At 27.2% G+C, this 57,671-nt stretch carries 52 protein-coding genes, 1 pseudogene and 1 other annotated feature (2 of these 54 only partly in view); of the genes and pseudogenes, 4 read left to right on the forward strand and 49 right to left on the reverse strand.

The features are described from left to right. A protein-coding gene (locus EMELA_RS03960) for an Mbov_0401 family ICE element transposase-like protein (RefSeq protein ID WP_100608982.1) crosses the window boundary here: on the forward strand, positions 1 to 110 show its final stretch. Its footprint begins 1,294 nt before the window's first position; 110 of the gene's 1,404 nt are visible here — the last part of the coding sequence; its start codon lies beyond the left edge, outside the window; it ends in the stop codon at positions 108 to 110. Positions 111 to 454: 344 nt separating this feature from the next. On the opposite strand, the gene EMELA_RS05010 is transcribed toward EMELA_RS03960, so the two are convergent. The 18 genes from EMELA_RS05010 to alaS all read right to left on the reverse strand — a co-directional run bounded on the left by EMELA_RS05010 (position 455) and on the right by alaS (position 23,948). Continuing rightward, on the reverse strand, positions 455 to 604 hold the full coding sequence (locus EMELA_RS05010) for a hypothetical protein (RefSeq protein WP_169733563.1): 150 nt from the start codon (positions 602 to 604) through the stop codon (positions 455 to 457). A 66-nt stretch (positions 605 to 670) separates the two neighbouring features. Next, complete coding sequence (locus tag EMELA_RS03970; protein WP_028124571.1) at positions 671 to 1,102, reverse strand: hypothetical protein; 432 nt, start codon at positions 1,100 to 1,102, stop codon at positions 671 to 673. 675 nt (positions 1,103 to 1,777) lie between these two features. Beyond that, positions 1,778 to 2,731: an L-lactate dehydrogenase gene (locus EMELA_RS03980; RefSeq protein ID WP_028124569.1), complete on the reverse strand. Its 954-nt coding sequence runs from the start codon at positions 2,729 to 2,731 to the stop codon at positions 1,778 to 1,780. A gap of 149 nt (positions 2,732 to 2,880) precedes the next feature. After that, complete coding sequence (gene rpoC, locus EMELA_RS03985; protein ID WP_028124568.1) at positions 2,881 to 6,645, reverse strand: DNA-directed RNA polymerase subunit beta'; 3,765 nt, start codon at positions 6,643 to 6,645, stop codon at positions 2,881 to 2,883. Between the two features lie 9 nt (positions 6,646 to 6,654). After that, complete coding sequence (rpoB, locus tag EMELA_RS03990; protein ID WP_028124567.1) at positions 6,655 to 10,509, reverse strand: DNA-directed RNA polymerase subunit beta; 3,855 nt, start codon at positions 10,507 to 10,509, stop codon at positions 6,655 to 6,657. 14 nt (positions 10,510 to 10,523) lie between these two features. Next, complete coding sequence (locus tag EMELA_RS03995; protein WP_028124566.1) at positions 10,524 to 11,681, reverse strand: hypothetical protein; 1,158 nt, start codon at positions 11,679 to 11,681, stop codon at positions 10,524 to 10,526. A gap of 233 nt (positions 11,682 to 11,914) precedes the next feature. Continuing rightward, entirely contained in the window at positions 11,915 to 12,283 is a 369-nt protein-coding gene (gene rplL / locus EMELA_RS04000) for a 50S ribosomal protein L7/L12 (protein ID WP_028124565.1), read from the reverse strand. 56 nt (positions 12,284 to 12,339) lie between these two features. Next, on the reverse strand, positions 12,340 to 12,840 hold the full coding sequence (rplJ, locus tag EMELA_RS04005; protein WP_028124564.1) for a 50S ribosomal protein L10: 501 nt from the start codon (positions 12,838 to 12,840) through the stop codon (positions 12,340 to 12,342). 22 nt (positions 12,841 to 12,862) lie between these two features. Continuing rightward, positions 12,863 to 13,027, reverse strand: a sequence feature (ribosomal protein L10 leader region). Between the two features lie 37 nt (positions 13,028 to 13,064). Further along, the gene (locus EMELA_RS04010) at positions 13,065 to 15,548 is read right to left on the reverse strand and encodes a hypothetical protein (RefSeq protein ID WP_169733562.1); all 2,484 of its coding nucleotides are present in this window, start codon (positions 15,546 to 15,548) and stop codon (positions 13,065 to 13,067) included. A gap of 134 nt (positions 15,549 to 15,682) precedes the next feature. Next, a complete protein-coding gene (locus EMELA_RS04015) occupies positions 15,683 to 17,071 on the reverse strand; it encodes an amino acid permease (RefSeq protein WP_028124562.1) in 1,389 nt (462 codons plus the stop codon). Beyond that, a complete protein-coding gene (locus tag EMELA_RS04020) occupies positions 17,061 to 18,068 on the reverse strand; it encodes an alpha/beta hydrolase (RefSeq protein WP_051584626.1) in 1,008 nt (335 codons plus the stop codon). The genes EMELA_RS04015 and EMELA_RS04020 overlap by 11 nt, the downstream gene beginning before the upstream one ends. An 84-nt stretch (positions 18,069 to 18,152) precedes the next feature. Continuing rightward, the gene (locus EMELA_RS05405) at positions 18,153 to 18,326 is read right to left on the reverse strand and encodes a GNAT family N-acetyltransferase (protein WP_169733561.1); all 174 of its coding nucleotides are present in this window, start codon (positions 18,324 to 18,326) and stop codon (positions 18,153 to 18,155) included. Between the two features lie 15 nt (positions 18,327 to 18,341). Continuing rightward, positions 18,342 to 18,596: a GNAT family N-acetyltransferase gene (locus EMELA_RS05020; RefSeq protein WP_084485317.1), complete on the reverse strand. Its 255-nt coding sequence runs from the start codon at positions 18,594 to 18,596 to the stop codon at positions 18,342 to 18,344. Between the two features lie 60 nt (positions 18,597 to 18,656). After that, a complete protein-coding gene (gene rplA, locus EMELA_RS04030; protein WP_028124561.1) occupies positions 18,657 to 19,340 on the reverse strand; it encodes a 50S ribosomal protein L1 in 684 nt (227 codons plus the stop codon). After that, positions 19,340 to 19,768, reverse strand: a complete 429-nt coding sequence (rplK, locus tag EMELA_RS04035; RefSeq protein ID WP_028124560.1) for a 50S ribosomal protein L11 — start codon at positions 19,766 to 19,768, stop codon at positions 19,340 to 19,342. The genes rplA and rplK overlap by 1 nt, the downstream gene beginning before the upstream one ends. Positions 19,769 to 19,909: 141 nt before the next feature. Continuing rightward, on the reverse strand, positions 19,910 to 20,842 hold the full coding sequence (locus EMELA_RS04040; protein WP_028124559.1) for a hypothetical protein: 933 nt from the start codon (positions 20,840 to 20,842) through the stop codon (positions 19,910 to 19,912). A 71-nt stretch (positions 20,843 to 20,913) separates the two neighbouring features. Then, the gene (locus EMELA_RS04045; protein WP_028124558.1) at positions 20,914 to 21,198 is read right to left on the reverse strand and encodes a hypothetical protein; all 285 of its coding nucleotides are present in this window, start codon (positions 21,196 to 21,198) and stop codon (positions 20,914 to 20,916) included. 71 nt (positions 21,199 to 21,269) lie between these two features. Next, positions 21,270 to 23,948, reverse strand: a complete 2,679-nt coding sequence (alaS, locus tag EMELA_RS04050; RefSeq protein ID WP_028124557.1) for an alanine--tRNA ligase — start codon at positions 23,946 to 23,948, stop codon at positions 21,270 to 21,272. Between the two features lie 121 nt (positions 23,949 to 24,069). Between alaS and EMELA_RS04055 the strand changes: the two genes are divergently transcribed. From EMELA_RS04055 to glpK, 3 genes and pseudogenes are all read left to right on the forward strand, one after another. Continuing rightward, complete coding sequence (locus tag EMELA_RS04055) at positions 24,070 to 24,921, forward strand: Cof-type HAD-IIB family hydrolase (protein ID WP_028124556.1); 852 nt, start codon at positions 24,070 to 24,072, stop codon at positions 24,919 to 24,921. Positions 24,922 to 25,223: 302 nt separating this feature from the next. Continuing rightward, positions 25,224 to 25,397: a hypothetical protein gene (locus EMELA_RS05025; RefSeq protein WP_156932143.1), complete on the forward strand. Its 174-nt coding sequence runs from the start codon at positions 25,224 to 25,226 to the stop codon at positions 25,395 to 25,397. A 48-nt stretch (positions 25,398 to 25,445) separates the two neighbouring features. After that, positions 25,446 to 26,840, forward strand: a pseudogene (gene glpK / locus EMELA_RS05410) (glycerol kinase GlpK); the annotation flags it as partial. An 84-nt stretch (positions 26,841 to 26,924) separates the two neighbouring features. Here the strand turns inward: glpK and EMELA_RS04070 are convergent. The 31 genes from EMELA_RS04070 to EMELA_RS04215 form a co-directional block, all read right to left on the reverse strand. Further along, complete coding sequence (locus tag EMELA_RS04070; RefSeq protein ID WP_028124554.1) at positions 26,925 to 27,275, reverse strand: hypothetical protein; 351 nt, start codon at positions 27,273 to 27,275, stop codon at positions 26,925 to 26,927. Positions 27,276 to 27,349: 74 nt separating this feature from the next. After that, entirely contained in the window at positions 27,350 to 28,534 is a 1,185-nt protein-coding gene (gene tuf / locus EMELA_RS04075) for an elongation factor Tu (RefSeq protein WP_028124553.1), read from the reverse strand. Between the two features lie 138 nt (positions 28,535 to 28,672). Then, the gene (gene fusA / locus EMELA_RS04080; protein ID WP_028124552.1) at positions 28,673 to 30,742 is read right to left on the reverse strand and encodes an elongation factor G; all 2,070 of its coding nucleotides are present in this window, start codon (positions 30,740 to 30,742) and stop codon (positions 28,673 to 28,675) included. Positions 30,743 to 30,779: 37 nt separating this feature from the next. Continuing rightward, positions 30,780 to 31,247 (reverse strand): 30S ribosomal protein S7, encoded by a 468-nt coding sequence (gene rpsG, locus EMELA_RS04085; protein ID WP_028124551.1) that lies wholly within the window; start codon positions 31,245 to 31,247, stop codon positions 30,780 to 30,782. 83 nt (positions 31,248 to 31,330) lie between these two features. Beyond that, positions 31,331 to 31,744 carry a 30S ribosomal protein S12 gene (rpsL, locus tag EMELA_RS04090; protein ID WP_028124550.1) on the reverse strand — a complete coding sequence of 138 codons (414 nt, stop codon included), beginning with the start codon at positions 31,742 to 31,744 and terminating at the stop codon, positions 31,331 to 31,333. 103 nt (positions 31,745 to 31,847) lie between these two features. After that, the gene (locus EMELA_RS04095) at positions 31,848 to 32,399 is read right to left on the reverse strand and encodes a hypothetical protein (RefSeq protein ID WP_028124549.1); all 552 of its coding nucleotides are present in this window, start codon (positions 32,397 to 32,399) and stop codon (positions 31,848 to 31,850) included. Positions 32,400 to 32,407: 8 nt separating this feature from the next. Beyond that, entirely contained in the window at positions 32,408 to 33,958 is a 1,551-nt protein-coding gene (cls, locus tag EMELA_RS04100) for a cardiolipin synthase (RefSeq protein WP_028124548.1), read from the reverse strand. A gap of 2 nt (positions 33,959 to 33,960) precedes the next feature. Next, positions 33,961 to 34,683 carry a hypothetical protein gene (locus tag EMELA_RS04105; protein WP_028124547.1) on the reverse strand — a complete coding sequence of 241 codons (723 nt, stop codon included), beginning with the start codon at positions 34,681 to 34,683 and terminating at the stop codon, positions 33,961 to 33,963. Between the two features lie 1,291 nt (positions 34,684 to 35,974). Then, positions 35,975 to 36,463, reverse strand: coding sequence for a hypothetical protein (locus EMELA_RS04585; protein WP_156932142.1), 489 nt, complete (start codon positions 36,461 to 36,463; stop codon positions 35,975 to 35,977). Positions 36,464 to 36,614: 151 nt separating this feature from the next. Continuing rightward, a complete protein-coding gene (locus EMELA_RS04590; RefSeq protein ID WP_156932141.1) occupies positions 36,615 to 36,770 on the reverse strand; it encodes an HU family DNA-binding protein in 156 nt (51 codons plus the stop codon). A 218-nt stretch (positions 36,771 to 36,988) separates the two neighbouring features. Beyond that, positions 36,989 to 37,204 (reverse strand): hypothetical protein, encoded by a 216-nt coding sequence (locus tag EMELA_RS04120; RefSeq protein ID WP_028124544.1) that lies wholly within the window; start codon positions 37,202 to 37,204, stop codon positions 36,989 to 36,991. A gap of 402 nt (positions 37,205 to 37,606) precedes the next feature. Next, positions 37,607 to 37,720 (reverse strand): ParA family protein, encoded by a 114-nt coding sequence (locus EMELA_RS05415; protein ID WP_084485315.1) that lies wholly within the window; start codon positions 37,718 to 37,720, stop codon positions 37,607 to 37,609. Positions 37,721 to 38,164: 444 nt separating this feature from the next. After that, positions 38,165 to 39,568, reverse strand: a complete 1,404-nt coding sequence (locus tag EMELA_RS04130; RefSeq protein WP_100608985.1) for an Mbov_0401 family ICE element transposase-like protein — start codon at positions 39,566 to 39,568, stop codon at positions 38,165 to 38,167. A gap of 53 nt (positions 39,569 to 39,621) precedes the next feature. Then, positions 39,622 to 41,343 (reverse strand): hypothetical protein, encoded by a 1,722-nt coding sequence (locus EMELA_RS04135; protein ID WP_100608986.1) that lies wholly within the window; start codon positions 41,341 to 41,343, stop codon positions 39,622 to 39,624. 873 nt (positions 41,344 to 42,216) lie between these two features. Further along, the gene (locus EMELA_RS04140; RefSeq protein WP_028123861.1) at positions 42,217 to 42,759 is read right to left on the reverse strand and encodes a hypothetical protein; all 543 of its coding nucleotides are present in this window, start codon (positions 42,757 to 42,759) and stop codon (positions 42,217 to 42,219) included. Positions 42,760 to 42,914: 155 nt separating this feature from the next. Then, positions 42,915 to 43,058, reverse strand: coding sequence for a hypothetical protein (locus EMELA_RS04595; protein WP_156932095.1), 144 nt, complete (start codon positions 43,056 to 43,058; stop codon positions 42,915 to 42,917). A gap of 273 nt (positions 43,059 to 43,331) precedes the next feature. Next, a complete protein-coding gene (locus EMELA_RS04145; RefSeq protein ID WP_028123862.1) occupies positions 43,332 to 44,246 on the reverse strand; it encodes a hypothetical protein in 915 nt (304 codons plus the stop codon). A 115-nt stretch (positions 44,247 to 44,361) separates the two neighbouring features. After that, positions 44,362 to 44,652 (reverse strand): hypothetical protein, encoded by a 291-nt coding sequence (locus tag EMELA_RS05040; protein WP_028123863.1) that lies wholly within the window; start codon positions 44,650 to 44,652, stop codon positions 44,362 to 44,364. A 354-nt stretch (positions 44,653 to 45,006) separates the two neighbouring features. After that, positions 45,007 to 45,513, reverse strand: a complete 507-nt coding sequence (locus EMELA_RS04155; RefSeq protein ID WP_028123864.1) for an L-threonylcarbamoyladenylate synthase — start codon at positions 45,511 to 45,513, stop codon at positions 45,007 to 45,009. After that, on the reverse strand, positions 45,503 to 47,002 hold the full coding sequence (locus tag EMELA_RS04160) for a hypothetical protein (RefSeq protein ID WP_028123865.1): 1,500 nt from the start codon (positions 47,000 to 47,002) through the stop codon (positions 45,503 to 45,505). Before EMELA_RS04160 ends, EMELA_RS04155 begins: the two co-directional genes overlap by 11 nt. 2 nt (positions 47,003 to 47,004) lie before the next feature. After that, positions 47,005 to 47,874, reverse strand: coding sequence for a peptide chain release factor N(5)-glutamine methyltransferase (gene prmC, locus EMELA_RS04165; protein WP_028123866.1), 870 nt, complete (start codon positions 47,872 to 47,874; stop codon positions 47,005 to 47,007). After that, positions 47,864 to 48,958: a peptide chain release factor 1 gene (gene prfA / locus EMELA_RS04170; protein WP_028123867.1), complete on the reverse strand. Its 1,095-nt coding sequence runs from the start codon at positions 48,956 to 48,958 to the stop codon at positions 47,864 to 47,866. The genes prmC and prfA overlap by 11 nt, the downstream gene beginning before the upstream one ends. A gap of 1 nt (position 48,959) precedes the next feature. Beyond that, positions 48,960 to 49,571: a thymidine kinase gene (locus EMELA_RS04175; RefSeq protein ID WP_028123868.1), complete on the reverse strand. Its 612-nt coding sequence runs from the start codon at positions 49,569 to 49,571 to the stop codon at positions 48,960 to 48,962. After that, positions 49,558 to 50,517 carry a DHH family phosphoesterase gene (locus EMELA_RS04180; protein ID WP_028123869.1) on the reverse strand — a complete coding sequence of 320 codons (960 nt, stop codon included), beginning with the start codon at positions 50,515 to 50,517 and terminating at the stop codon, positions 49,558 to 49,560. The genes EMELA_RS04175 and EMELA_RS04180 overlap by 14 nt, the downstream gene beginning before the upstream one ends. A 9-nt stretch (positions 50,518 to 50,526) precedes the next feature. After that, positions 50,527 to 52,404 carry a hypothetical protein gene (locus EMELA_RS04185; RefSeq protein ID WP_028123870.1) on the reverse strand — a complete coding sequence of 626 codons (1,878 nt, stop codon included), beginning with the start codon at positions 52,402 to 52,404 and terminating at the stop codon, positions 50,527 to 50,529. A gap of 105 nt (positions 52,405 to 52,509) precedes the next feature. Then, complete coding sequence (gene rpmE, locus EMELA_RS04190; protein ID WP_028123871.1) at positions 52,510 to 52,788, reverse strand: 50S ribosomal protein L31; 279 nt, start codon at positions 52,786 to 52,788, stop codon at positions 52,510 to 52,512. 127 nt (positions 52,789 to 52,915) lie between these two features. Then, positions 52,916 to 53,806 carry a class II fructose-1,6-bisphosphate aldolase gene (fba, locus tag EMELA_RS04195; protein WP_028123872.1) on the reverse strand — a complete coding sequence of 297 codons (891 nt, stop codon included), beginning with the start codon at positions 53,804 to 53,806 and terminating at the stop codon, positions 52,916 to 52,918. A gap of 364 nt (positions 53,807 to 54,170) precedes the next feature. Next, complete coding sequence (locus EMELA_RS04200; RefSeq protein WP_157844554.1) at positions 54,171 to 54,686, reverse strand: SIS domain-containing protein; 516 nt, start codon at positions 54,684 to 54,686, stop codon at positions 54,171 to 54,173. Positions 54,687 to 55,023: 337 nt separating this feature from the next. Further along, entirely contained in the window at positions 55,024 to 56,625 is a 1,602-nt protein-coding gene (locus EMELA_RS04205) for a CTP synthase (RefSeq protein ID WP_028123874.1), read from the reverse strand. Between the two features lie 81 nt (positions 56,626 to 56,706). After that, positions 56,707 to 57,114 carry a DNA-directed RNA polymerase subunit delta gene (gene rpoE, locus EMELA_RS04210; protein ID WP_028123875.1) on the reverse strand — a complete coding sequence of 136 codons (408 nt, stop codon included), beginning with the start codon at positions 57,112 to 57,114 and terminating at the stop codon, positions 56,707 to 56,709. A gap of 23 nt (positions 57,115 to 57,137) precedes the next feature. Beyond that, positions 57,138 to 57,671 carry the 3' portion of an HD domain-containing protein gene (locus tag EMELA_RS04215; RefSeq protein WP_028123876.1) on the reverse strand. The gene runs 675 nt beyond the window's last position, so only the last 534 of its 1,209 coding nucleotides appear in the window; its start codon lies off the right edge, out of view; it ends in the stop codon at positions 57,138 to 57,140.

Below are 57,671 nucleotides of genomic sequence, written 5' to 3' on the forward strand. Positions count from 1 at the left end.
TAAGAAACAAAGATTTTAGAAATGCTTCACGAAATGGTCATATAGCGTCTATAGATAGCAAATTTTCTAGATACATTGATATTTTTAAACAATATAAAATGTACAAATAAAACTAAAAAATAGACATAAATGGTAAAAAAGGAAATTTAAGGATTTCTATATTTTTTGTTGCTTTTTTGCTAAAAATGATAAAATAAATGTAACAAAAGACGTTCACATACAATTTTTCCAGTAAATTTTTACTGGAAAAATTGTAAATCTTAGGCTTTGCACCAAATAAACAACTTGCTCAACATTTATAGTGGTTATAATCATCTCATATATTTACTTGAACTTTATTTTTTTCAAAATCAAAACTTATGTTTTCTAAATGTTGCTGAGCTTCAATTTTTAACAGGAAAATACATTTAAATAATTCTTGATTAATGTCTTCATGCTTGTTAATGAAGCTTCTTTATTGTTTTTCACTAAAAATAATTTTTTCTAAGTTTAAATTAGATGTTGTTTTCTTATTAAAAAAGTTTGCACTTTTAATTGCAAAGTACATAGTTGCACAACTTGAAATAATTAGAATTAAAACTAATATTGATTTAAAGTATTTCATATGTTTTTAAAAGCTCCTTCATTTCTTCAAAAGTTAAAATTGAAATTACTGTTTAAAATGCATTATTTAATTTATATGTGTATTTTTCAATAGTATTAACATTAAATTTATAATCTTGTACAAATAAATATTTTGCATAAATTTTGCATAAGACTTTATTTGATTTGAAATTATATATTCCTTATCAAATATATTAAGTTTAATAATTAATTCCTGTTTCTTATTTCAATTATATGGATATATGTATAATTTTTTGTCTCCAGTTTTTAAATTAACAATTTTAGTTTTTTCATCTAATTCAGAAATACCATTATAAACAATTTGATAATTATCATTATTATTTAAAATACTTAAATTTAAATCACCTGAGTAGTATGTTTCAAACTTCTTTTTTTCGCTTAGTTCAACACTATTAATTTTAAAAGGCGGAAAAATTTTACTATTTTTTACTTGTTCTATTTCATAAATTAAGTTTTGATCACTATTTAATAAATGCATATTTAACTTTATTGTATTTTATATTTAAATCAAATAAATCTTAATACCTTTTGTTTATTTCAAGTGCATTATTATTAATGTTAACTTCTGCTTTTAAAATAGATTCAGAATTTAGCTTTTTAATATTATTAAAATAATCATAATAACTTAAGCAACTTACTACATTGAGATTAACCTTGTTGTTTACTTTCACAAACTCTGGATTTAATCTTATTTCACCCTTAGACTTATAATTTATTTGATTGAAATCATGACTTAAACCAAAATTTAAATTAATAACATGATCTTTTTTTAAATCAGTTGGCAATTCATATTCAAAATAGGTTTTTAGAATTGACTGAACTGGTTTAATTTTTTTAAATCGCTTGAATACAATTTAAAATCTAAATTAAATAAATTAAAGGTATTATGATAATCTGAATCATTCATAATGTAAGGATTTAAACTTAAATTAACAAACATTTTGTAATAAGATGTTTTATTTACTAAATACGGTTTATTAATAAATATTATTTCTGGTGCAATAAATGATTGTTTATTGTTTGAAATAGTTGTATCAACGATAATATATGTATTAATTTATTGTTGTGTTTGAACTAACATTTTTCACCTCTTTATATTTTTAAGCAAAAAGGACAAAAAAATAAGATGACAAGCATCTTATTATTAATTTAATTAAGCAATAGCTTCTTTAGCTTTTTGGTAAGTTGCGTCTAAAGCTTCACATGATTTTTCAAATGCTACTTTTTCATCTTCTGATAAGTCTCATTCAATAATTGTTTCTCATCCTTTTGCTCCTAAAATTACAGGAACTCCAGTATAGAATCCTTTTTGACCATATTCACCGTTTAATTTAGCACCAACCATGAATGTAGTTTTTTCGTCTCTTAAAATTGCTGATGATATAGCTGCTAAACATACACCAATTCCGTAGTATGTTGCACCTTTACGTTCAATAATTTCATAAGCCATTCTAATAGCTCTTGTTCAGCATTCTTGTAAATCAGCTTCAGTAATTTTTCCTTCAGCTAAGTATTTGCTAATTGGTTGACCCATAACTGTTCCTTTTGAGTAAACAACAACTGATGAATCTCCATGTTCTCCCATAATGTAAGCATTAACTGATTTTGGAGCTACTTTTAATTTTTGAGCAACTAATCTTCTTAATCTTGCTGAGTCAAGAGTTGTTCCTGCCCCAACAACTGAATGTTCGTCATATCCTGTTACTTGTTGGTAAACTGTTGTTAAAACATCACAAGGGTTTGAAGCAATAACTGTTACTCCTTTAAATCCTGATGCTTTAATAGCTTCAGCAATACCTTTCATAATTTTTGAGTTATCTGCAATTAATTCTAATCTTGTTTCACCAGCTCTTTGTGGACGTCCAGCTGTAATTACAATTAGATCTGCATCTTTACAATCTTCGTATGTCCCCGCTTTAATAGTAAATGGTTTGTCTACAACAGCCATTGTATCTTCGATATCAATTGCGTTTCCATCTGCTGCTTTTGTGTTAAGATCGATTAACACGTATTCTTCAGCTAATCCTTGGTTAACTGCTGAATAAATAAATGACATACCAACTGCACCAGTTCCAACTAGTACAACTTTGTTTGAAGTTTTTTTCATATTTGTTTCTCCTTTATTATTTTTTCTCTATACCATTATTATATTCTCAATGATGTAAAAATTAAGCATTTTCAAAAGAGAAAATATAAATTTTAATTTATTTTGCAAATAAAAAAACACCATAGAATATAGCGTTTTTTAAATAATTACTAATATTCGTTTTTGTGGTATTCTTCAGCAATTTCCATTACTTCATCAATTCCAGTTAAACCTGTTCCTGCAGGAATTAAGTTTCCTAACATGATATTTTCTTTTAGACCATCTAATTTATCTTCTCTTCCTTTAATAATTGCATCTGTTAATACACGTGCAGTATCTTGGAATGAAGCTGATGATAATCAAGATTGAGATTTCAATGGAGCTTTTTTAATACCTAAAATTTGGTTTTTAGCAACCGGAGGCATTTTACCTTCACGGATACATTGAGTAACTACTTCTTTGAATTTTTGTTGAGTTACAATTTCACCTTGTAGTAAGTGTGACTCACCACTTTGGATAACTTTAACTTTGTTTAACATTTGTTTTACGATGATTTCAATATATTTATCTGAAATTTCAATCCCTTGTAAACGGTAAACTTTTTGAACTTCTTTTAAGATGTAGTTTTGCACAGCTGTAGTTCCAGCAACTTCTAATAGATCATGTAAGTTAATTGAACCTTCAGTAAGTTTTTTACCTGGTCTAACTTCATCACCTTTGTTAACTCTTAATACAGCGTTATACATTGTTTTGTATGGTTTTTCAATTTTTGTTCCATTAACTTCTTCATCAATAATAATTGTGTTGATTCCGTTTTTATTAATGATATCTGTAACAACCCCTGATTTTTCAGCAATAATTGCAACTGAACCTTTTTGAGTTGTAACGTCAAGTAATTCTTTAATACGAGGTAGCCCTTGAGTAATATCAGCATCCCCTGCAACCCCTCCAGTATGGAAAGTACGCATAGTAAGTTGTGTTCCTGGTTCCCCAATTGATTGAGCAGCAATAACTCCAACTGGTTCTCCAATTTTAACTAATGATGCAGTTGCTAAGTTACGTCCGTAACATTTTTGACATACACCTTTTTGGTTATCACATGTTAATACTGAACGAATTGTAACTTTTGTAATTCCAGCAGCTATAATTGCATCTGCTTCTTTTGCTTCGATTAAAACATCTTTACCAACAATTATATTGCCTTTTGCATCTTTAATATCGTTAAATGCATAACGACCAACAACTCTGTCTTTTAAAGGCACAATAATGTTATTGTGTTTTGTATCAATAACTGATTCGATTTCAAATCCTTTGTTTGCTTTACAGTCTTCGTTAACAACAACAATTTCTTGTGAAACGTCAACTAAACGACGTGTTAAGTATCCTGAATCGGCAGTTTTTAAGGCTAAGTCGGCCATCCCTTTACGGGCACCATGAGTAGAAACGAAGTATTCTGAAACTGATAAACCTTCACGGAATGATGATTTAATTGGAATTTCTTTAATGTCCCCTTTAGTATCGTTCATAAGTCCACGCATACCTACAAGTTGAGTAAAGTTAGAAACGTTACCACGGGCTCCAGAGTCAGCCATCACAAACACTGGGTTTTTAACATCTTGTTTTAATACAATTTCAAGTCTTTTTTGAATGTCATCTTTAACATCAGATCAAACTTCAATAACACGGTGTTTTTTCTCTTCTTGAGTTAACATCCCTTCATTATAGTAGTTTGTAATTTCAGCAACTTTTTGATCAGCTTCTGCAAATTCTTCATATTTATGTTTAAAGGCAACAACGTCACCAGCTGAAATAGTAGTTCCTGATTTTGTAGAATATTTAAATCCTAAATCTTTCATTTTATCTAACATTTCAGCAGTTTTTCTTGCACCAAATTCGTTAAAGTATCTTTCAATAATTAAAGATAATTCTTTTTTCTTAATTGGAGCAACAACTGTGTATTCTGCAATAACTTCATTAATGTCTTTTGAGAAATCAAAGATAAATGAGTTAACAGCTTCAGTTGCATCAAAAATACTTGGTGAGTTAATTCATGGGAATGAATCATCAAAGATTTGGTTGAATAGAATTTTACCAACAGTTGTTAATAAATATCTTTTTCTTTGTTCAACATTAAATTTTTCAACTGGTAAAGCATCAACCGCAATTCCAATTAAAGCATTTAATGAAACATTGTTTGTGTCAAAGGCATTGATTGCTTCATTAGTATCTGCAAATAATGTTCCTTCTCCAGTTTGCCCTTTTTCTTCAAAAGTAGCATAGTAATTTCCTAGAATAATATCTTGTCCAGGAGTAACAATCGCTTTTCCATCTTTTGGTCCTAAAATAGCATTTGATCCTAACATTAAAGCTCTAGCTTCAGCAACAGCTTCTTTTGTAATTGGAACGTGAACAGCCATTTGGTCACCATCGAAATCGGCGTTGAACGCAGTAGTTACAAGTGGGTGAAGACGAATTGCTTTCCCTTTAACTAATTTAGGTTCGAACGCTTGAATCCCAAGTCTGTGAAGAGTAGGCGCACGGTTTAATAGCACTGGTCTATCTTTAATTACGTGTTCTAATGCTTCTCAAATTTTTGTATCATTTTGTAAAATCATTTTTTCAGCAACTTTAACATTTTCTGCATATTCATGTTCTTGTAATCATTGGATTACAAATGGTTTGAATAATGTTAAAGCCATTTCACGAGGAATTCCTGCTTGATACATTTTTAGATCTGGTCCAATCGCAATAACTGAACGACCTGAGTAGTCAACACGTTTTCCTAATAAGTTTTGACGGAAACGACCTTGTTTTCCTTTTAATACGCTTGTTAAAGATTTTAATGGGCGTTTGTCTTTTCCTTGAACTGGGCGTGGCTTACGTTCATTGTCTAATAATGCATCAACAGCTTCTTGCAACATACGTTTTTCGTTGTTAATAATAATTGATGGTGCACCCATTTCTTTAACTTTCATTAAACGTTCATTTCTGATGATAATACGACGGTATAAGTCATTAATTTCAGAAGTAGTAAATCTTCCTCCATCTAATTGAATAATAGGACGGATATCTGGTGGAATAACTGGTAATACACGTAATACCATTCACTCTGGTTTTTGATTTGAACGTTTTAATGATTCTAAGATATCTAATCTTTTTAATAATTTTGAGTTATCAGCATTTGGACCAATAGCATCTAAAGTATTTTTTGTGATTTCAATTTCTTTATCTAAATCAATTTGTTTTAATAGTTCTTCAATTGCAGAAGCACCAATACCAAATTTAGCATCAGTATATTTTGAGATTAAAGCTGTTGCTTCATCAATTGAGAAAGGAATAGTTGGATTATTTAATTCTTCTAATAATCTTTCTGCTTTTAATGTATCTCTGTGTTCTGGATCATTGATTATTTCAATTAACTCTTCAATTGCTGGTCTTAATTTAGCACGAGTTTTTTGTGATTTTGAAACTCCTAAATCAATAACTTCTTTGGCAACGAAGTGTTTTGATGTTCCTGGTTCTAAAACAATGTGTGAAACGAAGTAAACAACTTCTTCTAATTCTTTTGTTTTTAAATCTAATAATGAGGCAATTCTTGATGGAGATACTTTAACCATTCAAATGTGAGTAACAGGTTCTGCTAATTCAATGTGTCCCATTCTTTCACGACGCACGATTGATTCAGTTAATTCAACACCACATTTTTCACATTTTTTCCCTTTGTTCATTGGGTTAGCTTTTTTGAATTTTCCACAAAAACATTCATAGTTTTTAGTTGGTCCAAAGATTTTTTCGTCAAATAAACCATCTTTTTCAGCTTTTAATGTTTTATAGTTAATTGTTTCAGGTTTAGTAACTTCACCATGTGATCATGAACGAATAGTATCAGCACTAGCTAATTCAATTTTAATTACTTTGTTATTTTTATTTTCCATTTTGCCCTCCTATTCTTCTTCAAATGAAAGGTTGATTTCACTTTCATCTACTTCTTCAAAAATATCTAAATCTTGAATTTCAACAAGTGATACTGAATCTTCAAATGTCAATTTATCTGTTGATGCATGTTTCATATTGTCATCATTTACTAAATCATTGTCATCATCATATGCATTAATTTGTGATTTATTTCCTTTGTCATCTAATAAGTAGATGTCAAATCCTAATCCCATAATTTCTTTTGAAAGCACGTTAAATGATTCAGGGGTTCCAGGTGTTGGAATTTGTTTTGATCTAACAATTGCTTCATAAGTTTTTGTACGACCTTTTAAGTCATCTGATTTAATAGTTAAGATTTCTCTTAGAGTATGAGCTGCCCCATAAGCTTCTAATGCTCAAACTTCCATTTCTCCGAAACGTTGTCCCCCGTTTTGTGCTTTTCCTCCAAGAGGTTGTTGAGTAATTAATGAGTAAGGTCCAACACTTCTTGCGTGAAGTTTATCATCAACCATGTGTGAAAGTTTCAACATGTACATAACTCCAACTGAAATTGGTTTATCAATAACATCTCCAGTTTGACCATCAATTAATTTAACTTTTCCATAGTTTTCCATTCCAGCTTCAGCCATGATTTCATCTAAATCATTACTGTTAACACCTTCGAAAACTGGAGTTGCAATTTTAACTCCTAATTTTTTAGCTGCCATTCCTAAATGGATTTCTAAAATTTGCCCAATGTTCATACGTGATGGAATCCCTTGTGGGTTCAATAGAATATCTACTGGTGTACCATCTTTTAAGTGAGGCATGTCTTCAACTGGTAACACTTTTGAGATAATCCCTTTGTTACCGTGACGTCCTGACATTTTATCCCCTTCTTGGATTTTACGTTTTTGAACGATATATACTTTAATAACTTCTAATACATCTGCTGGTAAATCAATACCATCTGGGTTTGTTGCTGATTTAGCTTTGAAGCGTTTAACAGCTTGAACAATACCTTCTCCACCATTTGGAACTTTTAATGAGTTATCTTTAACTGATCTTGATTTTTCTCCAAAAATAGCATGTAATAATTTATCTTCTGGTGATAATTGAGTTTGTCCTTTTGGAGTTACTTTACCAACTAAAATATCTCCTGTTTTAACTTCAGTACCAATTGCTACAATACCTTCTTGATCTAAGTATTTTTTAGCATTGTCACTAATGTTTGGAATTTCAGAAGTAATTTCTTCTGCTCCTTGTTTTGTATTACGAACTTCTAATACATATTCATCAATATGCACTGAAGTAAATTTATCTTCCATGATAACTCTTTCAGACATAACAATGGCATCCTCGAAGTTGTAACCATTATAAGTTGTAAAGGCAACAATAACGTTTTGACCTAGAGCTAATTCTCCGTTATCAACAGATGGTCCATCAGCAATAATTTGACCAGCTTCAATTGAATCTCCAACTTTAACAATTGGTTTTTGTACAATTGAACTTCCATTGTTTGAACGTTCAAAGTTTGCTAATGTATATGTTTTAATTCCTGATTTTGCTTCAACTGCAATTTGTTTTGCATCTACATATTTAACGATTCCGTTTTCTGTAGCAACAACACAAACCCCTGAGTCTCTAGCAGCTTCAAATTCAATTCCTGTTCCAACGAATGGTGATTCTGGAACAATTGTAGGGACAGCTTGACGTTGCATGTTGGCACCCATAAGTGCACGGTTGGCGTCATCGTTTTCTAAGAATGGAATTGCTGAAGTGGCAACTGAAACAATTTGTTTTGGAGAAACGTCAATAAATTGCACTTCTGATACTCTAGCGATGTAATCATCACCTTTGTAACGAGAAACAACAGTTTCATCTAAGATTTTTCCATTTTCATCTTTTGTAACATTTGATTGAGAAATAATGTATTCTTTTTCTTCATCAGCTGACAAGTATTGGTGTTCATTTTCAATTACACCATCAATAACTTTTAAGTAAGGTGTTCTAATGAATCCTAATTCATCAACGATTGCATAAGTTGATAAGTTATTAATCAATCCAATGTTTGGTCCCTCTGGAGTTTCAATAGGACAGATTCTTCCATAGTGAGAAGGGTGAACGTCACGCACTTCTAAGCTGGCACGATCTCTTGATAATCCCCCAGGTCCTAAAGCAGTTAATCTACGTTTGTTTGTTAATTCTGCTAATGGGTTAATTTGATCCATGAATTGTGATAATTGTGATAAGTTGAAGAACTCTCCAATTACAGCAGTTAATGGTTTTGCGTTAATAATTGTTGAAACTTTAACTTTGTATAAGTCACTTGTTGAAAGTTTTTCTTTAACATTTTTATCAATACGAGTTAATCCCATTCTGAATTGGTTTTGTAATAATTCTCCAACTGTTCTAACACGACGGTTAGCCAAGTTGTCAATATCATCGTATTCACCAATGTTGTATTCTAATCCTAACAAGTAAGAAACAGTAGCAACAATATCAACAACTGTAATATGTTCTTCTTTTGAATCAGGTGTAATTCCAACTAATGTAAAAGTTTCTCTTCTTGAGTTATTGTCTTGGTAAACTTTTACACTTTGAATTTTACGTGAACCAGGAATGTCTTCTTTGTATTCGATTGAAGAAACCATAACACCATCTTGTGATAATGCTTCAGCAACTTCTTTAATGTTTGCTTTAGAAATTTCAGTATCTTTTGCTACTAAAACTTTTCCTTTTGCATCAACGATATCTTCAGCTAAGATTCTTCCTATTAAACGATTTTTAACAGCTAATTTTTGTTGTAATTTAAATCTACCTGCTTTTGTTAAATCATATTTTCTACGGTCAAATAATAATCCGTTAATGTATTTTGATGCTCCATCAGATGTTGCAGTTTCACCTTGTCTAATTTTTTTATAAATTTCTTGAACGTGTTGTGCTCAGTCTGCGTATGAATCTCCAGTATCATTGTCATTTTTTAATGTTTCAACAATAACTTTCTCTTTATCAAAAATATTTAAGATTGTATCTCTGTCAATTCCTAAAATTTTTAAGAATGAAGTTGCAGTTGTTTTTCTTGATTTATCAATTTTTACAAATAATGAATTTGTTGTTTCAGCAGTTTTTTTAGTATCTGTTTCAAATTCTAATCAAGTTCCACGACTTGGAATGATATCACCGTTGTATAGGTTTTCTCCTGTCTTGTTGTTGATTTCAGTTTTAAAGTATGATCCTGGTGATCTAACTAATTGTGAAACAATAACTTTTTGTGAACCATTGATAACAAATGTTCCAGCGTCAGTCATTAAAGGGAAATCTCCAAAGAATACTTGCCCTCACTTTCTAACATTAATTTCAGCAACAATTAAATCTTCTTTTTCTTCTAAGATTGTAATTTGAAATAAGTCATTCTTTTCTGTACTTTTTAATTTAACGTCAAAGAAATAAATGTTTTCTGTATTTTTAACAAGAGTAACATTTTTTGAATCTGTTTTTTGAGCAATTCAGTTTACTAAAACTTTTTTAATATCTTTTTCTACAATTTCTTCAAACTCTTTTGAAATGTCTTCTGTTTTAGTAAACATTAATTGTAAGTCTACGTAAATTGGAGCATCATAAATTTTTGATTGTTCTTTTGCTTTAGCTGGAGAGATTTTAGCTTCTTTAATTTCTCACCCTTCTAAGAAAAGAGATGCACTTAAGTCATTTGAGCTCATTGGAAAAAATTCGTTTAATACTTCGTCAATTCCTTTTGTTTTGAATCATTCGAAAGTTCTTGTTTGAATTTCAATTAAGTTTGGTAATTCAAGATTACCTGAAACTTTTCTATAATCACGTCTTTCAACGCCACGGTTTACTTTTTTAATTTTATATGCCATGTTGTTTCCTTTCATTATTCTAAAATATATTTGTATTTATTTAATAGCTTGTCTGCAACTGTAAAGTTTGCATCGCTTTTTGTAACTTTGACAATATTTGCGCTTTTTAGATTTTCTAAAGCATCTTTTATTTCTTGTTTTTTAATTGTTTGATTACCATTAATTTTCAAGATATCTGTAATTCTTTTAACAGAGACTTCTTTTGTTCTTTCTGATAATATTGCACTTAATATAATGATTTCATAATCACTTGCAAAAAATTTTGATCTAACTTCATAATCAACATTAATTCATTCATAAACTAATGATAATAAGAAGCCTTTTTTAACTGATTCTCTTAAATGTTTTTTTGTAAATGCTAAAAGTCCATTTATATTAAACCCTTTTTTAAATGATTTATTGATTTGTAAGATCAATTCTTCTCAATGATTTGCAATATCAAAAATTCAAATTTTAAACTTACTGTTTTCTTTACTTTGATTAATAAATCATAAACTCATTAGTAAAGCAACACTTGAGTTAAATCTTTGGTAAGGTTGAATAATTAAAATCTGCAAGAAAATAATTATTGCTTTGGTAAAACCATCAAAAGAATTTTGTGGTACATCATTTATAAACTCAAATAAACCTTTTAACTCATAATCAATAGCATTAAAATCTATTTCAATGTCAGTTAATATTTTCTTATTATCAGTTCTGTAATAATTAGCTTTTCGATCTAAATTGAATTCTGTATTTCTGAATAAAATATGAATCAGTAATTCATAGTTATCTTCATTAATTTCAAAATCAGCTTTCTTTACTAGTCTAATTGCTTCAATAAAGTTCATTGCCATTTTTTCTTTTTTAGATTTTGGCTTTAAACCGTTTTCATTTTTTTTAATTGTGTTATGAATTGAAAGCATTGAAGATCCTTCACATAAGTTTTCTAAAAACATCAGTGAAGAAACATTACTTGTAGAAATAAGATTTGATAAAAATTTATTTTTTGAAAATGAGTATGCTTGAAAGTAATTTGTTAAATACTTATCACTTTGAATTTCTTCCATTGGTTTAAAATTCATTTTTTGCTCTATTGATAAAGGAAAGTTAATAGTAAAAAGTTCTTCATCTTCAACGATTTGAATCATTAAATCTACGAACTTTTTGTTAAGAAAATAATTTAGACTCATTAGACTTCCTCCCAATATTTCTTTTGCAAAAAAAATAAGGATAGCAGAAGCTCTTAACTAACTAAACTATACTCGATTATTATATTATATATAATTTACTCTAAAAAAGCAAATATTATTGAGCTTTTCATGTTTAAAAATAATTAAAATTTTTAACTTTGTAACTTATTTTACATGTAAAAATAAAAACCTAAGATCATCTTAGGTTTTTTTTAATAAGAAATTAGTGAATACTATTTGTATTCAACTGATGCTCCAGCTTCAACTAATTGAGCTTTAATTGCATCTGCTTCTTCAATTTTAACGTTTTCTTTAATAGATACTGGTAAAGTTCCATCAACTAATTTTTTAGCGTCCATTAATCCTAATCCAGTTACTTCTTTAACTACTTTAATAACTGCAACTTTTTGTCCACCTGCGTTTGTTAACATAACTGAAACTTCTGATGGTGCTGAATCAGCAGCAGCTGGTCCTGCAGCAACAGCAACACCTGCTGATGCAACAACGTCGAAGTGTTCTTCGATTGCTTTAACTAATTCGTTTAATTCTGTTAATTTCATTTCTTCTAATGCTTTAATAATATCTTCTTTTGTAATTGCCATGATTTTGGTCTCCTTTTTAATATTTTTATTTGCTATTAATACATTTAATTATTCTATTAGTTTTGTTTTGTATCAGCAACAGCTTTAATTACCGCCATAACTTGACGTATTGGGTAAAGTAAGCTTGATGCAAACATTAAGTATAAATCTTCTTTTGATGGTAGTGTAGCAACTTCTGTAATTGCTGCAGTATTCATAGCTGCGTTTTCGTATACTCCAGCTTTTAATTTTAATGCTTCATTTTCTTTTGCAAAGTTAGCTACTAATTTAGCAGCACCAATTGCATCTTCGTTTGAGAAAACAAAAACATTTTGTTGAGTTAAATATTCGTTTAATTCTGATAAATTTAATTGATCAACTGCTCTTCTAACAAGTGAGTCTTTATAAACTTTAACTTCAATACCTTGTTTTAAAGCTTGTCTTCTTAAATTTGACATTTGTTCAACTGTTAAGTGTTTGTATTCTGCAATAGCAACACCTTGAGCTGATTGAATTTTAGAAACAATCTCAGCAACGATTTCTGCTTTTTTAGCATGTGCAGGTCTATTTGTTGACATTCGTATTCCTCCTATTTTCTTATTTTATAAAACAAAACCCTCGGTTCTTAATGCAAAGACCGAGGGAAACGTAAAAATACATTTTTTAAATTAATGTTTGATTTATTTAATAAATGTTTATGTAATCCTCGGTAACAAATTAAGGGAAAGTCCCAGTTACTGTCTTTGGTATTAATAGCCTTTATTAATAATATCATAATGATTATTTATTTCAATAAATCTGTTTAAACTTCAACATCATCATTGCGTTTCATAATGTCCATATCAGTTTCATTTGGTGGGTAAACTCCATCATTTTGTCGTTTTTTGTACCATTCAAATTGACCTTCAAAAGGATGCAACCTTCTAACTTCTTGACTTAATTCTAAATAAATATCATCACTCATTTTATTTCAATTATATTTAAAGAATTTTCTGCCTGATTGGAAATCTCCTAGTTCTTTAACCATTCCTAATGAATTCATTCCATCAACTACATGTTTTCCCATGAAACTTCCAAAACGAATTTCACGGTTTCTGTTTCTTGCTCCAATTAATCCTAATAAAACAAAGAATACACCAAATGCTAATAAAATTCCTGCTTGTTGCATAATGTATAAAGTATCAGTTGTATTAAATCCGTGTTCTCCGACTCCATATACAATTGCACCAAGTCCATGTAGAACATAAGTAAACTCAGCTACAAAACTAATTTTGTGAAAGAATTCAAATTGCATAAATGAAGGAAATGTTCCTCAACCAGAAGATATGTTAATAACTAAATAAATAATAATTAAAACTTTTGATACTGTTTCGTCTTTAATTAAGAACCACAGTCCCTGAATTGTTAATACAAAGATTAAATCAACAAATAATAACCAAACCCACACTGAAAACATTGCAGCTGATCCAATTGCGATTCATCCTGTAAATGATAAGGCAATTGTTAATGCACTAACTTGTAAGATACCGGTTGTTAACATTAATAAAGTTTTAGATGTATATCATTTACCTGTTTTAAGTTTTTTAGTTCTTCTTGCTCTATCATAAATAAATGTTTGCATGAATGTTCCAACAAATAAACCAATTAGAATAAAGAATTCACCAATTCCAATTCCATAGATTCCATTTTTTAAACCTGCGATTTCAATATTTACAACTTTAAATTTATCAAATAATTTATGTTGAATTTGATCTAATATTTTGCTTGTTGCTGTGTTTAAGAACGCAAATTGACTTGCAAAGTTATTTGCTTGTGCAAACTTGTCCATATTAGCTGTAAATTCTGCTATTGTTACTGCATTTCTATTTAAAGTGTTAGTGTTTGAAGCAAAAACTTCGTATGGTTTAATTGCTTTTAAATCAATTCCTGTTTTTTCAATTAATAATGAATTTATTTTTGGTAAATAAGTTTTAAAACTAAATTTTAAATTATCAACTGGACTATTATTTATTCCTGTGATTAATAATTTTATTACTAGTTCTACTTTTTTGTCTAATCCTAACTTATCAATGTTATCAATGTTAATTCACATTACTTGATCATCAGTAAATGGATCAATTCCATGCATGATGTCATAGAAGTATTTATTTATAATGTGAGAGTTATCATTTAAAACAGCAAGATATCCACTTAGTTTAGAACTTGATAAATCAATGTTTAATAATTTTGCAATTGTTTGTAATTTTGGGTCTTGTAAAATATTAGCAATTGTATTTGTCAATATTCCATTAGTATTTTTAGCTGCATCATTTGTTTTAGTAACTTCTGCACTTACATCACCAAAAATTCTATTTGCTGAACTGATTTGTTTATCAGTACTTGTATTTTTAGCATCACTAACAACATATTGTTTTCCAGCTTCAATTGTAATACTTGAATTGTCAATAAACCCTAATCTTTGAGATCTATTTACAATTTCATTTTTAGTTGGTGTATATGTAACTTGTTTATAAAAGTTTTTATAAATTATATTTGATATCGCTGAAGGGATATTTTCACCTAAGAATTTTTCAATACCTTTAACAATTAATGCTGACTTCATTTCCATCATACTGTTTAAGTAGTAACCAAAAATAAAGTTTCTTTCAAATGTTGTTCAGATGTTAATGTTAGCTTTTTGAGATTGAGGTAAAGAGTTTTTGTTAAAAATTGATCCTACTTGTTTAATTAAGTATTCCCCAAACCCTTCATCAATTTTTGCTTGAACATAATATTTTTTACCTTTTCATTGTTTTTCAATTTCACTTTCATATGAAATGTATCGAATATTTGAAAAAGCCATATCTTCTTTTAATTCTGGAGATGAAAATACATAATCTTCATCTTTAATGTTTTCATCAGTCTTTGGATTTAAAACTGATTTAATGACATCTCAGACATTAAACTTAAAAATATGATTTGCAATGTCTTCTTGTGAAGATATTGTCATAGTACCAGCATTAGTATATAAAGTTTGATTTTGTTGTTCATACGCAATTTGAATTGCTTGATCCTTACTAATTGATGAATCTACTGATTTATAATTTTTATCAGTTAAAACTCCAATTTTAAAGTCAAAATTTTCCATATCATTATTTTTATATACTCAGACTGTTTTGTCTTCGTTTAAAATAGCAACAGGTGCCTTTCCTAAATTGATTGTTGGGTTTCAGAAAGCTATTAAACATGTAACCCCATACAGAATAGGTATTAAAGCAATACCTATGAATTTAGAAATCCTTTTCACTGAAGACAGAACTCGAGACGTAAACTCATCTCGAAAACCTTTGATAATTCCTATCATATGTCTCCTTATATTAAATGAACTTTACTTAGTTCATATATATAACATAACATTTAAATAAAAAAATAACTAATAAGTTATTTAATTTTTATATTATTAAATTTAAAAATACCAAATAAGTAAACTAAGAATGCAATAACAACCATTAAAATTGGTTTTCAAAGAATTGAGAATGTACTTGCTCCTGTTTGTTGATGAGGTATGATAACCATTAAGTATACTGAACCTACAAAAGTTAATACACATGTTACTAAACTTAATATCATTAATACTCAGAATGTTTTATTTCCATAAATTCTTTTATACGTTGGATCTTTTAATCTAAGTTTAATAATTGAAGAATTTAATAAAATTTTTAAAGCACTAGTTGCTAATGCAAATGATGATATTATTTCAGAAATAGAACTAAATAATATATAGAAAATTGCTACACAAGCTAGCAATCCAATTGCCATATAAGGTTGATTTGTTTTTTTATGAACTTTTCCAAATATTGAATGCACATTTCCTGTTTCAGATAATTTGTGAATTAGTCGTGATTGGAAAAATAACAATGAGTTAACTGAACCAATGAATAAGAAAATTGCAAATATATTAAAAGTAAGTACTGCTCATTTATGTTGTGCAAAAATTGATGAAGTTGTTCCATTTGGAACAATTCAGATTCCTTCTTCATTTGGTGTTGCTAAAGATAACAAAGCAATACCATAACAAACATAAATAACTAAAACTATCAATACAGCACTTATTATAACTCAAGGAACTATTTTTTTTGGATTCTCAATTTCCTCAGTTATGTATGTAGGAAACTCATGTCCAGAATATGCAAATCCTGTGTATGTAATCGCAGGAATTAACATTGCAGAAGATATATAAGCATGACCTAATTCTTTATTTATTGCTGAATTTGAAAGTAATCCATCTTTTGAACCATACATAATTGGTAAAACAAAAACTAATATAATTGGTAATGTTTTAACAAATAAAAAAAATATCTGAGTATATTTACTACTATTTTTAACCATTATTTGAATTCCAGCAAGGAACAATAATATAAATAGAGCTAAAGCTTTTTGTAAAGTTTCAACAGCAATTTCTTTTGAATCTAATTCTAATATTTGTGTAATCATTGAGCTCATTGCTGAACAGCAACTAGATAAAGAAGTTGCAGAAACAAAAAGAATTAAAACTCAACCAAATCAAAAAGCTAAAATTCTTCAATTACACTTTCTAATTCAACTGTATCCACTACCACTTTGCTCATACCCAATTGATGGCTCAATAATGATAAAAGCATCTGGTAAAACAATTAATGCACCAAAGATTCATGCTAGTATCATTAATAATGGGTTGGCTTGTGCTAGACCAAAAACCATGTTGAATGAAATGATTATACTTGATCCAACTATTCCAGCTAAAGTTGATGCTAAAACAGTTCAAAAGCCATATTTTTTATTAAGTTTCATATTTTTCCCTCTTTCTTGCAAAATCTAATGTTCTTTGAACATATTCTTCATTGTAATCAGAAATTGTGTTTACATGCTCTGATCCAATTGGTGTTCAAATCTGACTAATTTTTTCACTTTCAAATTTTATTTTTTTTAAAAACATAGATTTACTCATCTCATACGGAATAAAAGTATCTCCTTTGGCGTGAATAAATAATATTGGTGTCTGTTTTGCCTTATTCATATTAACTTCAAGATTATATTTATTTTGTGGTGTTTTTGTTTCTTTACTAAATTTATAAGTAAACAAGAAACCTATTTTTCATCAAGGCATATGATATAAGTTATTTTCTATATAGTATCTGTATTGTAATTTAACGCTGTTAAAACCACAATCAGCAACCACCCAATTAATATAATTTTTATGTTCACCAATTTGTGAATATAAAATACTTGTTGAGGCCCCCATACTATTTCCAATTAAACCAATTGAATCAGCATTTTCATTATATTTTAAGTGTTTTATACTTAAATCTATCATTTTAATAGACGAATAACCTATATCTGTTTTTTCACCATAGCTTAAACCATGAGCAAATCCATCAAAAGTTAAAACATTATAGCCTTGTTTTCAATAATGATGAACTAATCTTAACGCTAAATATTTATTTTCTGTTCAACCATGTAGGCCGATTACTCACTTATTTGAATTATTATTTCTTGCAACTAAACAACTTATATTTCCATGCTCATTTTTTAATACTAATTCTTTTATGTTTTCATTTGTAAAAGTATCTTTAATATATGATAATTTCTTATTTTTTAAATCATCATAATATAAATCTAATGAATTAAATTCTATTCCTTCTTTTGTAAAACCATCGCGATAATAGTTGTAACAAAACTTTCTATAATCTAAATAATGTGACTTTGACATTTTAAGAATTTTATTAAATTGAATTACTGATAAAAAAATAGTTTTTAATGAATATTTATATTTTTTTATTATTTTCAAACTACACCTCTTTTTTATAATTAAAGTAATTATACATAAAAAATAATAATATTTTTTTTTAAAATACTATTATTTTTTGGAAATTTATTTTGAGCTTATTATCATTTTAATATGATCAATTCCGTCATCATCAAAAACTTCAGAGTATTCAGTAAAACCAAATTTCTTATAAAAATCTAGAAGCCTGTATTGAGCGCTTATTTGAATATCTTTTTTAAGTTTATTTTCATCAAGTCAAGCAATTACGCTTTTTAACAATTCAATACCATATTTTTAGCTTCTAAACTTTTTTGTAGTTAAAACTCTACCAAAAGTTAACGTTTTATCATCGATATCAAAAATTCTTAAATAACCAATCAAATCATCCTGTTCATTTCGCATCATTACATGAGTAGCAATTAAATCCTTATCATCAATATCACATGCTAATCATTCTTGTTCTACTACAAATACTTCACTTCTATTTTTAAATATTTCTCATATTTCTTTATTTGATAAATCATTAAATTTTTTAAATTCTATTTTCATAGTGATTCCTTTACCCTTATTAATAAATAGAATAACAAAAAAACAGCTTTCGCTGTTTTATTAGTTAATTTCTACTTTAATACCTGGGCCCATTGTTGTTGAGATTGTAATGTTAATGATGTAATCACCTTTAACAGTTTGAGGTTTAACTCTTCTCATTTCATTTAGGATTGTAGTAAAGTTTTCTTTTAATTGTTCGGCAGTAAATGAAGCTTTTCCAATAATTGTATGGATGTTTCCTTCTTTATCTGCACGGTATTCAATTTTACCTTTTTTAATTTCGTCAATTGCTTTAGCAACGTCCATTGTAACTGTTCCAGTTTTTGGGTTAGGCATTAATCCTTTTGGCCCTAAAACTTTTCCGATTGCTCCTAATTTAGCCATCATTTCTGGTGTAGCAACAATTACATCAAATTCAAATCAGTTTTCTTTTTGAATTTTTGCAATTAATTCTTCTCCACCAACAAAGTCAGCACCTGCATCTTGAGCTTCTTTAACTTTTGTATTTGTTAAAACTAAAACTTTTTGAGTTTTACCTGTTCCAGCTGGTAATACTAATGCTCCACGAATTTGTTGATCTGCTTTTCTTGGGTCAATATTTAAGTTGAATGATAATTCAACTGTTGAATCAAATTTAGTTGTTGAAGTTTCTTTTGCTAATTTAATTGCTTCGTCAAGTGCGTAAACTCTTTGTTTGTCTACTAAACCTTTAACGCTTTTCATTCTTTTTGAAATTTTAGCCATTATTTAGTTTCCTCCATACCAGTTATTTTGATTCCCATGTTTTTTGCTGTACCTGCAATAATTTTCATTGCTGCTTCAACATCATTTGCATTTAAATCAATTAATTTGTACTCAGCAATTTCTCTAACTTTATCAGCTGAAATAGTAGCAACTGTTTGAGTTTTTGCATTACTTGCACCTTTTTCGATTCCTGCTGCTTTTTTTAATAAAATAGCTGCTGGTGTTGTTTTTAGTATAAAGTCAAATGATTTGTCATCATAAGCTGTAATAACTACAGGAACAACGTCTCCTGAACGATCTTTAGTAGCATCGTTAAATTGTTTTGTAAATTCAGGCATGTTAATACCTAATGAAGCTAATTCTGCTCCAGGTTTAGCTTGCATCGCCATAAACTCTAATTTGGCAATACGTGTAATTCTTTTAGCCACGGGCTTATTCCTCCTAATTTCTTTTAGTCGGCTGCTTTTACTCGCTGTGGTCCATATGAAGTATTAGAACTTCTCCCACAATAAAAATCAGTCACTTTTAATTATACCTTTTTTAAAGTTTGATTCAATAACAAATAACAGTTAATTATCTATTTTCATGATATTAGCTATATCTTTGTCATAATTTCTTCTTAATTCTGAATAAACATGCTTTAAATAAACATCTTTTTCAACATCAAGTTTTTTAATTTCAGATAGCTCATTTATTAAATACGTACTGTCATTAGTTAAATTATATAAATGTCAATTTTTCAATTTATCGTTTGATTTATTAATAATTTCAATCATTATTTTTAAAATATCAGCATTGCATTTGTGATTGAAAACGGTTAATTCTAAAATCAGTTTTGTATTAATTTCACTAATTGAATTTATATAAAATTCGCTCTTATTTAAATCAATAAAATCAGTTACTTCCATTAAAGGTATTTTATTAAATTTGTTTTTAGGAAAAGTATAAATTATTTGATTTAACTTATTAGCTTTTCAATCAAATTCATTTCCCTTTAATGTTGAAATAGATTTAAATTTTTTATTTTCATAATCAAAGTTTTCATTCAATACTAAGAAGTTATTAACATTTTCAATTCTTAAATTATTTTTACAAATCTCTGGTTTAAATGTTTCAATAAATTTAGTGTCAATATTTTTAACTTCTGAAAATGTTAATGTATGTTTGAAATAGTGAGTAAACATTAAGTCTAAAAAGGTTGTAGTAAAATGTTGAGCATTAATAATTTCATTAAAGAAAAAGATATCACTTATTAATTCGATTTTGTTTGCTTTCAAATTTCAATAAATATTAACATCAAGCATAAAGTACTTATGATCAATCTTGTCTTTTGGCACTTTACTAATTTTATATTTGAGAGCTCTATTTCAATTTGCTGATGAATATGAATTAGCAATAATAGATGCAGGAATTGAATCATAACTTGCATCACCAATATAATAATTATTATTATTACTAATACCAATTTCTATTAAGATGCTTTTTGTAAATAAATAAAACATTTGACTTCTCCTTTTTTACTTTGTAATTTTAACAAAAAAAAGATTTGCTAAGCAAATCTCTTTTTAATAAATTATTTTTTTAATAATCAGTTTGTGATTTGTAATGCTAAAGGTTTTTTACCCATTAAACATCATACGATAATAAATATGATACCTACAAATGAGATACATAATAATACATAGATTAATCCGTAAAGTAACGCAGCACCTTTACCATCAGCTTGAGGAGTTTTGAAAATCATTTGTCCTACTAGAGGTAAACCTAAAATTCATAATACTAATGGTAAAATTCCAACAGTAAACCCATTTAAGAAACCGTTAATGATAGTTGATAATGCTCTTTTAATAATGTTCATTTTATTATTTCCTTTCTCTATTTCAAATAAAATTATACAACATTAGATTGAAAATATAAATTTAAGGGTACTTAGAACTTACCTTGAGCTAAACTTGCATTTCCTCCACCTTTTGGTAATATAGGTAATACTTTAAAAATTTCTATTGCTGAATATTTTGCTTGTAAATTTTCACTAACACCAACAACAACAAAGTTTCCTTCTGCATTCTCTGAAGTTAATGTAATAATCACTTCATCAAATTTATTTTTATAATCATCAACTAAAGTTTTCATATCTTTAATATTTAAACCATCTACTTTTTCTTCAATCACTAAAACACCTTCAGCATTTGGTTTTGGTTCAAATGATTTAAATTTTTCTAGTTTTTGAGTAGTTAATAATTCTTCAACTTTTCTTTCATGATTTTTCATTGATGCTGTTAAATTATCTAAAATTGCTTTTAATTCTAAAATTGTAGCTTTTGAAATATCTTTATTATTTGATTGTTTAATCAACTCTTCAATTTTTTCATCACTTGCAAAAGTTTTTGTACTTTCATATTTATGATTAATATCTTTAATTTGTTTTAAAAGCTTGTTAATTTCTGTATTTAAATATTCATTAATTGCTTGTTTTGAAGTTACACATTTAATTCTATAAACTCCACTACCTTTTGATTCTAAACCAGTAATCGTAAAATCTTCAATATCAATTGTGTTATCAACGTGTGTTCCCCCACAAAGTTCACTTGAGAAATCACTAAACTTAACAACTCTTACAATATCATCATATTTTTCTGTAAAGAACGCTAATGCATGATATTTGTTAATTGCATCTTGCATTGAACAAAAGTGCACTTCTCTTGCAATTTTTTCATTAATTTTTTTAACAACTAATTCTTCAGCTTCTAATAACTCTTCAGGTTTAATTGATTCATTATATGTAAAGTCCATACGTAATCCAAATTCATCATTATATGATCCTGATTGCATTACTGTTTCACCTAATACTACTCTTAGTGCAGAGTGAATCAAGTGAGTTCCTGAGTGATTTTTCATTGTATATGTTCTTTTGTGTTCATTAACAAAAGCATCTACTGTATCACCAATTTTAATTGACCCATCTAATTGAATCTTATGAATATGTTGATGATTTGGTCCTTGTTGTGTATCAATTACATCAGCTCTCATTGCATTATTTACTAAATAACCAGTATCCGCGGCTTGTCCACCTTTTTCAGCGTAGAATGGAGTTTTATCTAAGATTACATAAACTTCAGTATCTGCAGCTTCAGTTAAAATTTCTTCATCAGTAAAAATGTAAACAATTTTAGCTTGTTCATGTTGTGTTTTTTCTCAACCAGTAAATTCTGATTCAACATTAATTTTTGTAAAAATTTCATTTTGTTTATCTCAAGCTTTTAAATCTTTTCTTGCATTACGCGCTTGTTCTTTAGCCTGTTCAAATAATTTATTAAATTCTTCAATATCAACTTTAACATTTCTATCTTCAGCGATTTCAATTGTTTGTTCAATTGGAAATCCGTATGATTCAAATAATAATAACGCATTTTTACCTGTAACTTTTTTATCAGTTTGAATCATCTTATTTAATGCTTCATATCCTTTTGATAAAGTTTTTAAGAATTTTACTTCTTCATTTAGAATTGTTATTTCAATTAAGTTTTGTTTTTCAATTAAATATGGATAAAAGTCTTTCATTGCATCAATAACTTTAATTACTAATGTACTTAAGAATGGACCATTAATTCCTAATTCCATCCCTTTCATTAACGCACGACGAATTAAACGACGAATAATATATCCTCTATCTTTATTACCAGGGAATACACCATCAGCAATGGCAAAACTTGTTGCTCTTATATGATCTGCAATTACTTTAAATGCAGTATTAATTTTTGTTTGAGTTTTATCTTCATTAAAATAATTACCCATTGAGTATTTATATTTTGAATCACATATTTTTTCAATTTGTTCAATAGTTGGTCAAAATATATCAGTTTCAAAGTTAGTTGGTGTATCTTGAAAAATTGATGCAATTCTTTCTAAACCAGCACCAGTATCTATATTTTTTCTTGGTAATTCTGAATAGTTATCAAATCCATCATTGTTAAATTGTGAAAATACAATGTTTCAAATTTCAATATAACGATCATTTTCAATATCTTCAGCTAATAATCTTGGTCCATTATTTTCTTTATCTCATTTTTCACCACGGTCAAAAAAGATTTCAGTATTTGGTCCACATGGTCCTTGTCCTACATCTCAAAAGTTTGTGTCTCTTAATAATCTAAAAATATGATCTGGTTTAATTCCAATATCATTTATTCAATATTCATATGCATCAACGTCTTTATCAAAAACAGTTATGTAAAGTTTTTCAGATGGAATTGCAAATCATTTATCACTTGTAAGTAATTCTCATGCAAATGCAATTGCTTCTTTTTTAAAATAGTCTCCAATTGAAAAGTTTCCTAACATTTCAAACATTGTATGGTGTCTTGCAGTTACTCCAACGTTTTCAATGTCATTTGTTCTAATTGCTTTTTGTGAATTGGTTAATCTTGGTGATGGAGGTCTTTTTCTTCCATCAAAATATGGTTTAAGTGTAGCAACTCCTGAATTAATTCATAATAGTGATGGATCATCAACAGGAATTAAGCTAACAGTTTCTAAAAAATGGTGATCTTTTTTTTCAAAAAAATCTAGTCACATTTTTCTAATTTCATTTGTGGTTAATTTTTTCATTTTGAATATCAGTCCTTTAGTTTTAATTATAACCTTTAAGAAAATTAAAGAGAAAAGATTTTTGCTTAATTTTTGATAAAATATATATATGACTACTTATTCTGGAAGGGAAAGTAAAAATATGCAATTAAAAGACAAAAATCAAAAAAGATTAATATTAATAGATTTAGATGGAACAACTCTTAAAGATGATCATTTATCAATCAATCCAATTACCAAAAATGCATTACAAGATGCAGTTAAAGATGGGCATATTGTATGTATTTGTACAGGGCGCTCTTTAAAAGACACATTACATATTTATAATGAATTAGAATTAGACACATTACTTGTAACATTGGATGGTGGTCACATTTCTGATCCTGTTCATAAAAATTTCAAAAGACTTGTTTTACCAATCAGTAAAGAAGTTATGAATGGTATTTTATCTCACAAAATTCTGAAAAATAGAATAGAAAACATCATTGTTGAATACTACCAATCAAATATGATTCAAAATGGAGCTGATAATTTCTTTGTTGTTGACGCTAATGCTGAAAAACCAGCAGAAGGAAACATTTTAACTGATTGAAATGGTCCATGTAGCAATATTGTAGTTAAGTTAAACACAAACTTAGACTTTTATAATGTTGTTGATACATTAAATGAAGAATTTGGTAATGCTGTTTCTGTAAAGTCAAATCTTATTTATGGAGTTGAAAACATCGGAGAAAAACCAATCATCATTATTACAAATAAATTTGTAAATAAAGGATTTGCTGCTGAAATGGTTGCTCAATACTATAACAAAAACATTAAAGACGTAATTGCTTTTGGTGATCAAATGAATGATTTTGAAATGTTAAAAACAGTTGGTTATGGTGTTGCACTAACTAGTGGGAATCCAAAACTAAAAGAAGTTGCTTGAAAAATCACTGATCTATCAAATGAAGATGGTGGTCTTGGTGATACATTAAATAAAATATTAAAATAATCTATTTTTAATTCTGATGTAGTTATATTTTAAACAAGAATTACATAAGTTCCATATGATGTATGGATAAATGCATTTGAAAATGAATTTTCCGCATTAATGAATTGTTCTCCTAAAATTTGTATGTAGTAATGTCCATTTTCATAATATCATGTCTGACCAATAGCAAATTACATTTCAATTCTTGCTAAAAAGTCATTATCTTTTTGATGATAATAAACTGTAACATTATCTTTAAAGTCTTGGTTATAATCAGTGATTTTAATATTATTTGAAACATCAAATTTCAATTGGAATGCCGTTTGGTTAAACACATAAACGTATGTATCATTCCTCATGTTACAAAACTATCTGATAATGGCATTCTATATGATGCTTCTGTTAATTTTCTAGTTCCAACATCAAGAGTTAGAATTTTTCCACTAAATATTGGGCTATTTGTTCCTGGTTCAGCTGCTTGAGACATTGTCATTTAAGTGACCTCTGAGTGATCATTGTTTTAATAGAATTTTTTGAGTGCATAACACTTCCCACGTAAAGGGTGAGTAGAACATGATGCAATAGAAATCTGAAATTCTAGAAATAACAACGCTTATACAAGTTTTAAATAAATCAGGAATTAAACTTATTCAATTTGAAAGATTGGGGATAACTAATCAAAAAGAAACTGTTGTTGTTTGAAATAAAGAATCTGGTTTACCAATTTATAATGCAATTGTCTAACAAGATTAAAGAACTGCAGATTATTGTGAAAAAATTAGTCGAAAAGATTTGAACTTAATTAGAGATAAAACTCGTTTAATAATGAATCCCTACTCTACTTTACAGGATCAAAGGTTAAATGAATCTTAAATAATGTAAAAGGTGTAAGAGATTTAGCCAAGCAAAACAAATTAATGTTTGGAATAATTAATACATGGTTAATCTATCGTTTAACTGGTGGGAAATCTTTGTCACAGATCACACAAATGTACAAAGAACTTTTTTCTACAATATTCATACAAGTGATTGAGATGATGAATTACTTAAATTATTTTATGTTCCAAGAAACATGTTACCTTCAATAAAATCTTGTTCTGAAGTTTATGGTAAAACTTTTAAAGGGTTACTTTCAAAAAATGATGAAACACAATTTAAAATCTGCTCATCAATTGGAGATCAGCAATCTGCTTTATTTGAACAATTGTGTTTAAATCCAGGTTAAACAAAAATTACTTATGTTACTGGTTGTTTTATTCTAATGAATACTGGAACTAAAAAAATATGTCTACACATGTATTATTAACAATAATTGGAGTCAGCATTGTAGATAAGATAACATATGCATTAGAAGATTCTGTAATGGTTGCTGGAGCTGCTTTTAAATGATTAACAGATAATCTAAGAATTGTTTACAATGCAATTGAGACTGAGTGATATGCTGGTCAAGCAAATGATGATCAAAGAGTTTATGTTGTTCCTTATTTCACAGGGTTAGGTTCACCTTATTGAGATTCATATTCATGTGGTGCAATTTTTGGATTAGATAGAGGTACAAAAAGAGTACATATTGTTAGAGCAACTTTAGAAGCGATTGCATATCAAGCAAATGATGTTGTAAGTGCTATGCAAAAAGATATTAAAGCTGCATTATCAGAAATCAAAGTTGATGGTGGTGCAAGTAATAATAAATTTATGATACAGTTCAAAACTGATATTAGTAGATCAAAAGTAATTAAACCTACAAACTTTGAAACTACAGCAATGGTAGCAGCTTATTTAGGTGGACTAGCAATTGAATATTGAAAAACAGTTGAAGAAATTAAGGGAAATTACAAAGTTATTTTGAATTAAGAAGTCAAATTAGTAAAGAAGATGCAGACAAACTAATAAGAGGATGAAATAGTGCTGTTCAAAGAACATTTGGATGAGTAAAATAAATTGAATAAAAAAAATAAGCTTGATTTAAGTTTATTTTTCTTTTTTATGCAGTTGTGATTGGTTGTTGAACGGGGGTTATTTTTTTATCTTTTGCATTTACAAAAAAAACTGTTGCAACAATAAATAAATACACAAGATATTAATCCAACAAATAATAATGTACAAATTGCTAAAACCATGTGTGCTTGTTCTTCTTTAGTACCAACTTGTTTATAAGCTTTACGCGCCATTAATGTTATTGGTAATATTCAAGCAAGTGAAATTAAACAGAATACTAACACTAGTACTCTAACTAATGCTGCATTTTTAGTTTCTTTTGCTGCTACTATCGCAACTGATCGATAAATTAATGCAAATAGTGCTAAAAATGACATCCCTATTATATTTAAAATAATACCAATTATATATAATGTTTTTTGTTTCCATATTTTCATCCTTTCCTAAAATAAGTCAATGATAACAAAAAAAATACCAAAAAGGTAATTTTCTATTTTTCAATTAATAAAGATTATTGAACTGAGATAACAGTTCCGGCACCAATAGTTCTTCCACCTTCACGGATTGAGAATTTTGTTCCATCTTCAACAGCAATTGGTTTAATTAATTCAATTGTCATTTCAACGTTATCTCCAGGCATAACCATGTCTGTACCAGCTGGTAAAGTTACTTCTCCAGTAACATCAGTTGTACGGAAGTAGAATTGAGGACGGTATTTGTTAAAGAATGGTTTATGACGTCCACCTTCTTCAGTAGTTAATGCATAAACTGAAGCTTGTAATTTAGTATGAGGTTTAATAGTTCCAGGTTTAGCTAAAACTTGTCCACGTTCAATACCATCTCTGTCAACACCACGTAATAATGCTCCTACGTTGTCTCCAGCTTCAGCAAAGTCTAATAATTTTCTGAACATTTCTAATCCAGTAACAACACATTTGTGTGCTGCTTCAACTAATCCAACGATTTCAACTTCTTCGTTAACTTTAATTGTTCCACGTTCAACACGTCCTGTAGCAACAGTTCCACGTCCTGTAATTGTGAAAACATCTTCAACAGGCATTAAGAATGTTTTATCTGAATCACGAGTTGGAGTTGGAATGTATTCATCAACTGCGTTCATTAATTCTTCAATAGCTGAAACTCATTTTGCGTCTCCGTTTAATGCTCCTAAAGCTGATCCACGAATAACTGGTGCTCCGTCTCCATCGAAGTCGTAAGTAGATAATAAATCTCTAACTTCCATTTCAACTAAGTCGATCATTTCTTCGTCATCAACCATGTCACATTTGTTTAAGAAAACAACAATTTTTGGAACTCCAACTTGTCTTGATAATAAGATGTGTTCACGTGTCTGAGGCATTGGTCCATCAGTTGCAGCAACAACTAAGATAGCTCCATCCATTTGAGCAGCACCAGTAATCATGTTTTTAACATAATCGGCGTGTCCTGGACAGTCTACGTGTGCGTAGTGTCTTTTATCTGTTTTATATTCAACGTGTGAAGTATTAATTGTAATTCCACGTTCTCTTTCTTCTGGAGCGTTATCGATATTTGCGTAATCTTTAAATTCTGCTCCACCTTTATCTGCTAAAACTTTAGTAATAGCAGCAGTTAATGTAGTTTTACCGTGGTCAACGTGTCCAATAGTACCAATGTTAACGTGAGGTAAACTACGATCAAAAGCTTCTTTTGCCATTTTTGTATTTCTCCTTTATATAAATATAGCGATATTAGATTTACTTTCTAGTATCTTTACCGCCCCCGTAGGGGCGTTTTATTCTTTTAATTAAGAATATTTTAACTTTTTAGTTAGATAAGTTCAATTATAATGTAATTACTTACCTGATTTTTTGATAATTTCTTCTGCAATAGATCTAGGTGCTTCAGCATAATGACTGAAAATCATTGTATAGTTTCCACGTCCTTGTGTGAACGATCTTAATTCTGTTGCATATCCAAACATTTCTGTTAGAGGAACTTTTGATTTAATTGTTTGTGCGTTTCCTCTTTGTTCTGATCCTTCAATTAATCCACGTTTTGATGAAATGTTACCCATTACATCTCCATAGTATTCATCTGGAACAGTTACTTCAACGTTCATGATTGGTTCTAAAATAACTGGGTTCATTTTTTTACATGCTTCTTTTAAAGCAAATGATGCTGCAATTTTATAAGCCATTTCGTTTGAGTCAACGTCGTGCATTGATCCATCAACAATTGTTGCTTTAACATCGATCATTGGGTATCCAGCAACTACTCCGTTTTGTAATGCGTTTTCTAATCCAACACGTGAAGCGTTGATGTATTCTTTAGAAACACGTCCTCCAGTAATTTTGTCAACTCATTCAAATCCTTTGTCTGCGTTAGGTTCGAATTCAATAACAACGTGACCATATGATCCACGCCCTCCTGATTGTTTAACATATTTACCTTCAGCTTTTGCAGGTAATTTAATTGTTTCACGGTATGACACTTGAGGTGCTCCAACGTTTGTTTCAACTTTGAATTCACGTTTCATACGGTCAACAATAATATCTAAGTGTAATTCACCCATACCAGCAATAATTGTTTGTCCAGTTTCTTCATCAGTATATGTTCTGAAAGTTGGATCTTCTTCTGCTAATTTTGATAATGCTAATCCCATTTTTTCTTGGTCAGCTTTTGTTTTTGGTTCTAAAGCTAATTGAATAACTGGTTCTGGAAAAACCATTGATTCTAAAATGATTTCATGTTTTTCATCTACTAAAGTATCACCTGTTGTTGTATTTTTTAATCCAACAGCAGCTGCGATATCTCCAGCATAAACTTCTTCGATTTCGTTACGGTTGTTTGCGTGCATTTGTAAAATACGTCCTACACGTTCTTTTTCACCTTTTGTTGAGTTTAATACATAACTTCCTTTTGTAAGGATACCTGAGTAAACTCTAAAGAAAGTTAATTTACCAACAAATGGGTCACTCATAACTTTGAAAGCTAAAGCTGAGAATGGTTCTTTATCATCTGCATGTCTTTCTGCTTCTTCACCGTTTGGTAAAATCCCTTTAATTGAAGGAACATCTAATGGTGATGGTAAGTAATCAACAACTGCATCTAATAATAATTTAACACCTTTGTTTTTGAAAGCTGATCCAGCTAATACTGGAAAGAATTCTGCACCAATAACCCCTTTACGGATTGCTTGTTTTAATTCAGAAATAGTGATTTCTTCACCATCTAAGAATTTCATCATTAATTTTTCATCATATTCAATAGCAGCTTCAATTAATTCACTTCTTAAAGTTTCTGCTTGATCTTTTAAATCTGCAGGAATTTCAATTTCTTTAGCAATTTCTTCAGCTTTTCCATCAAATTCGTAGGCTTTCATTTCAACTAAATCAATTAGTCCTGTGAAGTTATCTTCAGCACCGATTGGTAATTGAATTGGAGCAGCTTTTGCTCCTAAACGGTCCCCGATTGATTTAACTGAGTACACAAAGTCTGCACCAGTTTTATCCATTTTGTTAACAAAAACAATACGAGGAACTCTATATGTAGTTGCTTGTCTTCAAACAGTTTCAGTTTGAGGTTCAACTCCTGATTGTCCATCAAGAACTGCAACAGCACCATCAAGTACACGTAATGAACGTTCAACTTCAACAGTGAAGTCCACGTGACCTGGAGTATCGATTATGTTAAAACGGTTATTTTTTCAGAATGCAGTAGTTGCAGCTGAAGTAATTGTAATACCACGTTCTTGTTCTTGTGCCATTCAGTCCATTTGTGAAGCTCCTTCATGAGTTTCACCAATTTTATGAATTTTACCTGTATGGAATAAAATACGTTCAGTTGTTGTAGTTTTACCTGCATCAATGTGAGCCATAATTCCAAGGTTACGAGTATTTTCTAAACTAAATTCTCTTGGCATAAATTTGCCTCCTATCTAAAATAAATAATTGTTGATCTTATCAACGGTAATGTGCGAATGCTTTATTTGCTTCTGCCATTTTGTGTGTATCTTCACGTTTTTTAACTGATCCACCCATGTTGTTTGATGCATCAATAATTTCATTTGCTAACTTAACAGTCATAACTTTTTCATTTCTTAATCTTGCATAGTTAATTAATCAACGTAAAGCTAAAGTAATTTGTCTTTCATCAGAAATTTCAACAGGAACTTGGTAGTTTGCTCCCCCAATACGACGAACTTTTAATTCTAAGTGTGGTTTTATGTTTTCTATTGCTTTGTTAAATACTTCAATTGGTTCTTCACCAGTTTTTTCTTTGATAATGTCAAATGCATCATAAATAATTGTTTGAGCTGTTCCTCTCTTACCATCTAACATAATTTTGTTGATTGCACGAGTAACTAATTTTGAGTTATAAATTGGATCTGCTAAAACATCTCTTTTTTCTGCTCTATTCTTACGCATAGTTTTGACTCCTTCCTTGTTATATATTTTTGTGATACTTATTTGTGGTTCATTTCACGGTTTTTCTAAAAATATTTAATGAACTATTTTTTAGGTCTTTTTGCCCCGTATAATGAACGAGATTGTTTACGATTGTTAACTGCTTGAGTATCTAATGTTCCACGAATAATATGGTAACGTACCCCTGGTAAGTCTTTTACACGACCCCCACGAATTAAAACAACTGAGTGTTCTTGTAAGTTGTGTCCTTCTCCTGGGATGTATGCATTAACTTCCATTCCGTTTGTTAATCTAACACGAGCGTATTTACGTAACGCAGAGTTGGGTTTTTTAGGTGTCATTGTAGCAACACGAGTACATACTCCTCTTTTTTGAGGTGCTGATGCTTTAGTTACTTTCTTTTTCAATGAGTTTACCCCTCTATTTAAAGCAGGAGCTTTTGTTTTTCAAGTTTTAGCTTTACGGTTTGTTTTAACTAATTGATTGATTGTTGGCATTGTATTTCCTCCTTTCACAATTCCGTGTGTATTGAACTCACATAAATAAATTATACATGTTATTGATAAAAAGTTCAAACTAATATCAACGAGTGTATAAATTTTAAATGATTTTTAATATTTCGATTAATGATTCAATAATTACTTTTTGTTTATTCAAATAATTTACAAGTTCTTTTACTTCTTTAAATGTAACTGCATAACGCAATAAATCTAATAATAAAGTTTGTTTTTCTACATTACTTAATGATGAAATATCTAGTTCGTTTGCTTGTTTTAAAAAACTTGTAAACTCATTTTCAGTAGTTAAAATATAATCTTTATTCTCACGATAAATTACAATAAATAACTTCTGAATATTTTCAACAATTTCTTGAGTTAATTGATTTTGATTTTTGTAATAAACTGAAAGTATTTTTTTAAAAAATGTATTTTCTAATAATAGCTTATCTAAAGTATTTGATAAAGCTATTAAATTATAATTTTGACATTTATTGATTAATAAAATAAGTTGATCTAACTGAGCAATATTTTCAATTCTTAGATTATTTAAACAAAAATGACTAACTTCTTGATTAAAAGCATATGAATCTAAAGTTTTAAATGCTTGAAAATTTTTGTTTATTTGAATATACATTAATTTTTCTAAATTCATATTTCTCCTTATAATAACGGTGCCATCACGTTATAAGCTTTAACAACCATTCTTTTTGCTCATGGTAAATCTTTATTTGGTACAAACTTATACTCTAATGAATATTTCATGTCAGAAATCATTTTTTTAGAGATTTCATAATTTGTTTTTTGAGATTTAATTAATGCCATAGTTTGTTGATCAGAGAACAATGCTCGATAATCTAAATTAGAACTACCTGTAAATGATATTGCGTTATCAAAGACATAAGATTTTTCATGAATAAAGGTATTGTGCATAGAATAAATTTTTACGCCATGTTCAAACATTTTTTTAGTTCAATGTTTTGAAACTTCTAATAATAAAAACTTATCTGATTTTCCTGGTAACAGAATTCTAACATCAAGTCCTGTTGAAGCAGCGTTACATAATGCATTTATAATTTCTGGTGGTGGTATAAAGTATGGTGATTTAAGTCAAATTCTATTTTGCGCTGAGTGAATTAAATTCAATAGCAATTCTAAACATATAGGACTTTGGTGATTAGGTCCATCAGAAACAATTTGAATAAAATCACTTGATACAACTCTGTTTCCTGTTTCAACACCAACTGTAGGTTCAAGTTTTTCAATTTTTTTATGTTTTTTACCAATATAGAAGTTTCAGTCTTTTTTAAAGATTAATTCAATTTCTTGAACTGCTTCTCCAACAAGTCTTATTGCTGCATCATTTCATAAACCAAAGTCACAGCTTTTACTAATATATTCATCAGCAAGATTAATTCCACCAATATAGCCAATTTTTCCATCTATTGATATATCTTTTCTATGATCTCGATAATTTGCATTTCATTTAACGAAAGGAAAATAAATTGGTGAATAAGCTAATAAGTTTGCACCTTCAGAAATTAATCTTTTTTTATTTTTTCTAAATCTTCCATAACATCCTAAAAAGTCATAAATAATATAAACTCTTATGCCTTCTTCCATTTTTCTGATTAAAAGTTCTGTTAGCTTTTCTAAAAATTCACCATCAGCAATAATATAACAATTAATTAAAATATAATCTTTTGCATTATTAATATCATTTAATAAATTCATAAAATAAGTATTTGCTGATTCTAAATATTGAATATCTGTATTAGAATAAATACTTTCTCTTTGTTTTTCATAAGTCATCATAAATGATCTTTTAAATTCAGGGTTTTCTTTTTCAATTAATTTTAAATTAAATTGAGTTTTATTTTGTAATACACTTACTGTGTCTTTATTATAAAGATAATTTGCGTTTCTTTTATATTTATAAACTCTTACTAAAAAGGCATAAGCAACAATTCCGAAGAATGGAATAAGTGATATAAAAAGTGCTCATCTTATTCTTGTTTCAATTCTTCTTTTTTTATTACAAAGCACTATTATTGCTCAGACAATTGAAGCTAAGTGAGTTATTGAAATAAAAAAGATGAAAGGTAATGGGTTAGAAATAAAATTATTTAGTGAAAGGTTAATTGCTACATATAAAATTGCACCAATACTATAAATCGCTATTAAAGAGGCAGTTGCAATAAAGGGTTTTTTCATAACTAAGCACCATCCTTAAATTTAAATGTACGACTATATTTAGTAAGTGATTTATTAATTTTTATAATTAAACCATTAAAATGAAAAGGACTTATCTCTTTTGTTGTTTCATTTAAAGTGTCGTTTAACTTAAGTTTAAAAAAGAAGTTGTTAAATGTTTCATTCTTTTTTTCCATGTCTGATTCAAAATATGTAACAACATACATTGATAGTAAATATCCATATTTATAAAACAGTTCTTTATTGTTATCACTAATTGTAGAAAACAAATAACCAATTTCTGTAAAATAAAAGTTTTTTCTTTTATCTAGTATTTCATCGTTAAAAGATGAAAAATCTTTGATGTCGTTAAAAATAATTTTTTCATAATTAATCTTTTCAAAAATATTATCTTCACTATGTGGCATTAAACTTTCAATTAATTTAATAATTTTTAAGTATTCTATTTTACTTTCTTTTGTTTCTTTAATTTCTAAACTTCTTTGCATTACATTAGAGTATAAAGTGATATATATGATTTCTAAAATATAAGATTTTTTATTTTTGCCCTCTAAATCAAGCAAATTTAAAAATATTCTTAAAATGATATTTTCTCTTGCAAATTTAACTAATCTTTTAGCTTCTCGTTTAGTCAAACCATGATCATAAAGTCACTTATTGATCTGTTTAGTGCGAGCCTTTAAAAAATGCTTATTTGCTTTAATTTCTTTTGTAACTTTAAACATAAAAACCCTTTTCAAAATTTAATTTAATTATATGCTAAGTACTGATACCTTGTTTTTGGACATTCAAAATAACTTTGAAATTCAAAACAATAACTTAAATTTATATTATCATTTTTTAAACAAAATACGCACAAAATAACTTTTTCTTTTTTAAAAAAGAGTTATTGGTATATTCTGTTATAAAACCTTATATAATCTTGTATAAAAAATAATTTAAACTATTCAATTATTTTGTTTCTTTTTAACTTAATTTCACTATTTTTATTTTTGTTGTATCAAATACATCAATCTTGAACATCTAATATGCAATCTTCAATGCAATTATATTTTTTTCAATCCGAATGAATTGTTCCCTTTTTTAAAAGTGAGTGAAAGTTTTCTATTACACTATTATCAGTACATAAATAATTGGCTCCCATAGATTGTGATATCTCATTTTTTTGCAGAAGGCAGGAAATTCGTTCAATTCATAAACTAACGCATGATCAGAGTGAATTATAGTATTTTTGATTTTATATCCATAATATTTATCAATGTTATTTCTTGAAAATTTCAATAGAAATAAATTTGTTACATACAGCAAAAGTAAGACTATAGAAACAGTTGCTAAACAAAATGCAATCATATTTACATTTCATGCAAACCTCTTTCTAAAATTATTATATATGTCATTAATAGCATAAATTGTGCCTATAAATATACCGTTTATGATATAAAATGGTATTAATAGTCAACTAATAATATTTGGTTTTATAATGCACTTTTTATAAATTTTATTTATCGTTTTCAGATTTTGTATTTCATTTTTTAAGATATGAATTTTATATTTTTTGAAATCATTTTTCATATTTATTAAATTTATAATTTTCAATATTATCATTGGTGTGATGATAGTTATCAAAATAATTGATATTTTAAAGAATCCTTTAGATAAAAATATTTCTACAATATCTTTGTTTAAATTTTTATTTATATAAGATATAAAGTTTTTTCAACTATAATTATCTAAAAATTTATTTAATATCGATAACAATGAGATTAATAATATTATCATTAAGAAAAATATCGAAAAGACACAAGTCAATTTATATTTTATAAATTCTTTTTTAATTTGTTCTGATATAGCAACTGTTTTAATTCTTTTTTATTTTTTTTGTATTCAACTTTATCTAATTTTAAAATTTTAATTTATGCATTATTGATTAAATCTTACAATGTTTTTGCTAAATATTGATTATATGCAATGTTTATAATAAGAAAAACAATAACTAATATGAATAAAATTGCAACATTAGTTATTAAGATTTTGAATAAGCCTGCAACAGAAACAGCATCTCCTGAAGATTTTTTTGCAAGTCATATTATGTATATTATTGCAAAGGAAAGTTGAGCAATTCCAATGATTGCAGAAAAAAATGTTTGCAATAACAAAACCCGAAGTGGTAACCGCTGTTGAAAAATCATCTGTAGATACATTTGCCGCATCCTTTAAAGTTTCGATTTCTGGTTTGATCAACAATAAGTTAATGGATGTTATAATTGCATAACAAATTGCAACGACTAAAATTGAAGCAAAAACTGATATTCAGTTCTTCAGCAACCCAGAGGGTTCTGCTTTAGCGCCGAACATCTTTTTAGTAAAATATGATAATGCTGGAACTAATATCGCAACAAGCAAAATGACTGCAATAGTTTGATAAATAATATTTAATGATCATTGTGTTCACGTATTTACATTTTCTGCCAATTTTATAGTATTTTTAAAATCTAAATTATTCATACATTTTTTTCTATATTTGTACAAGATTATATAATTTTGACTAAGTTTACTTTTTAAAGAAGTAGAATTTTTAAATTTAATTTTTGTTTTTGCTGGAATAATTTAAATTTATTTTTTATAGGATTAAATCATTCATGTTCTAGTTTTTTAATTAATAAGAGATTCCAAATTCATTAATATTTACTTTTTTAACATCGTTTAATGCATTAATTATTTCATTAAAAATATTATCAACTATTTCTTTTACTCATTTTTTACTCAAATTATGTTCTTGCACAATTAATTCAATTAATTCTTTTTTATTCATATTTTTCTTCTTTCGAATTTTTTTGACTTGAAACCTACAATATCTTTTAGTTTTGCAGTATAAAGCCGACTTCTAGGAGGCTAATTCCCATGATTCTTTTATATTTTCTTCAAGTTCTAAAGTTTCTTTTGATAAAGACAAGGAAGTAATTATAGTTCTTGAAGAATTATTTTTTGAAATATCAATTTCATTGCCGAGATAATTAATTCTTTTGTTCATTATAAAATTTCTTTTTCTATCATTTCTTTTTCAATTAATCTTAAAATTTTATTTGTCCTTCCATTTTCTGCCATTCAAGGTTCACTTTCGTTTACAGATTTCGCAATTGTAAGTCAATCTAGGATAGTGATTTTGAAATTAATTTTGCCAAGCATTTCTTTTAAGTTGTTTTTTGATAATATAGATTCTTTGCCTTCGTGATTGCGATTAAACAAGATACCTTTAACGTTATTTTTCCTTTCAATTTTAGAACAAGTTCATTCTTAATCATTGAACGAATCAATTGTTAATGTTGCCGAATTTAAACTACCATCACTAATTAAAATAATTGAATCAACAATTTTATAAACGATTGTGTTTAAATTTGTCATAGCAGAATGCAAATTGTAAAAAATATAATCAAAATTGCTAAAATTTTTTCTTTCGACACTTTTAATTTTGGTTCCATTTTTTAAAGTTAATATTTTATTCTGGATTTTTATCAGTTGGAAGAATTCAAATATTTTTTACTTCTGTTTCAATAATTTTTGGATTTTTATTATTAAAAATATTGAAACTTTCTCATTTTTTATTTGTGGTAAATTTAACTGTTAGACTTCTTTGACGATTGAAGTCTATTAACAGAATTTTTTTGCCTTTTTTGCTAAATAAACGGCAAAATTTGCTGTTATAAGTGTTTTTCCAACCCCGCCTTTATTGTTATTAATCAGATTTTTTTTGTAGCTAGTCATATTTTTTTAACCCCTTTTTTTAACCCCTTTCTTTTAAAAATTTATATAAGTTCAAATAATGTTATATAACCTTGTATATTTTTTTCTCAAAACAATAAATCACAAAAGAGAAACAAAAAAGACAATCACTTTTGTGATTGTCTGAATTAACATATTTAAATAAAGCAGTAAAAAATTTAAGGATTCGTTAAATATGTAATTAGTTTGTTTTCTTAAAATAATTATAACATATTTAATTTATTTTTTCTTTTATGATTTTCTAAAGAGCAAGTTGTTTATTTGGTGGAAAGCCTAAGATTTACAATTTCCAGTAGAAATTTACTGGAAAAATTGCATGTGAACATCTTTTATTACATTTATTTTATCATTTTTAGCAAAAAAGCAACAAAAAAATATAGAAATCCTTAAATTTCCTTTTTTACCATTTATGTCTATTTTTTAGTTTTATTTGTACATTTTATATTGTTTAAAAATATCAATGTATCTAGAAAATTTGCTATTTATAGACGCTATATGACCATTTCTTGCAGCATTTCTAAAATCTTTGTTTCTTAGCATTCTTCATTGATGATGTTTATTTTCAAAGGCATTTAGTTCAATTTTTATGTTTTTTTCATGTTTTCATATTTCAAATGCATTTAAACAATTTATTCTACCTGCCCTTAACGCGATCAAGTTCTTAAATGTTTTTACTGCATAAGATTTTCCATTACTTATTGATTTAATAAAATGATAAACGTTAGACTCAGTGTAACATCCATTGTATCAGTCTTCTTGATAAGCAAATATACCATCTAAATTATTTTTAATATATCGAATAGCTTCTTTTAATAAAACTTTTTTATTATCGTTTGCGCTGTGGGTTAAAATTTTTAATTTATCTATAGCTACAAATGGATAGGTTTTTATATCTTCCATTATTAGGTTACATAATTGATTTAGTCCAGCTGGATTATTTCATTTAGTAAAAGGAAGACCTCTTCTTATTTTTGCTTTTAAGTGAAAAAAGTCTAAAACTATTTTAGCGTTTAATTCATCTGCAACTTTTTTTATGTAGTCATGCTTATCACCACAAACTATAATCTGTCTTTCCTTGTCATCATAGAATTCTTTAATTTTTTCTTTAACAAGTTCTGCAAACTTTGCTGATGAAGGTAATCTAGTTTTTTGTTTATCAATTTGGTAAATAATTCTTTTATGAACTAACTTAGAATTGCGATCATTTTTTTTATCTGAAACTCCTAAATAAAGAACAGCTAATCTAACTCTATGTTTTTTTGCTTTCATTTTTGCTTCTTCTTTATCAAATTCCTTTAGTTTTAAGAATGCATCATCTGTAGAAACATAAACATAATCATATTTATCTGCATCACTTGATATTTCATAATCTAAATCAGATGAAATTTCACTTAAATTTTCAATATCCATTTTCTTAATAATTCTTGATATTGTTGATTTATCAATTCTCGCTTTAGGATAACAATTTATTATATCTTTGTATTTAATTCCGTCTGAAACTTGGTTAAGAATTTTATCAATGTATTCATAACTGATTCTTTGATATTTTTCTAATTGAATATAATCATCCACTAAATGTTTAGTGTTTCATTTTTTTTCAATTGAATTTCATATTTTATATTTTGTTCTTTTCAAAGTCATAACACCTTCGCTAAATATAATAGTTCTTTTTGAGTAACCATTAACATAATAGCCTTCTGCTTTACGCCAATCACTATTTTTAATTTCTAAATCTAATTCTTGGATTTTCTCAAGCATATTTTCAATTAATAAATTTAAATGTAAGTCTTTTAACTCATCAAAAACTTCGATTTGATTTATTACTTTCATAGTTGTCCTCCTACTGCTACCATTTTACAAAAAAAGAACCCTAAAAGGTTCTATTACACAAAAAGATTATATCTAAAGTAACTTATTGCATGTTCAGCTGCATTTATAGCATCTAACTTATTTCGTTTTGGTCGTTCATCTCTTATCTTTTTATCTGGGTGAAGTGTACATCTAAATAATTCATCATACAAGTAACCATGTTTTTTAACTAGAACATCAACACCTTGTATTTTTTTTATTACTTTTAACTCGTTTGCAAAGAATAATTTCTTTTCATTTAATAGTCTCTTTCACATATAGTGTCTTGATTCTATCTTTCATCCTTTAGAACCTGATGAAATAAAGCAAGTGAAATTTCTTTCTAGCATTTCTCTGTTCATTTGATGATTTCTTTCAAGAATACCAATTAAGAAATCTTTAACAGTTCTAGAATCAGCTCCAATTTTAAATCTTATATGATCTTCAAATTTTGCTCTAGCTGATCCAAATTCATAGCTTCTAGTTTTATCATTAATAAAATTAGCTATAGATTCAACTTTATCTTCCATGTTTTTAAATTTCTTTGTTGATATAGAAAGTTCATTTAAAATATAAACTCCCTTAACAATACCTGTTATAGCATCAAGTTCAAATCCAATTAACATTGTTACTGCGTCATCTCCACTTTCACCACCATCAGCATAATCTGAACCAATTCTAATTTGGTCAAATCAAAATTTCTTTGTTTCATCTCAATAAAAATCTTCCTTGTTAAAGAATTGAGCATTTTCAAGCAAATCTTTTCTATATGCATATTTATCAATTTGCATCTGATTTTCATCCCCTTTAAATAAAGTGTTATACGTTTCTGGTCAACGTTCTTTAATACCTTCACCTAGTTCTAAAACTTTAGGATTTAAATTTGCTTTGTTAATTGCTGTAGTTCCACGTATAACAGTGGCACCCATGTTTAAGAATGTAGGGTCTTCTCTATAACTAACTGCATTTTTATCTAGTTCTTCTTTTACTTCGTCTGTTAAAGGTGCTATTTCGTCCATAAACATTTGATAAATCGGGTGACTAGTATCATGATTATTAAATCCAAAAAGAATATAGTGCTTTTTATACATTTGTCATGTTTTATTTTTATTAAATGGTAAAGGTTTTATTCCTTTTAATTCAGGTAAAGGTTCTAAGCATGTAGTTAAGTTTTGACCACGCACCACTTGAGTCATAAGATTTACAAGCTTGTAAACATAGTCTGCTTCATCGATTATTTCTTCATTTAAAGGAATAACTTCATCAATAGCAAACATTCCTATTTCCCCAGTAGCTGCTGGAACACCTTCTCATTTACTAGTATTATCAAAACCTATAACATTTATTTCTCTGCCATTTTCAAAGACTCATGCGCATTTTGATTCTGAGTTAAATTCTTTAATTAGTGCAACTTTATTTTGTCCAATAAAATCAATAACAGTAACTTCATATTCTTCTTTAAGTAAATTCATTACTTTTTTCATTGTCTTATAATAGCTTTCTTTTGCTGATGCATAAATATATTTTGCTAACTGGGCATTATAATCTTTAAAATTACAAACTAGATATAAAGCAAGCAAGCAAATTAAAAAAGTCTTACCAAATCCTTTAGCACCTGACATTGCATAAAATAAACTTTTTGCACTGAATGGCTCTTTTAGTAAATCATTTCAAACTGCATCCAAAACATCAAATGTAAAGTTAAAATTATTTTCAGTTGGCTTTAGGTCTTTTCAATTAGTTATTTTATGTTCCATGTGTTTCTAGTTTGAGTAGATTAATACATAACAACATTTTTTAAAATTGCAATAAAAAAGAAGAATTAACCTTCTTTGTTTTGATTTTGTTGCATTTTTATCTTTTTATGTCCATAAAGATTTGTACACATTCAAGTAGAATCATTATCTACATTGCAATGTTTGCAATCTTTAAAAGATTTTGTTACTCCTACTTTTTTGCAAATACCACATTTAATATCTATAAAAAAAATGACCAGCCATTAATAAACCTCTCATAATTAACTCTTTCTATCTTTTTTTAAGAAATTAGAATAAACCATTTCTGTAACTTCTAGTTCACTTTCTTTCAAACTAAGGTAAAAGAAACCTATTATTATATAATAAATTAAAAAATTTGGGTGGCTCAAGCATTCATAAGGAGTAAGTTGAATTGTCGGTGCAAAGGCTAAGATTTACAATTTCCAGTTAAAATTTATTTTAATATTTAAAATACCTTCATTTTTCTGTAAACATATTTAAGAATTTCAATTAATTCTTTTGCTGCTTTAGCTTCTTCTTATTTTTTAATTCCTTTACAAGCACTTCTACTATTATTTCTTTAATAGATAAATCATCATATTTATCTTTAACTTATAAAAGTTGATTAAATTGTTAACAGATTTTTAAAAAAGTTTCTTTTCGAAGAAAAAGAAATTTATAGTTATCTCATTGAATACTAACTAAAACCTTAGTGAGTACTTATTAAATACTAATTAAAATTTTAAAAGTTAAATTTGCAGACAAATATTAAGTTTCATATTAAAACAAGCAACAAAAAAATAATTAGTTAAAACTAATGCTTATTTTTATGTGTTTAATGATTAATTATTTATTCTCTACTACGTTTTCAAATTATCATTCAATATCTATATTTTCTTCCATTATAAATTCATTTTTAACTTCTTTTGGAGGAGATTCCTTATCTTTTCCTTGTTTGTCTAGAAATGTTTTAGTAACAAGCTGGTATAATTCTAAATTTACTTTAGATACTTTAAGTTCTATTTCATTAAATTCTTTTTGCATTTTAATAATCTTTCTTATTTGTTGAGCAGCTTTGTCTTTAATTGTTTTAAGTCCATTTTTAATTGCTGATATTAATTTCCTTGTAAAGTGAGGACAAATATTCATTAATTCTACTAAATGATTAAATCCTATTGCTTTACATGCTAATTGCTTATATTGTACTTTTTCTCATATATATGAATATGATCATTGAGTAAAATCTTTTTTTGGTATTCAAATATAAAAGTAGTCCTTTTCATTATTTTTGTCAGTAACAAACTTTTTAGGCACGTTAAAACTTCTTAGAATATCGCTATCTTCTGAAGTCACAATAATTTTAAGGGTATCTTTAGTTGATCGTTCTTTGTCAACAGGTCTTCTAGCTATTGGCACATTTCAACCTTTAATAGCTGGTTTTTTAAATTGTACTTTTGCTATATTTTTCCCTACTTTTTATGTTATAAAATAAGCAGGTTTACCATTTTTTATCATACATGATTCATTCTACAATTTCTACATTTAAAATATTTTTTCATCTTGAGTTTTAACTACTTCAAAAAATATGTTGTTATATCCATAACATTTACAAATATTTTTTTCACTCTAATTTCAATTTCATCTCTTGAAGATATTGAAAGTGGTATTAATTTAATTCTTTGTTTTTGTTGTAAGAATATAACCGATTTTTTCATCACCACGAGTTACCTTTTTTTGTAATACACCATTTTTATAAATTAATTATTTTATTTTTATTTTTTCCTTCTTTAATAACTTCTAAAAAATTTTAGTAACCTTTCTAATTTATATTAATCTTTTAAATATGTAATAATTTAACAAAACAACAATCACTTATTTAGTTTTAACTGCTTTAAATTTCAAAATAACTTTTTGTCCGGTTTTAGTGTATCAGCGCTCTATTAAAATAAAAAAAAGACAATTAGGTCATATAACCGTGTGTCTTAATTTTATTTTTGTCTTGATAAGATTGGAAACATAAATTTTTTGTCTCTTAATCCTGTTGTTACTTCTTTTAAGTATAAACATGAATGCATGTCTAAACCTGTTCTAATAAATGAATCTGTTTTTGTAATATGTACGCCTTCTTTTATATCAGGCATAAAACCAAAGTCAATTCTTTTAATACCGTTTGGAACAACTATGTTTAACAACTCTGGTAAGTCAATATTATGTGGTGAAAATGATGCTATAAAATCAAATACCCCATCTTTAATTCTAAAACATACAACTGTTTCAAGAGATGGTATATATCATAAGTCTTCTTCAAAATATTTTTGAATATTATGAAACTTAACTAAACTATCGCCTTTTGTATCAAGTATGTTTGATTGTTTGCTTGAGTGAAGTAACGCTTCTTTTACTAACTCAAAATCGTGAGCTGTTGATAAATCTAATTTAACAATTTTTGAAGACTCCATTTTTTCTTTATTATTTCACGGCAAGAAAAATAAATATTCTTGTCTTCTTTCAAATCCTGATTTTTTTAAAATTTCTTCATCTTTAAGACCACAATATGAAATTAAAATATCTACTAAATTTGAATATTTATAGATTGCAGCTTCAATTAGAATTTCTTCTAAGTTTTCTTTTTGGTATGCTTCTTTGACAAAAAAGTTACCAACTTGAACTGCACTGCATTTTTCCCCACTAATGAATACATCAAATTTTAGTATCCCTAAAGCAGCAATTATTTCATTTTTTTGATTAACTATTGTGATAGGTGAGAAGTTTTCCAATTGTTTGTCCTTAAATAATCACTTTTCAAAGTTGTCATTCGGTGATCTTTTGATAAGGTTACTTAAATCCTGGTTAAAGTGCTTATTATCTTTGTGGTCAAAAACAATATCATAAGTATCTCTCATATGAACTTCTCCTTCATTTTTTTATAAATTACTTTTTTATTATATACCACTTTGGTGTGAAAATAAAATTCAAAAATTTGCTAAAAAGAGTTAATTTATTGAAAAACTTTTATTATTAAAGGTTATATTCTCTTATTATTATGTCATTTAATGGATTAAACACAAAAACTTTACATATTTTTATATTCGAATTATTTTCAATTAATTTTTTCTCAAGTATTGCTTCATACATGTATTTGGCTTCAAATGATGATTTACTAAATTTAAAAAGACATAAAAATCAATCTTTTTCTGATTTTAAAACTAAATCTACTTTTCCATAAAAATTTAAATTTGATTCAATTGATGCTAACAATAAGTTTGTTACTGAATGTGTAATTTTATGTTTATAAATAAATTTGTTCAAATCATGAACAACAAATTTAGCTAAACGTATTGCTTGTTTGTGTTATTCATCATTTTTATGAAATTTAATTGACTCAGAGTTTCTTTTTTCTATTGAGTTAAGAATTAACTCTTTTGCAATACTGTTTCTTAAAAATATTTGTTCTAATACTTTAGAAAAAGGGTTTTAAATAAAAGGAAACTCTTTTTGACATAGTTGATCAATTGTTTCAAGATTTAGTTCAAGATTTTCATCAATATAATAAGTTAAACAAAATTCTGATATCATAATTTATTTCTTTAACTAATTTTAAATTAAATGATTCTTCGTTAAATTCAAAATATTTTGAAATATCATTAATAAAATACTTTTCTTTTATCGAATTCATTCGTCTGTAATTGAATTATAAATTTTTGAAGGTTTTGTATTTGTAACTTCGCTATCAAAATAAACATTTAAGTTTAAATTAAAATTTAATAATTCCTCTTTCTTGTTTAATGCTTTATCACCATGTTTGTTTACACTTGTAGAAAATATTGGACCAACTTCATCAATAATTGTTTTAATATCTTCTCTTTCAATTAATCTTACTGCTATTGTTTGTGAATCATTATTCATTTTAAAAATCACTGTTGTTAACTTTTCAAATAATAAATCTTTTGCTTTGTTTTCAACAATATGCATACCATCTAATTGCTTTATATCACTTATCAAAACTATTAGTGGTTTATTATTTGTTGCATTCTTTAATTTATTTATTTTTACTTCATTTGTTTTATTTCAAAGTGCTGATAAACCATATATGGTATCAGTTGGTAAAATAATTACTTCATCATTTTTTAAATCTAATATAGCTTTGGAAATTTGAGTACTATTTAACATTTTTATTTCCTCTTCTTCTTTTTGCTAATCTTTCTGAGAATAAAATTTGTGCACCAACACGTTTTTTAAATATTGTTGTTCTCATAATATTTACACCAATAATTAAGAATGAAGAAATAATTAATCCAAATAAAATAATTGACTCAGACACAATATTAATTAAATTTGATCATGCAAAAGTAATATTTCCATTAATTTGATCAAGATAATATGCTTTTTCAATAAATTCGAAATTTTCACCCATAATTAAGTGTATTTTGCTAATGAAATCTTTACCTATTGTGCTTTGATTTTCAGTACTCCCATTTCATAATCCAACTAAATTTCCTACTTGAACTTTTGAAACAATATTTAAACAAGTTAAAACTAATAGGTTTGTATAAATAATAAAGTATTGAGTAATAAATAAGTTTTGAGATTTGTTTTCTCCCCTAATTGAAACAGAAATAAAATACATAAAAGTTGCGATTGTTGTTCCTAGACCTATAATTGGTAATGAGCAATAAACAAAGTAGTTACTTTCGTATTTTAAAATTCCATCAAATTTAGGATCTAACAATTGACCTTCAATTCCATATCTTTTTAAAAGTTCTTGTAAGACATGAATTGTTCTAGTTAGCATTGCTGCTTTTGTTGTTTCAAAAGAAATCATAACAACATAAATAAATTGCGGTAATAAAATACATCCTGCTGCCAAGATTGTTCAGTTAGAAATGTTTTTATCCGAGTTTTTAAATATTTTTGATAAAAATGCTCTTAATTTATTTTGATTTAATTCTTTTTTTCTTTTACTAATATAATCAATATATTTGTTAATGTTTAAGTTTTCACTTTCAACAATTACTGCATTTTGAATACTTAGCGATAGCATAAAGATAACAATAATTTGAATAAATAAAATTCATCAAATAGCATCTTCAGAAGCTCATGTGTAGCTTTCACTTCTATTTTCCGTAAATTGTTTTGAGATTTCAACAATTACTTGTGGTACTTGATAAGTTGAAGCATTTTCAGGTTGAATAATTAATGATTCAAATGTAAAGAATTCTTGAAATTTAGAAAAGTGATATTGACCTATTGAAGAAAATAAAGCTGAAATCATACAAAATAAAATTAAAACTATTCAATATCCTGTTTTAACATTATTGCTTGTTCCTGAACTGCTCAAAAATGGCTTCAACATAACAAAACCAATAATAGCTACTATAAAGAAATCTCACCCTAGATACACAGGTACAGCTATTTCTTTTTTTGCAGGCACATCAAGAATTTTTATTAATTCTGGTCAGAAATTAAAATATATTTTTAAATTTATATCTGTAAAAACTATTCAACTAAAGATATAGGTTGGAATCATTAAAACAATAAAAATAAACATACTTAAAATTGCAACTTTATATAAGTGTGCATTTTTTTCTTGAACTGTTTGATCTTTATCTTTAACTTTAAAGTTAAGTCTAAAGTTACTTTTGAATTTAACCTTCTTCAAATCTATATCTCCTTGTTAAATATTATTAAGTTTCTTCAATTATTAAAATAATCTTTTGTGAACTTTCATTTATATTTTAAACCTATTTCATTATTTAAATAAGTTTCTAATCCATCTTTTTGCTTTCATCCAATCTCAAAAACAATAATAAACTGTTCTTTAATTGCCATTATCCGATTAATATTTTTAATAACTTCTTTGTAATAAAACAAACCATTATCTTCTGCAAATAATGCTAGTTTTGGTTCATATTTTAAAGTTGAATCATCAATATTTAAATCGTTTTTATCAATATATGGCGGATTACAAACTAAAATATTAAATTTGTTTTTATCATTTAAAATATTAGTTAAAAAATCACTTTGAAATAATTCAATATTGCTTGTTGCATCATGCATTTCAACATTTTGCTTTGCAACTTTTAAAGCTTTTTTAGAAATATCACTAATAACTATTTTATTAATACTTTGTTTATTTTCTAAAAACATTGATATTCCCAAACAACCTGACCCAGTACATAGATCAAGTGCATTTAATTTATTTTTATTATTTGTTTTTATAAAATCATTAACATAATCAAGTATTTGCTCAGTTTCCATTCTGGGTATTAAAGTGTTTTTATTTACAATAATTTTATGACCTCTAAAAATTTTATAGCCTAAAATATAAGCTAAAGGTTTCCCTTTAGCTAGACTTTTTAAAATTTTAAATATGTGTTTTACTACTTTTTTAGATAAAAAATTGTTTTGATTAATAATCACTTCATTATATTCAATTTTAGTTACATATGAAATGATTTCTATTGCATCTGATCTACCTAATTTTTCATTCTGTAAAAGTTTATTTAAAACATCAATAATTTTATTTTTCATCGCTTTGAATTTGAGCTGCTACTTTTTGTTTTTGTTCATCATTAACAAGTTCAATGATAAAATCATCAATTTTGCCTTCCATTACTTGATCAAGTTTGTTTAATGTTAAACCTACTCTATGATCAGTTACACGATTTTGTGGATAGTTATAAGTTCTTATCTTTTCACTTCTAGCTCCAGTACCAACAGCGTTTTTACGTGTTGCATCTGCTTCAGCTTGTTGTTTTTCAAATTCTGCTTCATAAATTCTTGCTCTTAACATTGTCATCGCAATATCTTTGTTATCATGTTGACTTCTTCCATCTTGAGAAGCAGCTACAACTCCAGTAGGAATATGAGTAATACGCACAGCAGAATCAGTTGTATTAACGTGTTGTCCACCAGCGCCTGATGAACGGTATGTATCGATTCTTAAATCACTATTTTTGATTTCGATTTCTACATCACTCATTTCAGGTAAAACAACTACTGTTGCAGTTGATGTTTGAATTCTTCCTTTAGCTTCTGTTTTGGGTACTCTTTGAACACGGTGTGCTCCTGATTCGAATTTAAGTTTAGAATAAACTCGATCACCTTTAACCATAAATGAAACTTGTGAGAATCCACCCGCTTCAGATGGGCTTGTATCAAGCATAGTAATTTTTCAGTTTTGACCTTCTGCATATAATTTATACATTCTTAATAAGTCACCTGCAAAAATATTTGCTTCATCCCCACCAGCAGCTCCACGAATTTCAACAATAACGTTTTTATCATCATTAGGATCTTTTGGTAAAAGTAATTCTTCAATAACTTTAACAATTGGTTCAATGGCATCTTCATTTTCTGATAATTCCATTTTAGCAAGTTCAATCATTTCAGCGTCTTTTTCATTACCTAAGATTTCTTTTGCATCTGCTATTGCCTTAATTACAGTTTTATACTCAATAAATTTTTCAACAACTTCAATTAAATTGGCGTGTTCTTTATTAAGTTCTAGCATTTTTTTAACATCAGCAACAATTTCTTCAGATTGTAAATCTTTATCGATTTGTTCAACCCTTTTTTGCATAGTTTCTAATGCTTCATAAGTTTTTGGATTCATATTACTCCTTTACTATTTCATAACAATTTCTACATCTAGCTTCATAACTATCATTACCATCAACTAAAATTAATGGAGAATTTCATTCAGCTGGTTTACCATCAATGATTCTTTGAGTTCTGTTAGCAAAATTACCACATTTTTGACAAATAGCAGTTAATTTATCAACCATTTCAGCTAGTGGTAAGATTCTATCAACATTTTTAAATGGTTGATTTCTAAAATCTTTATCAAGTCCAGTTACAATTACAATAATTCCACGATCTGCAAGTTCTTCAATGTAACCAACAATTTCTTCATCAAAAAATTGAACTTCGTCAATTCCAACAACATCAACTTTTTTTTCTAAGATTTTTGCTTCTAAATGTTTTTTCAATTCTGCAGTTGAACTAACTGGTACTGATGGTAAAAGTGTTCCTGAGTGTGATACTACTTCATTTTTTGCGTATCTTGTATCAACAGCTGCTTTAAAAGCAATTAGATTTCTTTTTGCAACAGCATGTCTACGTAATCTTTTAATAAATTCTTCAGTTTTACCAGCAAACATACAACCTGTAATTAATTCAACTCAACCTAATTGTTTTTGTTCTATTGTATCTCTATTTGGTATCATATTTTTTTTTTCCTTTTGCAATAACTTTATCTAAATCTTTTACAAGTTTATCAATATCACTTAATGCTTTTAATTTACATGCACTTGCTAGTTTGTGTCCACCACCATCATATTTATTGGCAATTTTATCAATTTCATAATCTCTACTTCTGATTGAAACTTTAATTTCATCATCTAATTCAATAACTAGAACTCAGATTTTAATTTCATCGATTCCACTCATTGTTCCTAAAGCTGATTTAATTTCATCGTATGAATAATTTCAAGGTTTTTGATCTTTTTTAGTAATAGTAATATGTCCTACACCTTTTTCTGATAATTGTAATTTTGAAAAAGCAAAGTTTGCATATTTTTTTCTTTTTAAATCTGATACGAATAATGAATCATGAACTTGTTTTAAATTAGCTCCATTTTCAAGTAATACTTTTGCAGCATTAAAAGTTTTGTAGCTTGTATTTGGGAATAAGAACCTTCCACTATCTGTTACTAATCCCTTGTATAAATTTGAAGCAGCATTAGAATTTCATTTTAATTTCATTACTTCTGCTCATAAAGTTATAACTTCTGTACATGCTATTGCAGTCTCATGCACAATTTCATTTTTTGCATATGGATCAATGTTTACATGGTGATCAATTTTAAAAGTTTCTTCGGCTAAGTCATATCTATCAAAATCTAATCTTGATTTTGTTGCTGTATCAACTATTATTACTAAAGCTGATTTAATAAATTTATCAGTTATGTTATCTTCTCAAAAATCAACATTATCATCTAATCTATCACCAGGCACAACAATTGTTTTACCTTTATAATTTTCTTGAATTAAATAAGCAAGCCCCATTGAGCTACCTTGAGCATCTCAATCTGGTCTAATGTGTTTTAAAATTATAATATTTTTATATTTCTTAATTTTTGCAACTAACAGTTTGTAATTTGTTTCTTTCATTTTTTCTCCTTATATTATTGCTGATATAGAACGTTCTTCAAGATAAAGAACAACTTCAGTCTCTCTTTCAAATGATTTATCTTTTGAATAAAAATAAACTTTTGTTTTATTTCGTGTTACACCAAAATACATGTTTTTATCATGATATTTATTAGCCCTAATAATTCTAACATTTATTGGCACAGAATTATTCTCAATAAATTCTGTTGAGATCTGTAGCGGATTAACAAAGATGAACCCAGAATCATTAAATTTTTTTGACTTAACATTTCATAATCTATTTTCAATATCAATTAGATTATCTGTTTCTTTTGAGAAAGCAAATACATTTGATTCACCCAACTCATTTTTGCAAATATCAACTAAGTTTTTTTCAAAGAATTCAGTTGTTGCAGTTTTAACTAATTCATCATTTTTTAATCAGTAGATTTTTTTTGATTTTCCTAAATCATTTATTGTAAATGTTTTTGAGTGCATAATAATGAACGCTATTTCTGGATAGAACTTATTAATTTTTTTAATTGTTTCAAATAACATTTCATAATCTTTACTTGTTAATAAATGTAAAAAGTCAGATATAAAAATATTCTTCTTCCCTAAATTAATAGCTTTTAAAATTTTAACATAAATCATATTTAACGAAGATAGCTTGAAAGACCCTTTTAAGAATCATTCAAAGTTAATGTCCAAGTTTTTAAAGTTAGATTCCATTCAATTCTCAGCTTGTTTTACAACAGGCACAATTTGTTTTTTATAATGTTTTCTTAATGACAAGAATTCATTTTTATTACCATATTTTATTTCACCAGTTAAAATCAATTTATGATAATTATGAATATTTGAAATTATGAATTTTGTTAGCAATGTTGTTTCAGTTTTAATAAAGTTAAATAAAAATATTTTTTCTGAGTTATTTTGATCAGCAAATTTATCAACAATAATTTTTTTCCAATTAGCAAGTTCAGCTGATATATCTTGTTGTACTTCTTTTGAAACTGAATATATTTTATAGAATTTATCTAATTCAAATTTGAATTGAGACAAAATTGTTCTTTTTCTAAAAGTTAAAATAATACTTTCAAGTCTTAATTTGTTTAATCTTATGTTTAAAAACTTTAATTGTTTTTCCACAATAAACTTAGTTTGTTTATATTCAAATAAGCCTTTTCTTTTTCTCAATAATTTGTTATTTGATTTTTTTGTATTATATTCACAAGTACATGAATCTCTTAGTTCATTAAGAGAATCAATTTTGTCATATAAAACTTGAACAAATTTAAATTCCATTCTATTAAACAAAATTTCTTTTTCAATGTCATGTTTAGCTTTTGACAAAACTTTAACTTGTGGCGAAAATTCTTCAAACAGCTTTTGTGCCATTGTTTCATTTAAAGTAGCTACTGATTCATCTAAATTTTTAATTTTTTTTTCATGAGACTCATTTAAGAATTTAAGAAATTTATTAATTGCTTCATCAATATCTCTTCTTAGCTTTAAATCTGAAAGATCATTTTTTAAATCTAATAAAGATAAATAATCATATTTCTTTTCTGCGTATTTAATTCTTGATTTTCTTAAAAATTGTAAATCTGAAAGCAATGAAAGCGCAAGAATTCATTTTGTGGGAATTAAACGTTCAAATCAAGTATCTGTTTTAATGTATTCTGTGTGTCGTTTAATAAAGTTTTTATTAATGATATCTTTATCATCAACTTGATATCTTCCAGTTTTATTTTTTTGGCGACCTAAAATAAGTTTTTTAAATGATTTTTGTTTTTCGTCATCTAAGTAAATATTAGTTATTTCCCCAGATTTAGATTCAAAATCAATTTTTTTTATTGTTTCTTTGCTGTTTAAGGGGATGAAATTTTTAATTTTATATGACATGAAAAATCCTCTTTCTATTAAAGACATAACATTTATTATATTTTAAATCATTTGATGTCTTAATAAAACAGATTTATAAATAAAAGACCACTATTGTGGTCTCGATTATTTATTTTCTTTATTTTTTGATTTTTGGTATTCAGAATTTTTTTGAGCAGTTGCATTAATTGCTTCTTTTCTTGCAAATTTTGATTTAAATTGTTCAACACGACCTGTTGTGTTTGCAAAGTTTTGTGCTCCTGAGAAAAATGGGTGACAATTTGAACAAAGATCAATTCTCATTTCTTCTCTTTTTGTAGTTCCACAAATAAATTCATTAGCACATGTTGTACAAATAAATTTTGCTTCCTCAAAGTATTTTGGTTGAATATCTTTTTTTGGCATAGATGTATCTCCTTTCACACTATGTTTTCATTTAGATACTTTTTCAGTACTTAGAAATTATATAACATTTTTATTTAAAAGAACAAACAAAAAACCGCTTTCGCAATTTTTAATTAAAATATTTAGATTAAGCTTTTCCTTTGCATCTAAATCATCCAGTTAATTCGTTGAATGTTTCTTTTAATGCTTGGTATCCAGGATTTAATAATTTTCTTGGGTCAAATCCTTTTGCTTTATTATCTAAGTCTTTTCCAGCTTCTATGTATTTTCTTGTTGCATCTCTAAATGCTAATTGTAATTCAGTATTAACATTGATTTTTGAAATTCCCATTGAGATTGCTTTTTCAACTTGATCTTGAGGGATTCCACTTCCACCATGTAATACCATTGGCATTTTACATGCTGATTGTAAAGCTTCTAAAGTATCGAATGATAAACCTGTTCATCATTCTGGGTATTTACCGTGAATGTTTCCGATTCCTGCTGCTAGCATTGAAATTCCTGTTTTTGAAATTTCAGTTGCTTGAGTTGGGTCTCCTAATTCACCGTTTCCTACAACTCCATCTTCTTCTCCACCGATTGATCCAATTTCAGCTTCAACTGAAATTTCGTGTTCATTAGCGAAAATTAATAATTCTTTAGTTTTAGCTAAGTTTTCTTCGTATGGTAAGTGTGATCCATCAAACATAACTGATGAGTAACCAGCTAAAATACATTTTTTAGCCATTTCGATTGATTGTCCGTGGTCTAAGTGTAATGCAACTGGTACAGTAATGTTTAATTCATCTAATAATCCATTAACCATTCCTACAACAGTAATTGGTCCACCCATGTATTTAATAGCACCTTCACTTGTTCCTAAGATAACTGGTGTATTTGAAGCTTGAGCTGCTTCTAAAATTGCTTTAGTTCATTCTAAGTTATTGATGTTAAAGTGACCGATTGCATATTTGTTTTCGTGTGCTGCTTTAACCATAGCTGTAGCATTAACTAATTTTTCATGATATAGTCTTGTCATTTAATTTTCCTCTTTCTTTAAACTTCTATAAAATTATACAACTTTATAACTTTTAAAAAAATAATTTTAATTTATCTGGGTAAATTGTTTATTTGGTGCAAAGTGCAAGATTTACAATTTCCAGTAGTAATTTACTGAAAAAATTGTATGTGAACGTCTTTTGTTACATTTATTTTATCATTTTTAATAAAAAAGCAACACAAAATAAAGAAATCGTTAAATTTTCATTTTTTGTACACAAGGTACTTTTATTTGTACATTTTATGTTGTTTTATCATGTCAATATATTTAGCAAACTTAGAATCAGCAAAAGCAATGACCACATTTTAACTTCAATTTTATTTAAAAAATGGAAAAATATCCATTACTTGTTTTGCCATTTTCATTCTTCAATTACATCAACTTCAGGTAATATATTTTTTAGCATTTCCTTAAAAATCATTTCAATTGCTAAATTCATACATGCTTTTGAAGTAAAAGAGAATGATCTAAATTTTGCATCTGATGATGATACTTTAATACAAACATCAACTTTATCATTTCAATTATTTTCGAATTCACCAGTTAATAAAATAATTTTTATTTTCTTTGAAATCGCTTTTTCAATAAATTTTGATATTTCATTTTTATTCATTGAACAAGAAATTACTATTAATACGTCATTTTTACTTATGAAATTTAAATTAATAATTTGTTGATGTCAGTCTAAACTTAACATTACATTTTTTCCAACTCTAGTTAATTTATATTCAAAAAGATATTTAAGTGAGTAATTCCCACAAAGAGATGCAATGTTTATTTTTTCTGCTTTTACTAATATATTTGAAGCTTTAATTATTTTATTATCATCAATATTATTTAATGTGTTTGTTATATCCAATAACATTTTTTCTTTGTTATCAGATAAATTATTTTTTTTCGTAATTACTTTTAAAATATATTTTAATTTTTTTGTAAAGTTTTTCTTTAAAAGTTTTGTAATTACCTTGTGGATAAAGGTCATTTATAAATCTTGTTGTAGTTGGTTGAAAAGCTTTACTTACTTCTGCTAACTCAGTAATACTTAAATCAAATTTATTATTTTTGTTATTTCTTTTATTATTGTTTCTGCTATTCTTTTTTGAGATTTTTGATCTTCTATGCTTGCTTTATAAACTTTTTCAATAATTAAAAAAACCTCCTTTTACACAATAATGATATATCAAACATAAGGGTTTTTATTTATTTTTATTTATTATAGCCTCAACAAAACCTTTGAATAACGGATTTGGTTTATTTGGTCTTGATGTAAATTCTGGATGAAACTGACTTCCTACAAAAAATGGGTGATTTCGTAATTCAATCATTTCAACCAATTTTTTCTCTTCATAAATTCCTGAGAATACTAATCCCTTTTCTTCTAAAACTTCTTTGTATGCATTATTAAATTCATATCTATGTCTATGTCTTTCAAACACTTCATTAGTTCCATATAATTTTTCAATTAATGTTCCTTTTTTAATTGATGTTTTATAAGAAGCCCCTAATCTTAATGTTCCACCTAAATTTTGAACATCAATTCCTCTAATAAAATCAAAAATTGGTTTTGCACCTGAATTATCAAATTCTGTTGAGTTTGCTTCTGGTAAATTTAAAAAATCTCTAGCCATTGAAATGGTTGCAACTTGCATTCCCAAACAAATACCTAAATAAGGAATGTTATTTTCTCTTGCATATTTTGAAGCTAAGATCATTCCTTCAATCCCACGGTCTCCAAAACCACCAGGAACTAATATACCTTTGGCATTTTGTAAAACTTCTTTATAATTATTTTCATTTAGCTTGTCAGCTTGTATTCAATTAATTTTTAGTTTTCTATTAAACTCATAACCTGAGATTTTTAATGATTCAATTACTGAAAGATATGCATCTTGTAATTCAATATATTTACCAACAAATGTAACTTCAAATTCTTCTTTTGATTTATTAATTTTTTCAATAAATTTAATTCAAGAAGACATATCAGTTTTTTTAGTTTTAATTTGTAACTGGTCTAACACTAATCCATGTAAATTTTGTTTATACATTTCTAAAGGCACTTCATAAATTGATTCTTTATCAATTGCATCAATTACGTTATTAGTTGGAATATTACAAAATAAAGAAATTTTTTCTTTAATATCTTTTGAAGAATGCTTGTCTGTTCTTTGCACAATAATATCTGGTTGAATTCCTAAACTTAATAATTCTTTAACTGACATTTGAATTGGTTTAGTTTTATATTCTTTTGAAGCACTTAAATATAATAGCAATGCAACATGAATGAATACAACATTTTCTTTTCCTTGTTCCATTCTAATTTGTCTAATAGCTTCTATAAAAGGTTGTGATTCGATATCTCCAACAGTTCCACCAATTTCTGAAATAATTACATCAGCTTCAGATGTTTTTGCTGCTTGATACACTTTGTTTTTGATTGAATCAGTAATATGAGGAACAACTTGAATTGTTTGCCCTCCTCAGTCTCCGCGTCTTTCAGCATTAATTGCTTCTAAATAAATTCGACCAGCTGATGTTGATGACATTTTTGTTAACTTTTCATCTATAAATCTTTCGTAGTGACCTAAATCTAAATCAGTTTCTCCACCATCATCTGTTACAAACACTTCTCCATGTTGATAAGGACTCATTGTGCCTGGATCCACGTTTAAATAAGGATCAAATTTTTGCATAAAAACTTTTAACCCACTTGCTTTTAATAAATTACCTAATGAACTAGCGGTAATTCCTTTTCCTAATCCTGAAACTACCCCACCTGTTACAAACACAAACTTTGCCATAATTGTTTACTCCTTTTTTTAAAAAAAATAAAAAAGTTGCTAAAACATAAAAGTCGCAACTTTATTTTTAAATATTATATATTAATCTTCATCCTCATCAAAATAAACTATTGTTGAATCATCATCTTCTTCTTCAACAAAAAGATCATCATATACTGCAGGATCTTCATCATCTTCATCCACGATAGTTGGTTCTTCAGTATCATCATCAGAATCAACTTTTTTTTTCTTAATAGGTTTAGAGTCAAATTTTTTCTTAACGTCTTCAATTTTTGAATCGTCGCTTAATCCTCATTCACCTTTTGTAGAAAGGGCGAACCTTACATCAAGTACTAAATCACTGTATAGATCAGCAATCGCTTCGCTTTCATCATTTTTATGATTGACTGCTTTATTTTTGATAGCATGTCAAATGACCATTAATTTAACTGGATTTTTACGCTTTTTCAAAAATTCATAAGCTAAATCAATATTTGATAAACTTTGCATTTTATTCACCCTTACTTTCTTATCTACATTACTTCTTTTGGGAAAAAGTATTTTTTAACTATTTTTTCTTCTTCAATTTGTTTAACTGTGTTAGCTAATAAACTAAACTTAGTTAATGATTTAACAACATTATTTTTATCAATTATATAAATTGTCTGATCTTTACCATCAATTAGTCCATCTTTATAAATACTTGGTCTTTTGATTTTAGGTTCAATAAAGTAGTATTTCAATTCTTTACCTTCTTCTTTTAGTAAAGCTTTAATTTCTCTAATTTTAAATTCATCTGCTTCTTTTAATTTCAAGAAATTTCTATTAAATATTCTTGATGATAAATCACTTAAGATATGATCATTTTCATTCTTACAATTTTTGATGATATCAACCATTGTAAAATCATCTAAAATTAAGTATAAATCTATTGGAATATTTTTTCCATCAAAAATATAATTAAAATAATATTTTATTCTTGAATCTTTAAAATCAAATCCATCATTATTTAAATCAACAATTCTTTCAAATCAACTAACTAGTGTAACATCAAAAGCTATTGATAT

This window comes from Mesoplasma melaleucae (genome assembly GCF_002804105.1).
In the GTDB taxonomy this organism is placed as follows: domain Bacteria; phylum Bacillota_I; class Bacilli_A; order Mycoplasmatales; family Mycoplasmataceae; genus Mesoplasma; species Mesoplasma melaleucae.